This is a genomic window from Rhizobium sp. Rhizsp82 (assembly GCF_047325115.1).
Lineage (GTDB): Bacteria > Pseudomonadota > Alphaproteobacteria > Rhizobiales > Rhizobiaceae > Rhizobium.
Map to the genome: position 1 here is coordinate 954,896 of NZ_CP168570.1, position 53,006 is coordinate 1,007,901.

62 protein-coding genes, 1 other RNA gene and 1 pseudogene (2 of these 64 running past the window's edge) are annotated in these 53,006 nt (G+C 61.5%); 29 read left to right on the forward strand and 35 right to left on the reverse strand.

Translation table 11 applies throughout. The annotated features are described in order from the left end of the window. A protein-coding gene (locus tag ACEN84_RS09290; RefSeq protein WP_413710658.1) for a hypothetical protein crosses the window boundary here: on the reverse strand, window positions 1-155 show its beginning. 211 nt of this gene lie to the left of the window's left edge; the window shows 155 of its 366 coding nt (coding positions 1-155); its start codon is at window positions 153-155; the stop codon falls past the left edge of the window. A gap of 131 nt (window positions 156-286) precedes the next feature. On the opposite strand from ACEN84_RS09290, the gene ACEN84_RS09295 reads away from it, so the two are divergent. Both ACEN84_RS09295 and ACEN84_RS09300 read left to right on the forward strand, forming a co-directional pair. Continuing rightward, window positions 287-460 carry a hypothetical protein gene (locus ACEN84_RS09295; RefSeq protein ID WP_413710659.1) on the forward strand — a complete coding sequence of 58 codons (174 nt, stop codon included), beginning with the start codon at window positions 287-289 and terminating at the stop codon, window positions 458-460. Between the two features lie 67 nt (window positions 461-527). Then, window positions 528-857: a hypothetical protein gene (locus ACEN84_RS09300; protein WP_413710660.1), complete on the forward strand. Its 330-nt coding sequence runs from the start codon at window positions 528-530 to the stop codon at window positions 855-857. 43 nt (window positions 858-900) lie between these two features. Here the strand turns inward: ACEN84_RS09300 and ACEN84_RS09305 are convergent, their stop codons facing one another. From ACEN84_RS09305 to ACEN84_RS09380, 16 genes are all read right to left on the reverse strand, one after another. Continuing rightward, window positions 901-1,335 (reverse strand): hypothetical protein, encoded by a 435-nt coding sequence (locus tag ACEN84_RS09305; RefSeq protein ID WP_413710661.1) that lies wholly within the window; start codon window positions 1,333-1,335, stop codon window positions 901-903. Window positions 1,336-1,359: 24 nt separating this feature from the next. Then, window positions 1,360-1,545 carry a hypothetical protein gene (locus tag ACEN84_RS09310; protein ID WP_413710662.1) on the reverse strand — a complete coding sequence of 62 codons (186 nt, stop codon included), beginning with the start codon at window positions 1,543-1,545 and terminating at the stop codon, window positions 1,360-1,362. Between the two features lie 75 nt (window positions 1,546-1,620). After that, window positions 1,621-1,959 carry a hypothetical protein gene (locus ACEN84_RS09315; protein WP_413710663.1) on the reverse strand — a complete coding sequence of 113 codons (339 nt, stop codon included), beginning with the start codon at window positions 1,957-1,959 and terminating at the stop codon, window positions 1,621-1,623. A 206-nt stretch (window positions 1,960-2,165) separates the two neighbouring features. Continuing rightward, window positions 2,166-4,463 carry a hypothetical protein gene (locus ACEN84_RS09320; protein WP_413710664.1) on the reverse strand — a complete coding sequence of 766 codons (2,298 nt, stop codon included), beginning with the start codon at window positions 4,461-4,463 and terminating at the stop codon, window positions 2,166-2,168. Next, entirely contained in the window at window positions 4,463-4,804 is a 342-nt protein-coding gene (locus ACEN84_RS09325; protein WP_413710665.1) for a hypothetical protein, read from the reverse strand. Before ACEN84_RS09325 ends, ACEN84_RS09320 begins: the two co-directional genes overlap by 1 nt. A 13-nt stretch (window positions 4,805-4,817) precedes the next feature. Next, a complete protein-coding gene (locus ACEN84_RS09330; RefSeq protein WP_413710666.1) occupies window positions 4,818-4,967 on the reverse strand; it encodes a hypothetical protein in 150 nt (49 codons plus the stop codon). A gap of 139 nt (window positions 4,968-5,106) precedes the next feature. Then, on the reverse strand, window positions 5,107-5,361 hold the full coding sequence (locus ACEN84_RS09335; RefSeq protein WP_413710667.1) for a hypothetical protein: 255 nt from the start codon (window positions 5,359-5,361) through the stop codon (window positions 5,107-5,109). Window positions 5,362-5,378: 17 nt separating this feature from the next. Further along, entirely contained in the window at window positions 5,379-5,546 is a 168-nt protein-coding gene (locus tag ACEN84_RS09340; RefSeq protein WP_413710668.1) for a hypothetical protein, read from the reverse strand. Then, the gene (locus ACEN84_RS09345) at window positions 5,543-6,463 is read right to left on the reverse strand and encodes a YdaU family protein (protein WP_413710669.1); all 921 of its coding nucleotides are present in this window, start codon (window positions 6,461-6,463) and stop codon (window positions 5,543-5,545) included. Before ACEN84_RS09345 ends, ACEN84_RS09340 begins: the two co-directional genes overlap by 4 nt. A gap of 5 nt (window positions 6,464-6,468) precedes the next feature. Then, window positions 6,469-7,911, reverse strand: a complete 1,443-nt coding sequence (locus ACEN84_RS09350; RefSeq protein WP_413710670.1) for a replicative DNA helicase — start codon at window positions 7,909-7,911, stop codon at window positions 6,469-6,471. Further along, window positions 7,908-8,210, reverse strand: coding sequence for a hypothetical protein (locus tag ACEN84_RS09355; RefSeq protein WP_413710671.1), 303 nt, complete (start codon window positions 8,208-8,210; stop codon window positions 7,908-7,910). The genes ACEN84_RS09350 and ACEN84_RS09355 overlap by 4 nt, the downstream gene beginning before the upstream one ends. Next, the gene (locus ACEN84_RS09360; protein ID WP_413710672.1) at window positions 8,210-8,431 is read right to left on the reverse strand and encodes a hypothetical protein; all 222 of its coding nucleotides are present in this window, start codon (window positions 8,429-8,431) and stop codon (window positions 8,210-8,212) included. Before ACEN84_RS09360 ends, ACEN84_RS09355 begins: the two co-directional genes overlap by 1 nt. A gap of 11 nt (window positions 8,432-8,442) precedes the next feature. Then, window positions 8,443-8,655 carry a helix-turn-helix transcriptional regulator gene (locus ACEN84_RS09365; protein WP_413710673.1) on the reverse strand — a complete coding sequence of 71 codons (213 nt, stop codon included), beginning with the start codon at window positions 8,653-8,655 and terminating at the stop codon, window positions 8,443-8,445. A gap of 107 nt (window positions 8,656-8,762) precedes the next feature. Next, on the reverse strand, window positions 8,763-9,701 hold the full coding sequence (locus tag ACEN84_RS09370) for a hypothetical protein (RefSeq protein WP_413710674.1): 939 nt from the start codon (window positions 9,699-9,701) through the stop codon (window positions 8,763-8,765). A gap of 58 nt (window positions 9,702-9,759) precedes the next feature. Then, on the reverse strand, window positions 9,760-11,115 hold the full coding sequence (locus tag ACEN84_RS09375) for a tyrosine-type recombinase/integrase (protein WP_413710675.1): 1,356 nt from the start codon (window positions 11,113-11,115) through the stop codon (window positions 9,760-9,762). 315 nt (window positions 11,116-11,430) lie between these two features. Next, window positions 11,431-12,018, reverse strand: coding sequence for a transglutaminase-like cysteine peptidase (locus tag ACEN84_RS09380; protein ID WP_413710676.1), 588 nt, complete (start codon window positions 12,016-12,018; stop codon window positions 11,431-11,433). Between the two features lie 236 nt (window positions 12,019-12,254). On the opposite strand from ACEN84_RS09380, the gene ACEN84_RS09385 reads away from it, so the two are divergent. From ACEN84_RS09385 to ACEN84_RS09400, 4 genes are all read left to right on the forward strand, one after another. Next, on the forward strand, window positions 12,255-13,514 hold the full coding sequence (locus tag ACEN84_RS09385; RefSeq protein ID WP_413710677.1) for a hypothetical protein: 1,260 nt from the start codon (window positions 12,255-12,257) through the stop codon (window positions 13,512-13,514). 190 nt (window positions 13,515-13,704) lie between these two features. Further along, complete coding sequence (gene recF / locus ACEN84_RS09390) at window positions 13,705-14,829, forward strand: DNA replication/repair protein RecF (RefSeq protein ID WP_413710678.1); 1,125 nt, start codon at window positions 13,705-13,707, stop codon at window positions 14,827-14,829. Next, complete coding sequence (locus tag ACEN84_RS09395; protein WP_130279406.1) at window positions 14,826-15,635, forward strand: molybdopterin-synthase adenylyltransferase MoeB; 810 nt, start codon at window positions 14,826-14,828, stop codon at window positions 15,633-15,635. Before recF ends, ACEN84_RS09395 begins: the two co-directional genes overlap by 4 nt. Further along, the gene (locus ACEN84_RS09400) at window positions 15,635-16,105 is read left to right on the forward strand and encodes a GNAT family N-acetyltransferase (RefSeq protein WP_413711284.1); all 471 of its coding nucleotides are present in this window, start codon (window positions 15,635-15,637) and stop codon (window positions 16,103-16,105) included. The genes ACEN84_RS09395 and ACEN84_RS09400 overlap by 1 nt, the downstream gene beginning before the upstream one ends. Here the strand turns inward: ACEN84_RS09400 and ACEN84_RS09405 are convergent. Then, window positions 16,102-17,103, reverse strand: a complete 1,002-nt coding sequence (locus tag ACEN84_RS09405) for a 2-hydroxyacid dehydrogenase (RefSeq protein ID WP_112714250.1) — start codon at window positions 17,101-17,103, stop codon at window positions 16,102-16,104. The genes ACEN84_RS09400 and ACEN84_RS09405 overlap by 4 nt on opposite strands. 184 nt (window positions 17,104-17,287) lie before the next feature. Between ACEN84_RS09405 and ACEN84_RS09410 the strand changes: the two genes are divergently transcribed. After that, window positions 17,288-17,827 (forward strand): SH3 domain-containing protein, encoded by a 540-nt coding sequence (locus ACEN84_RS09410; protein WP_413710679.1) that lies wholly within the window; start codon window positions 17,288-17,290, stop codon window positions 17,825-17,827. On the opposite strand, the gene ACEN84_RS09415 is transcribed toward ACEN84_RS09410, so the two are convergent. Then, window positions 17,820-18,812, reverse strand: coding sequence for an adenosine kinase (locus ACEN84_RS09415; protein ID WP_130279404.1), 993 nt, complete (start codon window positions 18,810-18,812; stop codon window positions 17,820-17,822). The two genes, ACEN84_RS09410 and ACEN84_RS09415, sit on opposite strands and share 8 nt — an antisense overlap. A 412-nt stretch (window positions 18,813-19,224) precedes the next feature. Between ACEN84_RS09415 and ACEN84_RS09420 the strand changes: the two genes are divergently transcribed. After that, window positions 19,225-20,172: an AEC family transporter gene (locus ACEN84_RS09420; RefSeq protein ID WP_112714244.1), complete on the forward strand. Its 948-nt coding sequence runs from the start codon at window positions 19,225-19,227 to the stop codon at window positions 20,170-20,172. A gap of 72 nt (window positions 20,173-20,244) precedes the next feature. Here ACEN84_RS09420 and ACEN84_RS09425 read toward each other — a convergent pair whose 3' ends face one another. Then, complete coding sequence (locus ACEN84_RS09425; protein WP_112714242.1) at window positions 20,245-20,823, reverse strand: c-type cytochrome; 579 nt, start codon at window positions 20,821-20,823, stop codon at window positions 20,245-20,247. 155 nt (window positions 20,824-20,978) lie between these two features. Between ACEN84_RS09425 and ACEN84_RS09430 the strand changes: the two genes are divergently transcribed. Both ACEN84_RS09430 and ACEN84_RS09435 read left to right on the forward strand, forming a co-directional pair. After that, complete coding sequence (locus ACEN84_RS09430; protein ID WP_413710680.1) at window positions 20,979-21,734, forward strand: 3-deoxy-manno-octulosonate cytidylyltransferase; 756 nt, start codon at window positions 20,979-20,981, stop codon at window positions 21,732-21,734. A gap of 10 nt (window positions 21,735-21,744) precedes the next feature. Further along, on the forward strand, window positions 21,745-22,605 hold the full coding sequence (locus ACEN84_RS09435; RefSeq protein ID WP_112714238.1) for a prephenate dehydratase: 861 nt from the start codon (window positions 21,745-21,747) through the stop codon (window positions 22,603-22,605). Between the two features lie 33 nt (window positions 22,606-22,638). On the opposite strand, the gene ACEN84_RS09440 is transcribed toward ACEN84_RS09435, so the two are convergent. The 5 genes from ACEN84_RS09440 to ACEN84_RS09460 all read right to left on the reverse strand — a co-directional run bounded on the left by ACEN84_RS09440 (window position 22,639) and on the right by ACEN84_RS09460 (window position 25,464). After that, complete coding sequence (locus ACEN84_RS09440; RefSeq protein WP_413710681.1) at window positions 22,639-23,007, reverse strand: VOC family protein; 369 nt, start codon at window positions 23,005-23,007, stop codon at window positions 22,639-22,641. Between the two features lie 99 nt (window positions 23,008-23,106). Next, on the reverse strand, window positions 23,107-23,334 hold the full coding sequence (locus tag ACEN84_RS09445) for a hypothetical protein (protein WP_413710682.1): 228 nt from the start codon (window positions 23,332-23,334) through the stop codon (window positions 23,107-23,109). Window positions 23,335-23,398: 64 nt separating this feature from the next. Further along, window positions 23,399-24,094: a helix-turn-helix transcriptional regulator gene (locus tag ACEN84_RS09450; protein ID WP_413710683.1), complete on the reverse strand. Its 696-nt coding sequence runs from the start codon at window positions 24,092-24,094 to the stop codon at window positions 23,399-23,401. A 3-nt stretch (window positions 24,095-24,097) separates the two neighbouring features. Continuing rightward, the gene (nudC, locus tag ACEN84_RS09455; protein ID WP_413710684.1) at window positions 24,098-25,057 is read right to left on the reverse strand and encodes an NAD(+) diphosphatase; all 960 of its coding nucleotides are present in this window, start codon (window positions 25,055-25,057) and stop codon (window positions 24,098-24,100) included. After that, a complete protein-coding gene (locus ACEN84_RS09460; protein ID WP_413710685.1) occupies window positions 25,054-25,464 on the reverse strand; it encodes an HIT domain-containing protein in 411 nt (136 codons plus the stop codon). The genes nudC and ACEN84_RS09460 overlap by 4 nt, the downstream gene beginning before the upstream one ends. Before the next feature lie 89 nt (window positions 25,465-25,553). Between ACEN84_RS09460 and ffs the strand changes: the two genes are divergently transcribed. From ffs to ACEN84_RS09480, 4 genes are all read left to right on the forward strand, one after another. Further along, an RNA gene (gene ffs, locus ACEN84_RS09465) (signal recognition particle sRNA small type) lies at window positions 25,554-25,650 on the forward strand. 46 nt (window positions 25,651-25,696) lie between these two features. Next, the gene (locus tag ACEN84_RS09470) at window positions 25,697-27,565 is read left to right on the forward strand and encodes a DNA polymerase III subunit gamma/tau (protein WP_130279396.1); all 1,869 of its coding nucleotides are present in this window, start codon (window positions 25,697-25,699) and stop codon (window positions 27,563-27,565) included. Window positions 27,566-27,587: 22 nt separating this feature from the next. Further along, complete coding sequence (locus ACEN84_RS09475; RefSeq protein ID WP_112714224.1) at window positions 27,588-27,911, forward strand: YbaB/EbfC family nucleoid-associated protein; 324 nt, start codon at window positions 27,588-27,590, stop codon at window positions 27,909-27,911. Between the two features lie 37 nt (window positions 27,912-27,948). Then, window positions 27,949-28,560 (forward strand): LysE family translocator, encoded by a 612-nt coding sequence (locus ACEN84_RS09480; RefSeq protein WP_413711285.1) that lies wholly within the window; start codon window positions 27,949-27,951, stop codon window positions 28,558-28,560. A gap of 7 nt (window positions 28,561-28,567) precedes the next feature. Here ACEN84_RS09480 and ACEN84_RS09485 read toward each other — a convergent pair whose 3' ends face one another. Further along, entirely contained in the window at window positions 28,568-29,179 is a 612-nt protein-coding gene (locus ACEN84_RS09485) for an MOSC domain-containing protein (RefSeq protein WP_413710686.1), read from the reverse strand. 57 nt (window positions 29,180-29,236) lie between these two features. Here ACEN84_RS09485 and recR point away from each other — a divergent pair, with 57 nt between their 5' ends. Both recR and ACEN84_RS09495 read left to right on the forward strand, forming a co-directional pair. Further along, entirely contained in the window at window positions 29,237-29,842 is a 606-nt protein-coding gene (gene recR, locus ACEN84_RS09490) for a recombination mediator RecR (protein WP_413710687.1), read from the forward strand. A gap of 6 nt (window positions 29,843-29,848) precedes the next feature. Continuing rightward, window positions 29,849-31,108 carry a lytic murein transglycosylase gene (locus ACEN84_RS09495; protein ID WP_413710688.1) on the forward strand — a complete coding sequence of 420 codons (1,260 nt, stop codon included), beginning with the start codon at window positions 29,849-29,851 and terminating at the stop codon, window positions 31,106-31,108. Window positions 31,109-31,111: 3 nt separating this feature from the next. Here the strand turns inward: ACEN84_RS09495 and ACEN84_RS09500 are convergent, their stop codons facing one another. Continuing rightward, a complete protein-coding gene (locus tag ACEN84_RS09500; protein WP_413710689.1) occupies window positions 31,112-31,561 on the reverse strand; it encodes an N-acetyltransferase family protein in 450 nt (149 codons plus the stop codon). Window positions 31,562-31,572: 11 nt separating this feature from the next. Continuing rightward, window positions 31,573-33,204: an MFS transporter gene (locus ACEN84_RS09505; RefSeq protein WP_413710690.1), complete on the reverse strand. Its 1,632-nt coding sequence runs from the start codon at window positions 33,202-33,204 to the stop codon at window positions 31,573-31,575. Window positions 33,205-33,455: 251 nt separating this feature from the next. Here ACEN84_RS09505 and rimP point away from each other — a divergent pair, with 251 nt between their 5' ends. The 9 genes and pseudogenes from rimP (at window position 33,456) to ACEN84_RS09550 (ending at window position 44,637) form a co-directional block, all read left to right on the forward strand. Beyond that, complete coding sequence (gene rimP / locus ACEN84_RS09510) at window positions 33,456-34,061, forward strand: ribosome maturation factor RimP (RefSeq protein WP_112714212.1); 606 nt, start codon at window positions 33,456-33,458, stop codon at window positions 34,059-34,061. Window positions 34,062-34,121: 60 nt separating this feature from the next. Next, on the forward strand, window positions 34,122-35,729 hold the full coding sequence (gene nusA / locus ACEN84_RS09515) for a transcription termination factor NusA (protein WP_413710691.1): 1,608 nt from the start codon (window positions 34,122-34,124) through the stop codon (window positions 35,727-35,729). Beyond that, entirely contained in the window at window positions 35,729-36,415 is a 687-nt protein-coding gene (locus tag ACEN84_RS09520) for an RNA-binding protein (protein WP_413710692.1), read from the forward strand. The genes nusA and ACEN84_RS09520 overlap by 1 nt, the downstream gene beginning before the upstream one ends. 98 nt (window positions 36,416-36,513) lie before the next feature. Continuing rightward, window positions 36,514-39,210, forward strand: a pseudogene (infB, locus tag ACEN84_RS09525) (translation initiation factor IF-2). 74 nt (window positions 39,211-39,284) lie between these two features. Next, on the forward strand, window positions 39,285-39,689 hold the full coding sequence (rbfA, locus tag ACEN84_RS09530; RefSeq protein WP_112714204.1) for a 30S ribosome-binding factor RbfA: 405 nt from the start codon (window positions 39,285-39,287) through the stop codon (window positions 39,687-39,689). A gap of 14 nt (window positions 39,690-39,703) precedes the next feature. After that, window positions 39,704-40,636, forward strand: a complete 933-nt coding sequence (truB, locus tag ACEN84_RS09535; RefSeq protein ID WP_413710693.1) for a tRNA pseudouridine(55) synthase TruB — start codon at window positions 39,704-39,706, stop codon at window positions 40,634-40,636. Window positions 40,637-40,805: 169 nt separating this feature from the next. Continuing rightward, window positions 40,806-41,075 carry a 30S ribosomal protein S15 gene (gene rpsO / locus ACEN84_RS09540; protein WP_026283114.1) on the forward strand — a complete coding sequence of 90 codons (270 nt, stop codon included), beginning with the start codon at window positions 40,806-40,808 and terminating at the stop codon, window positions 41,073-41,075. Window positions 41,076-41,406: 331 nt separating this feature from the next. Continuing rightward, window positions 41,407-43,545 carry a polyribonucleotide nucleotidyltransferase gene (gene pnp / locus ACEN84_RS09545; protein ID WP_130279387.1) on the forward strand — a complete coding sequence of 713 codons (2,139 nt, stop codon included), beginning with the start codon at window positions 41,407-41,409 and terminating at the stop codon, window positions 43,543-43,545. Window positions 43,546-43,620: 75 nt separating this feature from the next. Then, on the forward strand, window positions 43,621-44,637 hold the full coding sequence (locus ACEN84_RS09550) for a methyltransferase (RefSeq protein ID WP_413710694.1): 1,017 nt from the start codon (window positions 43,621-43,623) through the stop codon (window positions 44,635-44,637). A gap of 47 nt (window positions 44,638-44,684) precedes the next feature. On the opposite strand, the gene fabI is transcribed toward ACEN84_RS09550, so the two are convergent. The 3 genes from fabI to fabA are packed head-to-tail and all read right to left on the reverse strand — an operon-like array spanning window position 44,685 to window position 47,279. Beyond that, a complete protein-coding gene (gene fabI / locus ACEN84_RS09555) occupies window positions 44,685-45,491 on the reverse strand; it encodes an enoyl-ACP reductase FabI (protein WP_413710695.1) in 807 nt (268 codons plus the stop codon). A 4-nt stretch (window positions 45,492-45,495) separates the two neighbouring features. Next, entirely contained in the window at window positions 45,496-46,719 is a 1,224-nt protein-coding gene (fabB, locus tag ACEN84_RS09560) for a beta-ketoacyl-ACP synthase I (protein WP_413710696.1), read from the reverse strand. A gap of 53 nt (window positions 46,720-46,772) precedes the next feature. Continuing rightward, window positions 46,773-47,279 (reverse strand): 3-hydroxyacyl-[acyl-carrier-protein] dehydratase FabA, encoded by a 507-nt coding sequence (gene fabA, locus ACEN84_RS09565; protein WP_203429833.1) that lies wholly within the window; start codon window positions 47,277-47,279, stop codon window positions 46,773-46,775. A gap of 300 nt (window positions 47,280-47,579) precedes the next feature. Between fabA and irrA the strand changes: the two genes are divergently transcribed. Beyond that, window positions 47,580-47,999 (forward strand): iron response transcriptional regulator IrrA, encoded by a 420-nt coding sequence (gene irrA, locus ACEN84_RS09570; protein ID WP_130279385.1) that lies wholly within the window; start codon window positions 47,580-47,582, stop codon window positions 47,997-47,999. A gap of 3 nt (window positions 48,000-48,002) precedes the next feature. Here irrA and ACEN84_RS09575 read toward each other — a convergent pair whose 3' ends face one another. Continuing rightward, on the reverse strand, window positions 48,003-48,638 hold the full coding sequence (locus ACEN84_RS09575) for a trimeric intracellular cation channel family protein (RefSeq protein ID WP_413710697.1): 636 nt from the start codon (window positions 48,636-48,638) through the stop codon (window positions 48,003-48,005). Between the two features lie 122 nt (window positions 48,639-48,760). Between ACEN84_RS09575 and ACEN84_RS09580 the strand changes: the two genes are divergently transcribed. Then, on the forward strand, window positions 48,761-49,231 hold the full coding sequence (locus ACEN84_RS09580; RefSeq protein ID WP_112714188.1) for a hypothetical protein: 471 nt from the start codon (window positions 48,761-48,763) through the stop codon (window positions 49,229-49,231). A gap of 3 nt (window positions 49,232-49,234) precedes the next feature. On the opposite strand, the gene ACEN84_RS09585 is transcribed toward ACEN84_RS09580, so the two are convergent. Continuing rightward, a complete protein-coding gene (locus tag ACEN84_RS09585) occupies window positions 49,235-50,023 on the reverse strand; it encodes a YdcF family protein (RefSeq protein ID WP_413710698.1) in 789 nt (262 codons plus the stop codon). Between the two features lie 166 nt (window positions 50,024-50,189). Beyond that, a complete protein-coding gene (locus tag ACEN84_RS09590) occupies window positions 50,190-50,390 on the reverse strand; it encodes a hypothetical protein (protein ID WP_130279381.1) in 201 nt (66 codons plus the stop codon). A 180-nt stretch (window positions 50,391-50,570) separates the two neighbouring features. On the opposite strand from ACEN84_RS09590, the gene ACEN84_RS09595 reads away from it, so the two are divergent. After that, entirely contained in the window at window positions 50,571-51,374 is an 804-nt protein-coding gene (locus ACEN84_RS09595; RefSeq protein ID WP_112714182.1) for a helix-turn-helix domain-containing protein, read from the forward strand. Here the strand turns inward: ACEN84_RS09595 and ACEN84_RS09600 are convergent. After that, on the reverse strand, window positions 51,371-51,589 hold the full coding sequence (locus tag ACEN84_RS09600) for a hypothetical protein (RefSeq protein ID WP_112714180.1): 219 nt from the start codon (window positions 51,587-51,589) through the stop codon (window positions 51,371-51,373). The two genes, ACEN84_RS09595 and ACEN84_RS09600, sit on opposite strands and share 4 nt — an antisense overlap. Window positions 51,590-51,988: 399 nt before the next feature. On the opposite strand from ACEN84_RS09600, the gene ACEN84_RS09605 reads away from it, so the two are divergent. After that, window positions 51,989-53,006, forward strand: the 5' portion of a protein-coding gene (locus ACEN84_RS09605; protein WP_413710699.1) for a SagB/ThcOx family dehydrogenase. It continues 26 nt past the right edge of the window; only the first 1,018 of its 1,044 coding nucleotides appear in the window; it begins with the start codon at window positions 51,989-51,991; its stop codon lies off the right edge, out of view.

The following is a 53,006-nucleotide window of genomic DNA, read 5'->3' on the forward strand; positions in this document are numbered from 1 at the left end:
AGGGCGCGAGAGAAAGCCTTGCGGCGGGCCTCAGCGTTGACAGGGCGAGCGAGTGCGGTATCGCGGCGGTAGATCTTCCAAGCTAAGCCCATGATGAGGGCCAGGTCGAATTTGGGCATACCTTCGGCGGCGGCCGGAATCGATGTGATCGACATTTGGTTAATCCCTATTGCGAGTTTCTATGTGCATATTAACTACAGTAGTTAACTACGTCAATAGGTATTGCTATTTTTATTGCCATAGAAATGCACAGGCTATATAACGCCTGCAATCACAGGAGATTTCCATGGGTAGACCCCCGGTGCCTACGCACCTAAAGCGCGACAAGCGTCTCGTCGTCATGTTGACTGAAGCTGAAACCGATACGCTTGCCGCCGCAGCAAAGGCTGCCGGGTCGGCGAGCCTGAGCGATTGGGTCAGAGACCTACTTTTCGAAGAAGCGAAGCGCCTCGGGTCCTGATTGGCAATCTGGTCTCTTGCATCGCCCCAATGCATCCTTGTTCAAACGTCGTTTGCGGGAGACAGGAATGCGGAGGAAGTCGAAAGGCAGGACCAAGGAACAGCAGAAGGCATATCGCGAGGAGCAGAAGCGTCTGAAGCGCCCAAGCCGCGACGACGTCGCCAGGGTGGCGCTGCGATGGCTAATTGTCTCTGCCTTCCAGCGCGGGCCACGATTCTTAGATGCCGCCGAGGAGGCGATCCTTTTCGAGCTGACGGAATTTGGTTTCGACCCAGCACAAGCTGCGGGGGCGATCGAGGACCTGGTTGAAAAATACACGAGGGGACGGTGGAATTTCCAGCGGAAGCATCATTTACTGGTAGACCGTGAGGAGATCATTCCCCCCGTTACTTCCTAAAACGCCGTTTGGATCGGAATCGCGGCTCACACACCGGGAAAGCCTAGATCTTGCGGGCCGCCGCCGCCTCCAGGTCCTCGATCCTCTTCAGCAATTCTTCAGTCTCAAGAGCTTTGCGATGCGCTTCGATGATTGCGACGACATTCTGCGCTTCAGACGGGGCAATCTCGCTGTTGCTGACAGCCTTCAGGATCGCGGCGATGGCCGCTGGCATGTCATTCGCGCCGTCGATCTTCGGAAGCGAGAACGAAATGCATCGAGGGATCGGCGCCGGCCGCGGATGAAGGAAGGCTGCAGCTTTCTCGGCTGCCCAGTCCCTGCGCTTTTGGTCTGCCTGATCGTCCATCATGACCTCCAAAAGGTAGGCGAGCGGAGATTTGCCCTGTCCGAGAATGTCTGCAGCCAATTCCGCCGTTCGCTGGTTGAGCGTTCCCGGTTTGCGGCCAGCACCTGGCCTCGATCCACCAATTTTCGCCATTCGTCTGATTTTTCCTGATTGTATTCAGCGGCGCAGCTGCGGCTTTGCATAGAGAAGAACGGGCGGCCTCGATGCCGGGATGGGCTGCCCGGATCGGTCCTCATAGATCGTTCGGAACACGACTAAATCGTCCTGCGGCGTGAGCCTGATGCCGTGCTCGCTCAGGACGATATCGATCGCATCATCCCCGTGCCCGTGCCCAGTGCTCACGACGATTACCCTTGCTTCGCCGTGGGCCTCTTCGAGCTTCTTGAGTCTGTGTCGAAGTGCAGACATTGCCTTCCCTCAGTTAAATGTTGCCGGCGCGGGCAGGGCGATAGAGCCGTCCATGCCTCTCAGGGCGGTCTCGATACGCCGGATATACAGGAAGGCCTGACAGACGCCGGCACCTACGTCCGTGTTTCGAAGCGCTCGTTCCTCGACTGCTGCGCCGAGCAAGCGGCCAATTAGGCCGGTCAGCGCTGCTGCGTCGTCGATCGTCCTGATGTCTGCGATATCGATCAGAGCAAGCGCATGCTCGACGTCGGAAAACACGTCTTCACCCGCAGCTGCTTGGAGCTTCAGCGCATCTATGGATTCCACGAGATCCGAGAGAGATTGAATTTCAGCGTGACCTGTGCGCATCTTAGGCATTCCCTATTTGGACCTGCTTCATGCTTTACCGCGCCATCCAAGTGATCTGCATTCTACTGCTGGCGGGCATTGCCTATGCCTTCAACATGGGGGTCGAGGGCGTCGGTGGCTTACTGGGCGGAACCTTCCATGCCGGCGTTCTAGTTGGCGCCGGCGCTGTGTTGTTGGTCTACGCCCTCATTATGTGGATAGACCCTTCATCGCGCCCCAGAGGTTCCTTCGGCGGCCAGCAGGGCCCGGACGACCGGACTTATTAGGCGATCAGCCTGGCTTTCACGCGATCCAGCGATGAGCGCCTTGATAATCGCAGCGTTAGGCCTTCCAACCAGCACATTAGCGAGGCCGTCGCGGGTTGCCTCACCTCTGTTGGGTATGATTGCGCGAAGCAAGTCGTCAGCCTTGTCGAGTGCAATCGATCGCACGGCGCCCATCGTGCCACCGGCTTTCCAAGACTCTTTCAGCCCGAAACCATCCGTTCCGCCACCAAGCTCGCGTTCGGCGGCCTGGCGGGCAAACGTTTCGCTGTTGCCGGTAACTGTCTTTGCAGTGTTGGCGAATGCCGTCTCGTTCTCCAGCACGCGAAAGAGGCGATCGGCTCGCTCTTGCCCGAATAGGGTCGCAAGCCGGTCCCGGTTCCAGTCGCCGGAGGACTTGATTTCCCGGTTCAAGGCCGCGATGTCGTTCGCATTGTTGCCGAGAATACGGTCCAGCTCAGCGCGCGCACCCTGAGATAGGCGGAGCGGGACAGCCGAAGGTCCGACCATCTCCCCCTGCGGCTGGACGCCTCGTTCAACCTCGTCGACAAGCTCCGAAGGCCGCGGAGACGTTCGCTTGCCGTCGAGGACCGTCTGCCCACGCTGCAGCGCCTCGCTCTGCCTCGCCAGCTCTGCAAAGCGGGCATCCACCTCCTTCAGGCCGGGAACGCTGTTTGCTAGCACCTCATCAACGCTCTGGCGGGCCATGGTGAGGGCTCGGAGTGCGTTCGGGTCCGTTTCCGCTGCTCGCATGCCGTCGAGCGCTTGGCGCGTCTGGAAGAGCGTCTGAGGGTTCGGATCGAGAGTATCCGTGCCGGTGATGTTTAACATTTCTCGAGCCCGCTGAACGGCACGCTGCGCAGGACCGCGAAGATTGACCGCCTGAGCTTCCAGTGCCTCGGCAACTGGCGCGGTATCGACAGCTCGGGCATTGCTGAAGACGTTCGCGTATTCCTGCCCAAGGGCCTCCTGGTTAGCCCGAATGCCGGCGGTGACTTCAGAAGGGACAACGGCGGGACCGAAGCTCTCATCCACGGCAGCGCCGATGCGAGCGTTAGCGCCCGCCGAGCGGCCCAGCAGCGCGTTTCGGACAATCTCCTGTCCACGGCCGGGAGCCCCAGCCAATGCGCCCGCCTGCTTCTGAAGGTTAGGCCCAAGATCGGCGAGCATGGCGTCCGGCCCCATCTCTGCCAGTCGCGATTCCAGCGTGGCCGGATCGATATCATCCGCCCTCACGGCGCGGCGCAGGAAAGTGAAGGCCTTTGGATCGATACCGGCGCCGCGAGCTGCAAAGCGTGCGCGCCCTACGTCGATCAGCGATTTGACGCCCTTGCCGATGAGTTGACCTGCCACGGGGCCAATAAGGCCGGTACCGCCGCCCCATACCGCGCCAGAGACGGCTGCGTCCGTATCGCCTCCCGATCGAACAGCCGCATCTGTCGCACCGAGTCCCGCACCTGTCGCTGTCGAGGCCAACCCCCGCGCGGCAAGCGATCCACCGCCAGCGCCAAACATCCCCGGAGCAGCCATCACCATAGGAATGGTACCGCCGACAGCGCCTGCGACCTCGCCAGCGGTGTGGATGGCCGGATGCGCTTCAGCAGCGTCCGCCGTCATGTTCTGGGCACGCTCAAGATTTGACGAATACGTGTCGCCGTTGATAAGTGTGCCGATCCCTGCGGCAGCGCGTTCCGTTCCGCCTTTCAGGATTGGGCCGACCACCGGGATGCCGTCGAGGGTTCCCGACAGCGCGGCGCCAACCGCGCCGTTGACGCCTTCCTGCTGCTGCTTGTCGATCAGCCTCTGGCTTTCCTCGAACGAAGGGTGAGATTTAGGGGGCGTATTGCCATTGACGATTGGCGCGTCTCTCCACCACTCTCCCTCTACGATCGGTGCGTCCTTCCACCAATCTTCGCCGGACAGCAATGGCTCTAGCGCTTGGGCGGCGGGGCCGTCGCCGCCAGTCGAGGCATCTGACACCTTCTTTCGAGCGTTCTGCAGGGCTAAGACCTGCTGAGCATCGAGGCCGGTACTCGCCATCGATGATTTCAGGCTCAAGGCCGCCGTCTTCGCGGACTCGTCGTCCGGTGCCTCCATCTCGTATTTCTGGCCGTCGATATCGATCTGATACCGGTTCGGCGCTGTTCGGTTAGGCAGACCCTGCCGGCGGTTAAGTTCCGCGCGCGCCTGGCGTCGATAAAGCTCCTGCTTTGCTGCCGTGATAAGATCGGTGTCTGCCATCAGTAGAGGCCCCCATTGTTGCCGCCGGAAAACAGGTTTTGCATGGCGGTGATGAAGTCGGGCTGCGCGCCCCCGGGCGCTGATGGGAACATCGCGTTCTGACGCTGCTGGCGAAGCTCAAGGCCATCGCCGATTGCAGCTAGCCCGGCACCAATGGTCATAGGCGCAGGTCCGCTGAGCGCCTGAGCAACAGCGCGCCTCTTGCGCAATGCAGCCTGTCCCGGCGTTTCGTCCGTCGGGATGTTGAACATACCCATGTCGTTATCCTGCGCCTGCTGCTGACGGACCGGCGCAGGCGGGAACATGATGCCAGCGTCATTTTGGGGTCGAAGGAATGGCATGTGGTTTCTCCTGTTAGTTGGTCAGGTCGCCGGGAGCGAATAGGCCAGAGAATTCGCGGCCCGACGATTTCAGCTTGTCAGCCGTCGCCTGGAGAACGAACTCGTTGACACTCATGCCCGCGCGATTGGCGGCGTCGAAGAGATTGTCTCTGAAGCCTGACATGACTGTTGCGCCCCGAAGCAGGACGGGGACCCGCGATTCCCGCGGCGTTAATGCCTGCATACTCATCGGTACCTCCTCGATCGGAATGCGGGAATCTTATCCCATGGTGGAGTCGTTGGGGATTGGACATGTTTGGACATCACCCCATGACGCCGATCCGCGAGAAGTACATTTGCACTCGTGCGTCCAGCCTCTGATTTTCCCGGAGTAGCTGGAGCGCCTCTTGGTCGCCGCAAACCTTCATTTCCAGCGCGACGGCAGAGATCTGCAGCGGGGCGCCAGGCCGCGATTGGCGGCCGATACCATCGCTGGCAACCCAGCGCCGAATAGTCTTGGTGCAAACGCTTGCCCTAAATGCCGCCTGCCGGATGTTGATAATCTCGTCCGGCTTCATGTGAACCGGTAAAGTCCTCATGCTCGCGCCCTTTCAGCTCGGATGGCGTTGGCGCGGGCAACCGCCTCGCAGGCTTCCTTGGCCGTGAAGCCGAACCGCACTTTCAGGTCTGGGATGGCGCGCGGATTGCCGGCCAGCTGATCGGCAAGCCACTTGGCGGCGATTTCCATGGAATTGTCGCTCATGCAGCTAGCTCCATTTCCCGCCAGCCTACGCCGTCGCTAGGCTGAAGAAAGTGATCGGGAACTCGGCAGTCAGGGAAGCCTGGCGCCGGACCCCAATTCGCTGTGTTCCATCTGCCGACACGACGGCCATAGCCCAAACGCTTCAGCCAGTCGTCGTCTGTGACCGGCCCGGCGGATCGAGCTGTTGTCGCCGCGGCGATGAAACCCTCGAAGCGGCGCTCATTGATGAAAGTGGCCGCGTGCATCACTGGGTGATCGGCTTTCGAGGCCAGAAATGCCTTGTATGGCTTCACGGCTTCTGCGCACTTTTCCCTTTCGTCGATCGTCAGTCGTTGCCATCCCGCATATGCCTTAGACTTCGACATGTTGGGGGTTCGCGGGTACTCCAGCCAGAATGCTTCATATGCTTCCGAATAGGGCTTAACCTTCACGGATTTGCCCCGCTCGTCCGAACTCGTTTCGGACAAGAGAGAAGAAGATTTATCTTCTTCTATGGATATGGATATGGATAGTTGATCTGCCGTTGGGTGCGCCGTTGGTAACGGCTGGACAACAGCCGTTGAAGCCCTATCGTTGTTTTTCAATCCTTTAGAGCGCGAAGACGCAAACCCTGCGGCGACTTTTTGTTCGCGAGTTCGTTCAACTTTTCCGCGCTCGGCCGTCAGCTTTTTTTGCGTCCACCCACCTTCCGAGAGCGTCCAGAACCGCATGACCACTGGCTTCAGCGTCGCCCACTTCTTGGCGGTTACTCCCACCATAAGGGCGAGGCGTCGGTCATCATCGGGCAGGGCACATTCGACGGTCCGCCAGGCAAACATCAGCAGCCTGAGATAGACGCCATGCTCTTCGTTGGTGAGGTGTTGCGTGTCCGCAATGTAGGCATCCGTCCAGATTGGCAGGATTGGGAACTGGGCCATAAGAGTTACCTCGCGGCATTTCTCGCCGCCGAGCAGGCGACGTCAATGAAGAGGTCAACCGTCCTGACCGCTCCATTTCGCTGCTTGGCGATGATGAATTCAAGCTTGTTCTGACAGGCTTCCAGCCGCTCAGAACGCTCCATCTCGGCCGCCTCGTCTTTGCCCTTGGCCTTTTCCAGGTAATAGGCCTCGCGGTAAAGCAAGGCGACGGTGTCCGCGTCCTGTTCCAGCGAACCGGAATCGCGAAGGTCTGCGAGCTGGGGACGCTTGTCCTCTCTGCTCTCGACCTGTCGGGACAACTGCGAGAGCGCGATCAGGCCCAAATTGTTTTCCCGGGCGATCTGGCGCAGGCCAGCACTGATCTCCGAAACTTCATTATTTCGGTTGCCGGAGTAGCGGGACGACGCGGCGAGCAATTGCATGTAGTCGACGATAAGCAGATCGAGAGGGTTTCCTGCTCGGTCGGCAACGTCCTGCATGCGATCGACCTTGACGCGGAGGTCCGTGATAGAGAGCCCTGACTGCTCCTCGATCCAGAGGGGAAGCCGGTTCATCTCCTGCTTGGCGGCAACAAGATCCTCGAAGTCCTTCTCTGTCACGCGGCCGGTGATCAGATCGTTGTAGGGGACACGGATATTCCGGTCGTAGGCGATATCGGTCAAAGCTCGCATGGCGAGGCGAGGAGAGCCCATCTCCAAAGAGATGAACCCGACGCCGGCGCCAGCCTGAGCTGCTTTGATGCCAATCCCCAAGGCAACGGCTGTCTTACCCATGGATGGCCTTGCACCAAGTAGCACCATCTCGCCGCGGTGAATGCCACCGGTGAGAGCGTTGATGTCGGCCAAGCCCCATGTGATGCCAGTAATGCCGCTACCGCACTGCATGGCTTCCTGGACTTGGTCCAGCGCTGTGTCAGCCGCCTCGGAGAGGGAGAAGCGCGTCTTTCCTCTGCCGGTGCCGCGTAACTCGGCGGCAACACCGTCGAATGCGCGTGCTGCCGCTTTGATCAGCTCGGACGCGTCGGTTGCAGGATCTGTCGCCGCAGCTGCGACACGCTGCGCCTCAGCGCCAACCGACACCCGTGCCCATTGCTGGATCAGGTTGGGCACGCTGATCTTCAGGCCGCCGGCGCCGTACACGCTGTTCGCAACGAGCCGCGCCATGTAGGAGGACAGCGGTTCTTTCAGGAAGTCAGACCAGCTTTTTGCCTCTTCCGCGGGGAACATCTTGAAGACAAGCCCAATCGAGGCGCTGTTGTAGCGCTCGGCTGCAAGCTCGATCATCTCGAAGAGCCGCCTATGAAGCGGCTCGATGAAGTGTTCAGGTCGTACAGTGCCGCGCACGGCGCTATGCTGCCCAGAGGACAACACGGCGCCAAGCACTTCCTGTTCGATCTCGATGACGTGACCGCATTTCTCCAAGTCGATAGGTGCAACGATCTGGTTCATGCGGCGGCACTCTCGGTCTCGTCTGCAGCGATAATCTCGGCTTCAGAACGGAGGACATACCGTGCGTGGGTTCCCGCGAATGGGCCGCCGTGCTGCTCGTCGATCGTCTCGATGACGAAGCCGAAACGGCGCAGCTTGAACACATAGTGGGACCAGCGTGGGCCGGGGTGGTCAATCGGCGTGCACCCGCGGACCCCGGCATTGACGAGATTGCGGAGCGCCCAGGCATCGCGGCCAACAACCTTGATCGGCTGGCCGTCGGGAAGGATGCGCGCAGTGATTACAAGACGCTTTGCCATCAGTAGCGGCCTCCAAGTCCGGAAAGCTCGCAGATGACTTTTGCATGTGCTGCCGACACCGAAAACCGCCGAAGGACGGCCCGGATTGCGAGCTGATGAGATTGATTTTGCGGGGTAGTTACGATAGGTTCACGGGCATCGAAGCTCTCGCCAAAGACGTCGATACTTCCGAGAACCCGGTTCGCGCGATCAAGCCGCGCAGCCGGGCTTTTCATATGCATTGGTCGCCCTCCTACGCCGCGACCGAAGTCGAAAGACGACGCTTTGAGGCAAGCCAGAGGTCAAGATCCGCCGGGTCATAGACCACGATTTTGCCGACCTTGCTGTAAGCAGGGCCGCCGCCGGTGAGGCGCAGCTTGTTCAGAGTGGATGCCCCAACCGTGGTGTAGTTGGCCGCATCTTCAACGCGCATTTTCGGGCGGATGGTGCTTTGCTGTTCGGTCATCTGGTTTCCTCTTCCGTTACCGTGTGTCCGGTAAAATCCGTGTAGGACGGGGAAGAGGTCGCCAGGGATGCGAGACCCCCAAGAAAATGATAGGGGGGTCTCACACCCTACAGCCAGTAGGGCCGTTTAGAATTAGTCAGATCCTCGCCGGATCTGTCTGGCATTTCATCAATCAACCTACGGATCGTGTAAGCAAATTCCTCGTTCTCATCGCCACCGGCATCAACCCAGGCGGCGCGGACGAAATCAAGGAAGGGACTTCGCTCAGGCTGGGTGCCTGGCCGGCCCCCTGTCAAATAGGACCAAACGTCAGCAAGGAGAGCAACAAAGGCTTTCTTAGCCGGCGCTCCTGGATTTGGTCGGTTCAAGCCAATCCGCTTGGAGGTCTCTTCTGCGTGGTCAACAAATCCCGCCAAAACCTCATATGCGGAGTAGATGAATGTCGAATCGGCCCGAGCTAGCTCAAGCCTGCGGCTGAAGGCCTCGGCGCCTTTTCTCTCGGGCTTGGATGTCTGCTGTGGCACTTCCTCGGGACGTTCACTGTCTTCAGGGTGATGCTTTTCATAGATCGACGCCAACTCGTCGTCGTAGCTGGTTTCCTCATAATCGTCTTCGATCCCTCGTGGTGGAAGATCCCGAGCAGCCGGATGATTCAGCCGGAAATCCATCATCGCCGGTACTAGCGCCTCCTTGAGGCGTGACGTGTATCGGTCTGTAGAGCCTGGAACTAATGTCTTTATGAACGCCAGAAGGCTGTTACGAGCTCGCTCGGCCGCATGTTGGGCATCGATCCAATCTTGCTTATATGCGCCAAGTTCCAACGTCTGCTCGGCGTCAATGGCCCGATGAATCGCGGCCTCAAGCGCGCGGCGTCCGTGAGCGATGACTTCCTCCTTGCTGAGTTTCCGATGAGCCGCGTGCAGTTTGCTCCCTCTTTTCAGTAGGCCAACCATAACGCCGTCGACAGTTAAGGTGACGTCGTGGCGATATATCCCCGCCGGTACTCGCAAACGAGCTGATTGCGGCGTCTTCTTGGGGCTCTTCATGGATTCACTTTCGAATGACGTCGACAACAGAAGGCAGGGATTTTGGTGCAGACCGACATCAGGACTTCCCTGGCCGCAATGGGTGAACGTTCTCCCGTCGTGGTCGATCGCCCATGGCATCCACAATTTTCGAGCCAATGAGATCGGAGGCGTGGCGTTTCGGATCGTCCGCAAGATGGGCGTAGCGCTCGGTAGTTTTCGCCTGCGTGTGGCCGAGTAGCTTGCCTATGATTTGAAGGCTAAGGTTGGCCTCGACGCCGACGGAAGCATGAGTGTGCCGGAGGTCGTGAATGCGGACTCTGACGTTCGGGTTGTCATCCGAGGCATCGAGGCCAGCACGCCTGCGGACATGGTGCCATGGGCGCTTCAAATCGGATCGGGGGCGATGTTCTATCTTGCCGTCGGCACCGACCTTTGGTTCGCCCGGGATGACGTACGGACCGAGACGCGGCAAATCGGTGAGGATGAGCTGCGCCGGGCCGTTGAGAATGATGGTTTTCTTTCTGGTCTTGCTATCGTCCAGGAACAGCAAGCCACGCTGCAGATCCACGTTGCTCCACTTGAGCTTCAGGATTTCCCCGCGGCGCGCCCCTGTCAGGATGAATAGCCGAAGTGCTGCGGCGACGGAGGCATCGATCTTGATCCGGCGATTTTCTGCCTTCGGAGCATGCTTGGCCTTTTTCTCCGGATCGGGGTCCCATGGGATGCCGTCGGTCTCTGCTTCCCGAATAGCGTCTCCCAACCGCGCGAGTTCTTCGCTTGTGAGATATCGCTCTCGACTGTCTTCGGGGTACTTCGCAATGCCGGCCGCTGGGTTTTCCATCTTGGGGATGGCTTTGGTGTCCATAGCCCATGTGTACATCGAGCTGACGGTTGAGAGCACCCGGTTGGCTGTGGTGGATCGGTCTTTCAAGGAAACGTGGAGTTTTTCGACATCGCCGTTGCCGACGTCCTTCGCCTTCTTGTGTCCCAGCGTCTCCGCTGCAAGGCTCAGCCAGTGGGCATAGAGCTTGTAGGTCGAACTCTTTTTCTTGGCGTCGATCGAGAGAAGGTACTCGTCCTTTACTGTGTCGAATGTCGGGGAAGCGCGATCCGCGCTCTTCTCCTTGGCTGGATCTTTCCCCTGCACGACTTCTGCAACAACGCCTTTTGCGATGCGCCTGGCTTCGTCGGGCGTGACCTTCTTTGTGCTCCCGATCGTGTATCGACGCACCGGCGCATCTCTGCCAGAGCCGAACCGGTAGATGACAAGATACGTCATAGCGCCGGTCGGTCGGACCCGAATTGCAAAGCCGGTGACGGCGGTGTCCGAGACGAAGAATTCCTTTTCGCCAGCCTCTATGCGCTTGATCAGCGTGAGGGTGATTTCGGCCGAGATTGACGAGTTGATAGGAGAGGCGTCTTTTTTTGCCATTTCAGTTATCCGGGGAAGCACCAGGGAAGTACGAAAACGGAAACCACCGGAAACGCACGACTACATGCTACTAGGATTTTGTTGAAATAAAAGACTTTTTGAGGAGAGGCGGAAACGCTCGGAAACTGGCGGAAACGACGGCCCATTGCATGGCATGCAAGAGGTCAGCGGTTCGATCCCGCTTAGCTCCACCAAATCTTTCCTAACTTACTGTTCCAGATAAACGCAGCACTCCTGGCCTGTTGGCATTGCGCAGAAATTTCTGGCGACCGCTGTTTGTCGAGCCGCCGTCTCAGCCGGTTCGTTACAATCCGCCTAGATCCCCGAAAACTCGCTCGCCCTCGGGCCTGCCAGCGAAACGCGCCAGGATGATTTGCTCGTGAAGCTTTGGGTCGCGAGGAAGGTGTAGCCGGTGCTCTGCCAGAGCTTTACCGAGCCGTTGAGGCTGTCGAGCACGTAGTCGCCGGATTTCAGCCGTGCGACGAGGACGACGTGATTCTGGCCGTGGCGTTCGATGACCACAGACAGCGCCAGTTTCCGCGATGGGAAGCCGGCGTCGAGCAGGGTCTTCATCTTCAGAAGTGCGTAGTCTTCGCAATCGCCCTTGTTGCCGATCGGCAGAGACCAGTATTCGATCTTGCCTGACGTTGCGGTATCCGGTGCAGCGCTCGTTGCGGCGTTGACGCTTCTGTTCACGCGGGTGATCAGCGCCATTGCCGAAGCGTCATCCAGCGCCTTGCCGCCGCCGTTCCTGCAGACCCAGCCGTACCGCACGCAGGCTCCGGCGAAGCCGGGAGGCGCGCCGATCGATCGCGCCTGGGGCAGGGGCGTTCCGGCAAATGACTGATTTTGTGAAACAAAACTCAACACAACAGCAACGCTAGTCAACAGGAAGTAACGCATCGTCTGTCCTCCCTTCGAAAGTGCTAGTCCGTTTAAGCTAAAACTTTATGCATTCGAGGTTTGCTATGTATTAAGATGTACTATTACTGGCGGGCTTGCTGACTAGGGATAATGAATAGCTAATATAAAATGTATTTCGTTAGCGCTTCGTTAACCTAGGGAGTTGCCCAATGTTAAGAACAGCAGCGAAATACAGCATAGCCATCGCTTATCTTATGGCTTCAACCAGCCTCGCGATGTCTGCCCCTCTTCAGATCGATTGCCGTATCGTCAAGCCGGGAACCATCGAGGCTCGCCTCTGTCGTCCCACAGCTGCGATCCCGACCGATGACTATCACGGTTTCGGCGACGGTTCAGGCGGTTTCGGAAATTCTCAACAGGCTTCGACATCTGGCGGCGGCTCCGGCAGCCATCCGGGTGGCGGCGGGAACCCCGGCAACGGTGGCTCTGGTCCGGGCAACGGGGGCAGTGGTCCCGGTGATGGTGGCAGTGGTCCTGGCGATGGTGGTAGCGGCCCCGGCAATGGCGGCAGCGGTCCTGGCGATGGCGGTAGCGGCCCCGGCGATGGCGGCAGCGGTCCTGGCGATGGCGGTAGCGGTCCTGGCGATGGCGGTAGCGGCCCCGGCGATGGTGGTAGTGGCCCGGGCAACGGCGGCAGCGGTCCTGGTGATGGCGGTAGCGGTCCCGGCAATGGTGGCAGTGGCCCTGGGGGCGGCGGTAGCGGTCACGGTCATGGTCATGGTCATGGTGGCGGTGGTTCCGGGCATGGCAGTGAACACCACGGTCACGGTTCCGGCCATGGCGGCCATGGTTCTGGCCACGGTGGTAATGGTTCCGATAATGGTGGCCAGGGTTCCGGTCATGGTGGCAGTGGCCACGGCGGCCACGGTGGTAGCGGCCATGGCGGACAAGGTTCTGGCCATGAAGGGCAAGGCTCCGGACATGGTGGCAACGGCCATAGCGGCCACGGTTCCGGCCATGGCGATGGCGGCAACGGCAACCAGCACCATGGCAAGCATGGCGGCGACCGGGGTAATGGCAAGCATGGTGGTGACGGAAAGCACTCAGGCGACAAGCCGAATGGCGGAAAATCCTGGGGCGGCAATGGCGGCAAGAAGGACGACGGCCGTAAGTCTGGCGATCACAAGCGCGGTGACGGCAAATCGGACGGAAACAAATCGGGCGGCGGCAAGGTTGGCGATAACAAGCCTGGCGATAACAAGCCTGGCGGCGGAAAGTCTGATGACAACCAGTCCGGTGCCGGCAATCCCGGCGGTAGCAAGTCCAGCGATAAAGGGCCCGGCGATAACAAGTCCGGCGGCGATAAGCCGAGCGGCAAGCAGGGTGACGGCCGGTCGGGTGGTGGCAAGTCAGGCGGCGACGATAGGTCGGGCGGTGACAAGCCGGGAAACAACAGTAGCTCCGGCAATCACCAGAACGACAACAGCCAGAATGACAATCAGGGTCACGGTGGTGGCGGCAAGTCCGGCCACTAATACTGGCCCGCGATTATCGATGAAAACGAGCCCGGCCGAAAAGCCGGGCTTCGTCACGGGTACGCGCCGCCGCGACCAGTATCGGGCGCCAGGCGCTTGCAACATAGTGGCCAGCGCACTCGTTTCATCGATAGCCTTGCCATATCCCCCCGTTCGGCATAGCTCTGCGGCCTAAGAATCCGGATCGCCGATGCCCCATAAGGTCTTTCTCTCCCAGCTCAAGCTCACCGACTTCCGCAACTACGCGGCGGTGTCGCTGGCGCTCGATGGGCGCCATGTCGTGCTGACGGGCAATAATGGGGCCGGGAAGACCAACCTGATGGAAGCGGTGTCGTTTCTGTCGCCGGGGCGCGGGCTGCGGCGCGCGACCTACGCCGATGTCACGCGCGTCGGCGCGTCGAACGGCTTTTCGATCTTTGCCGAGCTTGAGGGTATCGAGGGGAATGTCGAGATCGGCACCGGCGCCGACACGGCCGATGAAAATGCCGCGCGGCGGCTGCGCATCAACGGAACGACAGCCAAGACCGCCGACGAGCTCACAGATCACCTTCGCGTTCTCTGGCTGACGCCGTCCATGGATGGTCTGTTTACCGGCGGCTCTTCGGATCGCCGCCGCTTCCTCGATCGTCTCGTCCTGTCGCTCGATCCGGCCCACGGCCGCCGCGCCAGCGATTTCGAGCGTGCCATGCGCAGCCGCAACAAGCTGCTCGACGATGGCCGCTTTGATCCCTCCTGGCTTTCGGGAATCGAGCAGCAGATGGCAAGTCTCGGTATCGCGATGGCGCTTGCCCGCCAGGAAATGCTGGGCCTGCTGGCCAGGCTGATCGAGGAAACACGCGAGACCTCGCCGTTTCCTTCCGCCGCGCTCGAATTGTCCGGCTTCATGGACGGCCAGTTTTCACGCCCGGCCGTCGATCTCGAGGATGACTATGCGGCGATGCTGGCGGCAAGCCGTTATCGCGATGCTGCGGCTGGCCGCACGCTCGATGGCCCGCACCGCGCAGATCTGATCGTCCGTCATCGCGAAAAGCAGATGGAGGCCGCGCGCTGTTCGACCGGCGAGCAGAAAGCGTTGCTGGTCGGCCTCATCCTGGCGCACGCGCGCCTCGTCGCCAATCTGACGGGTCACGCGCCCATTCTGCTGCTCGACGAGATCGCCGCACATCTCGACGAAGGCCGCCGCGCGGCGCTCTTCGATCTCATCGATGGTCTCGGCGGTCAGTCCTTCATGACCGGCACCGACCGGTCGATGTTTTCGACGCTCGGCGAGCGGGCGCAGTTCTTCACCGTATCCGAAGGGCATGTCGGCGCATGAGCGGCGGCGCTTCCTTCTTCGCGCCCGGCCATGATAGCATCGCTCCCATGGAACCTCTTAGTCCCGAAGAAATCGCACGATATCAGCGTCATATCCTGCTTCCGGAGATCGGCGGCGCGGGCCAGCAGAAGCTCAAGGCGGCGCGCGTACTCGTCATCGGTGCCGGTGGCCTCGGCGCCCCGGTGCTGCAATATCTGGCGGCGGCCGGCGTCGGCACGCTTGGCATTGCCGACGATGACCGGGTGTCGCTGTCGAACCTGCAGCGCCAGGTGATCCACGATTCCGGCACGATCGGCGAGATGAAGACCGAGAGTGCAGCGTTCGCCATCGCCCGCCTCAATCCGCATGTAAGGGTCATACGCTTCGAGGAGCGCTTCTGCCCGGAGGCGGCGGCACGCCAGATTTCGGGCTTCGACCTGCTGATCGATGGTTCCGACAATTTCGACACCCGCTATGCCGCCGCCGATGCCGCGGAGCGGGCAAAGATACCGCTGGTAACGGGTGCCGTAGGCCGCTTCGACGGCTCGGTAACGGTCCTGAAGCCTTACGAGACGGCTGCTGATGGCAGCCTGAACCCCACCTATCGCGATCTCTTCCCCGAAATCCCGCCCGAGGGGCTGATACCCGCCTGCGCCGAAACCGGGATTGTCGGCGCCCTTACGGGGGTCATCGGCACGCTGATGGCCATGGAGGCGATCAAGCTCGTCACCGGCAACGGAGAGCCGCTCATCGGCCGCCTGCTGCTCTACGACGCGCTGAGCGCCCGTTTCGATACCATAAGATACAAGCGCCGGCGGACCGCATGATCGATATCGTCAGACTGGATGAAAGCTTCGGCGGCTGGGCGGAGCTGCTCGACCTGATCCTCTCCTCCTTCGCCTATATGAACGGCCGGATCGATCCGCCGTCCTCGGCGCTGGATCTGACGGCCGACGCGCTACGAGCCAAGGCGGTGGCGGAAATCGGTTATGTCGCGCTTGATGATGGCGCGCTGGCTGGATGCATGTTCCTTCGCCCGGAAAGCGATTGCCTCTATCTTGGCAAGCTCGCTGTCGCACCTGAATTGCAGGGCAGGGGGATCGGTAAACGACTTCTTGCTGCAGCCGAGGCTACGGCCAGGGAACGCTCGCTTCAGATGATCCGGTTGGACACCCGCATCGAGCTGACCGGCAACCATGCCGCATTCGCCGCGATGGGCTTTGTCAGGACGGCCGAGAAAGCGCATCCCGGTTTTGATCGCGTCACCTATGTCGAGATGCGTAAGACGCTCGGCTAGCGGCCGGGCAGCACGCGGTTCGGCGGCCGATGCCCATCGATGAAGGCGCGGATGTTGATGATCACCTTGTCGCCCATGTCGATACGGCCTTCGATCGTTGCCGAGCTCATATGCGGCAACAGCACGACCTTGCCTTCGTTGGCGAGTTTGATCAGCTTCGGATTGACCGAGGGCTCGTTCTCGAAGACATCGAGGCCCGCACCCGCGATCCGTCCCTCCCGCAGGCATTTGATCAGCGCCGCTTCATCGACGACATCACCGCGCGCGGTGTTGACGAGATAGGCAGTCGGCTGCAGAAGCGCGAGGCGCCGGGCCGAGAGCAGGTGGAAGGTCGCCGGTGTCGACGGGCAGTTCACGGAGACGATGTCGACCCGGGCCAGCATCTGGTCGAGGCTTTCCCAATAGGTCGCCTCCAGCTCGTCTTCGGTCGCCGGGTTCACGCGCTTGCGGTTGTGATAGTGGATCGAGAGGCCGAAGGCCTTGGCGCGCCGCGCAACGGCGGTGCCGATCCGGCCCATGCCGACGATGCCGATCCGCTTGCCGTGAATTCGCCGTCCCAGCATCCAGGTCGGTGACCAGCCGGCCCATTCGCCGGGCTTGTCGGTAAGGACACGCGCACCTTCGCCGAGCCGGCGCGGTACGGCGAGGATCAGCGCCATCGTCATGTCGGCCGTGTCTTCGGTCAGCACGTTCGGCGTGTTGGTAACGGTGATGCCCTTGCGGGCGGCAGCCTCGACATCGATATGGTCGGTACCGTTGGAGAAGCTGGCGATCAGCTTCAGCTGCGGCCCTGCCTGTTCGATCAGCGCTGCATCGATCCGGTCGGTCACCGTTGGCACCAGCACGTCGGCAGTCTGCACCGCCTCGGCAAGCTCGGGCATGGAGCGCGGCGAATCGTCGATGTTCAGTTGCGCGTCGAACAGCTCGCGCATGCGGGTCTCGACCGCGTCAGGCAGTTTCCGGGTGATGTAGACCTTCGGTTTTTTCTTCGATGTCATCGCGGCCGGCCATGCCTTGTTCAGATGTCTTTAACCAAGACGGGGGATAATTTTAACGTTCGGGCAATTTCTACCAGACCCGCACGCGAAGACAAACAAAACTCGCGAGCGGTTTCCGGCGAATGTCACGGCCCGGCTGATGAGCGGGCGCGCCCGCTTACCATTTCGAGCGAACGGAAACTCCATGCGTGGAATCACTCTGAAGTCCTGCCTTGCTATTGCGGTTGGTCTGATGCTGTCGGCAAGCGCCGTCGAATCTGCGTATGCGCAAGCGGCCAAGGGCCCGAGCGGCCTGCCGCTGCCGCGCTTCGTGACGCTGAAGTCGAAGCGCGTCAATCTGCGCATCGGCCCCGGAACCGATTATGCCGCTTCCTGGATGTACCTCAAGGCCGGCCTGCCGGTGGAGATCATCCAGGAATATGACAACTGGCGCCGCATCCGCGATGCCGACGGCACGGAAGGCTGGGTCAACCAGTCGCTGCTGTCGGGCCAGCGCTCGGCGCTGGCTGCGCCGTGGATGAAGGGCAAGGGTAAATCCGTCTTCGTCAACATGCGCCGCGAGCCGCAGTCCTCGGCAACCATCGTCGCCAAGCTGGAGCCTGGCGTGATGATCCATATCGGCGAGTGCAATGGCGACTGGTGCCATGCAGATGCCTACGGCGCCGAAGGATGGGTGGCGCAGTCGGAAATCTGGGGTGCCTACCCCGGCGAAGCCTTTAAATAAGCTTCGCTTCGCGGGCCGCTTCGGCAAGCGACTTCATCGGCCGGGGGCCGATCTGCTGGATCACGATGCCGGCCGCCAGGCAGCCGAGCTTGCCGCAATCCTCGAGCGTACGGCCCTGCGTGTAGCCGTAAAGGAAGCCTGAGGCGAAAAGATCGCCGGCGCCCGTCGTATCGACGACCTCGTTGATGCGGATCGCATCCACATACCAGCGCTCGCTGCCCTTCAGGATCACCGCGCCGTCTTCGCTCATCGTCACGGCCGCAATCTTGCAGTCCTTGGCGATCTTGTTCAGCGCTTCCTCGAAATCGTCGGTCTCATAGAGCGACAGCGCTTCCTGCTTGTTGGCGAAGACGATGTCGACAGTGCCGGAGCGCATCAGGTCGAGGAATTCTGCGCGGTAGCGGCCGACGCAGAAGCTGTCCGAGAGCGTCATCGACACCTCGCGGCCATTCTCATGGGCGATGCGGGCGCATTCGCGGATCGCTTCCTTGGCGCGCGGCGGATCCCAGAGATAGCCCTCGAAGTAGGTGACCTTGGCATCGGCGACGACATCGCTCTCGACGTCTTCGGGGCCGAGTTCGACGCAGGCGCCGAGATAGGTGTTCATCGAACGCTCGCCGTCATCGGTGACGAAGATCATCGAGCGTGCCGTCGGCGGGAACTTGCCCTTCGGCTTGGTCTGGTAGTGAACGCCCTGGGCGCGGATGTCGTGCGCGAAGATCTCGCCCAGCTGGTCGTCGGCGACCTTGCCGAAATAGGCGGCCTTGGCGCCGAGGCTTGCGGCACCGGCTGCCGTGTTGCCGGCGCTGCCGCCCGACGCTTCCAGAGCCGGTCCCATGCGGGAATAGAGCAGCTCGGCGCGTTCGGCATCGATGAGGTTCATCGCCGCCTTGGTGATCTTGTTGTCAATGAGGAACTGGTCGTCGCAACGCGCGATAATATCGACGATGGCGTTGCCGACAGTCAGAACATCGAATTTGGTCATGAAATGGGAGGTCCCGGATTTTGTGATAGCCGGGGTTTGGTCTTAGCGGAATTTCCGCTGATGGAAAGGAAAAAGGCTTTGGCGGCGGTTTTCTTCGCAAAAATGCCGCCAATCCGTCATGCCGTTGTCACCATGGACACCTAAATAAGCTCTCAAGCAGACCGGCATGAGCATCCAAGGATGTGGCCGGGTGAGAAGGGATGATGCCCTTCGACTGTTCCGGAAGCGGCGCTGACCACGGATGAACTGGCAGCATCGCGAACCGGGTGTCCGGCAAGACCGGATGCGGAAAAGCGGGCCTTGCCCGCTTTTTTTGTTTTCGCGGCTTCGAATGTTGGGACCAACGGGTTTGTCAACGCGCCGCCTTTGCTGTTAGACCTTGAGCTCCCCGCGCCAAGGCAGTTCTCACCGCATGACAGCTATCGTTTTCGACGTTCTCCCTATCTTCATCATGATCCTGATCGGCTGGCTGATCGTGAAAGCGGGGTTGATGACGGCCGATACCGGCGATGCGCTGAGCGATTTCGTCTTCAAGATCGCCGTGCCGATGCTGCTCTTCCGCACCATCGCCGAGGCTGACTTCCACGGCGCTTCGCCCTTCCGCCTCTGGATCGCCTATTTCTCCGGCGTTGCCGTCACCTGGACTGTCGGCCATATCGCCGCGACCAGGCTTTTCGGCCGCGATGCCCGCATCGGCGTTCTCGCCGGCGTCTCCTCGGCCTTCGCCAATACGATCTTCGTCGGCCTGCCGCTGGTGCAGCGCACCGTCGGCGACAAGGGTCTCGTGCCGCTCTCGATCCTGATTGCCGTGCATCTCCCCGTCATGATGATCGTCGGCACGATCCTGATGGAGCGCGCCGAACACAAGATCTCCGGCGCCGCCGACCGCAGCATCCTGAAGCTTCTGCGCCAGATCGGCCTCAATCTCATCCGCAATCCGCTGGTGATCGGCCTGGCGGCCGGTGCTGCCATGCACCTGCTTGGCCTGACGATGCCGGGTCCGGTCGAAAATATCGTCGATCAGATTGCCGGTGTTGCCGGTCCGGTCGCGCTGATTTCGCTTGGCATGGCGCTGGAGAAATACGGCGTATCGGGCAATCTCGGCATCGCCAGCGTCACCTCCGCCTGCAAGCTTCTGCTGCTGCCCTGCTGTGTCTGGATCGCCAGCCACCTCGTCGGGCTCGCGCCTGATTGGACGGCGGCGCTGGTGCTGATCGCTTCGGTTCCGACCGGCGTCAATGCCTGGCTGATCGCCAACCGCTTCGGCGTCGGCCACAGCCTCGCGGCCTCGACGATCACCGTGACCACCGCACTCGGCGCCATTTCGGTCTCGCTATGGGCCTATATCCTCGGCGCCTGACGCCGCAGGCGCGCAAAAGAAAAGCCCGGCTTGCGGCCGGGCTTCAATCTCTTTTCCGATATGTCGATCAGCTTACTGCGTGATCGTATCCGGAGCGTTCGGGTCCGGCAGAGGGGCCGGTGAATCGGCCAGCGTGTGCAGGTAAAGGATGACGTTGGCGCGATCCTGTTCCTTCGGCAGACCCGCAAAGCCCATGGCCGTGCCAGGGACCTGCTTCTTCGGAGCCATCAGGAAGTGGTTCAGGTGGTCGAAGGTCCACTTTTCAGCGCCGCCCTTGGAGAAGTCCTTCATAGCGGACGAATAGGCGAAGCCCTCATGCGAAGCGATCGGGCGATCGACGAGACCATAGAGGTTCGGACCGACTTTGTTCGGCCCCCCCTTGGTCGCGTCATGACAGGCCTGACACTTCTTGAAAATCGTTTCGCCGGCCTTGGCGTCAGCCGTCGGCAGCAGCTTTGCGATCGGAACCATTGCAGCGGCAGCACTCGCTTCGCCACCGCCAGCAGCTGGCGTCTCCTCGGCGACGATCGTGAAGCCTTCCTTCTCCGGTGCTTCTGAATGGAAGATTCCTTCGGACGCGATGGAGACCGACATCAGGACGAAAATCGTTCCGAGCAGCGCACCAACGGCCGTATTGACGTAAGAATTCATCTGCAATGCTCCCCGTGCAGTCGGCAGACCCTAAAAAGGTACCATCTTGAAATCGCGCGGAACCTATGTCTTTTGGCTGTTCGTTGCAACTGTCTAAATGGTCCTGTACGTGAGACTTTTTGACACTTTTCCGCCCGGAATAGAAGGCCCGACAGATGACTGGTTCAAATTTAGATGACGTCCTCGTTCTGATCCCGGCACGCATGGCTTCGACCCGGCTGCCGGGCAAGCCGCTTGCCGATATCTGCGGCCTGCCGATGATTGTTCAGGTCGCCAAGCGCGCCGAGGAGGCGGCCATCGGCCGCGTGGTCGTCGCGGTCGACGATCAGCGTGTCTTCGATGCCGTTTCCGCAGCCGGTTTCGAGGTCATCATGACGCGTTCCGATCACCAGTCCGGCTCGGACCGCATTCACGAGGCGCTGCAGAAGGTCGATCCGGAAGGCAAGGCGAAGATCATCGTCAACGTCCAGGGCGACCTGCCGACCATCGAGCCGGAAACCATCCGCGCGTCTCTCCGTCCGCTTGAGGATGCATCCGTCGATATCGCCACGCTGACGATCGAGATCGACAACGAAGACGACAAGACGGCGCCGCATATCGTGAAGGTCGTCGGTTCGCCACTCTCCGAGACGCGCCTGCGCGGCCTCTATTTCACCCGTGCGACTGCGCCCTATGGCAAGGGCCCGCTCTATCATCATATCGGCCTCTATGCTTACCGCCGGTCGGCCCTCGAGCGCTTCGTCTCGCTCGGCCCGTCGGTGCTCGAGCTGCGCGAATCGTTGGAACAGCTGCGAGCAGTCGAAGCCGGCATGCGCATCGATGCGGAGATCGTCGACACCGTGCCGCTCGGCGTCGATACGCCCGCCGATCTCGAAAAGGCCCGCCGCATTCTTTCGGCAAGACAGGCTTGAGGACATAGACATGAACACCAAGACAAACAGGATTTCGTTCCAAGGCGAGTTCGGCGCCAACTCCGACATGGCTTGCCGCGACATGTTCCCGACCATGGAGCCGCTGCCCTGCCAGACCTTCGAGGATGCCTTCACGGCGCTCGAAAGCGGCGAGGCGGATCTCGCGATGATCCCGATCGAGAACACGATCGCTGGGCGCGTTGCCGATATTCATCATCTGCTTCCCGATTCCAGGCTGCATATCGTCGGCGAATATTTCATGCCGATCCGCTTTCAGCTGATGGTGCTGCCGGGCGTCTCCAAGGATGAGATCCGCACGGTCCACAGCCACATCCACGCGCTCGGCCAGTGCCGCAAGATCGTTCGCGCCAATGGCTGGAAGCCGGTCATCGCCGGCGATACGGCGGGTGCTGCCAAGATGGTGCAGGAAACCGGAGACCGGACGATGGCAGCGCTTGCGCCGCGTCTCGCCGCCGATCTCTACGGCCTCGATATCGTCGCCGAGAATGTCGAAGACACCGAGAGCAACGTGACGCGCTTCGTCGTGCTGTCGCGCGATGAGGAGTGGGCGAGCCGTTCGAACGAGGAAGAGAAGATCGTCACGACCTTCGTCTTCAACGTCCGCAACATTCCGGCCGCGCTCTACAAGGCGCTCGGCGGCTTCGCCACCAACAACATCAACATGACGAAGCTGGAAAGCTACCAGATCGGCGGCAAGTTCATTGCTACGCAGTTCTATGCCGATATCGAAGGTCATGCGAACGACAGCAATGTCCGCCAGGCGCTGGAGGAGTTGCGCTTCTTCTCGGAGAAGGTCCGCATTCTCGGGGTCTACAAGGGTCACCCGATGCGCGGCCTGCTGCACAAGTAACAAAAAGGGCGCCATGGGCGCCCTTTTCTCGTTTCACTTGTCGGGCTCGCAAACCCGCAGGCGATGACCATCGGGGTCGAGCACCACGAAGGTCGGGCCGAAGTCGAGATCGACGAGTTCCTGGGCGATCGGCAGGCCACGCTTGCGCCAGTCGTCATACTGCTTGGCGACACCGTTATCGCCGGACACCATGAAGGCGATTTCGCCGCGATTGCCGATCGCGGACGGCTGCGGTTCGACATTGCTGCGGCGCCATAGGCCGAGCGTGAAGCCGCCATCGAGCGGGAAGGCGACGAAGTTCGGTGCGGCGACGGCCGGCTCGCGGCCGAGGATGTCCCTGTAGAAACTGGCGCTTTCAGCCGGGTCCTTGACATAGAGAATGATGAGGTTGGGGCTGGTCATGGTCGTATCCTTTTGTTGGAGATGGCTGCATGAATGCGTGCCGCGGCGATCCGCTGCGGCGGAATGAAATTTCTGGTCTTGGGTATTATCGGTTGCCGGCTAGGCTTCGGCTTCCTGGCAGGTCCAGGCGGACAGACCGAGGTCGCGCCGCATGCCCGACGACATCGACTGCGGATCGAGGCGGGGAATGTCGCCCCTCGCCATGTTGCGCGATGCGTTCTGCATCATGCGCAGCATCAGGGACTGCGGATAACCCGCATCGGCAGAAGATGTCTCGACAAGCCGGTCGCTGTATTTCGCGGTGCTGAGTTTCACGCTCGTCATCATCGGTTCTCCTTCTGGATTGGTACCGATAATAGCGCGCTCTACTGTCAGATTCTGGCAGTAGCCTTCAGCGTTCGACGGGCACGTGTTCGATCTCGCGCCATTCTTTCATTAGCGCGCTGCGGCGGCGCGGATAGCGCTCGTCATGAGGCGTCATGTCGATGATGCGGTCGGTGCGGAAATGGCGAAAACCGCGGCGCAGTTCGCACCAGGCCATCACCATGCGGATATGCTCGAAATAGCCGAGCGCAAACGGCCAGACCCGCCGCAGCGAGATGCGGCCCTGCTCGTCGCTGTAATGCAGTTCGAGGATGCGTTCGGTGCGGATCGCTTTGCGGATCAGGGCAACGTCGGCCTTGTCCTCATTGGCGCGCTTGGGGCCGACGAGCAGCGTTGCCGATTCGATCATCTCGCGCATCTCCTCGGGCAGGACGGCAGCGATCTTTGCCAGCGCATCGGCAGCCGCACCGGCAAGCCGAGGCTCCGCCGAGCGGTTGACCCAGCGCGATCCCAGCACCAGCGCTTCGAGTTCCTCTTCGGAAAACATCATCGGCGGCAGCATGAAGCCGGGCTTCAGCACGTAGCCGACGCCGGCTTCGCCTTCGATCATCGCGCCCTGGCTCTGCAGGCTGGCGATGTCGCGGTAGAGCGTGCGCAGGCTGACGCCGGTCTGTTCTGCCAGGATCACGCCGCTGACGGGGCGGCGGTGCCGCCGGAGCACCTGGAGAAGAGCAAGAAGCCTTTCCGAGCGCGAGACCGGCATGACCTATCGCTTCCACTCCACCCAGTCGCGCATCAGGCGATGGGCGATGGCGCCTTTCGGCGGCGAGGCCTGGCCGTTGGCGCCGGGGCGCTCCAGCATCTCGATCGTCTCTTCGCGGGTAAACCAGCGGCAGTCTTCCAGCTCCGCCTCGTCGCGGTTGATCTCGCTCGACTTCGCCTCGGCATAACAGCCGATCATCAGCGTATGCGGCATCGGCCAGGGCTGTGAGGCATGGTAGCGCACACGACCGGTCTTGATCCCGGACTCTTCCAGCGTCTCGCGGCGCACGGCGTTCTCGATGGTTTCGCCGGGCTCAACGAAACCGGCGAGGCAGGAATACATCCCAGGCGCAAAATGCGGCCCGCGTCCGAGCAGGCAGAGATCGCGCTTCTCGTCGATCGTCAGCATGATGACGACAGGATCTGTGCGCGGGAAAATCATGTGCTCGCAGGCGCTGCAGATCCGCTTGTAGCCACCGATCTTCAGCTCCATGCCGCCGCCGCAGCGGCCGCAGAATTTGTTGTCGCCGTTCCAGCGGATCAGGCTCGCTGCCTGGGCGAATTCGCCAAGCAGCACGTCGTCGAGAAGCTGGTCGCGATAGAGCGTCCGCCCGTCTGCCGGCTTGTAGTGGCTGGCCAACTCTTCTTCCGGCACGCCGACGGGGACGGCAAGCCGCGGTTCACCGGATTTGCGATAGCCGAGAAGAATTGTCTCGTCCCAATGCGGCTGCAGCTCCTGCAGTTCATAGCGCGCAAAGAGCGGATCGAGCACCTGGCCGTCATGCTTCAGGACCAGCTTGTCCTTGGCGAAGGCGAAGATATGCGTGCCGTCCTTGGCGAGCGCCGTCTCGACCGATTTCTCGTCGCGATGTTCGGAATCGCGGTTCAGGTCGTTTGCCGCAAAGGCGGTGAGGTTGCTCGGCTCCGGATGCGGAATGTCCGTATCGAAAATTGAAGAATTCATGATGAAAGGGCTTCCCGCAATGTCGTTATGAACTGCGCTCGCTTCTCGTCCTCGTAGGGCTCGACCTTGCCGAACCCCCAGATGGGTCCCGGCCAGTTGGCATCGCCTTCGAAGCGGGCAACGACATGAACATGAAGCTGGCGCACGACATTGCCAAGGGCCCCGACATTGATTTTTGTGGCGCCGGTCACCGTCTTCAGCGCGCTCGCCACCATGTCGGTCTCGAAGGCCAGCATCACCTGGTCGAGCGGTGTCAGCTCGAAGATCTCGGTAATCTCCGCACGGCGGGGAATGAGGATCAGCCAGGGCCAGCGCGCATCCTTCGACAATCGGAGATCGCAGAGGCCTGTGAGCATGATACTGGTGCTGTCATTTTCGAGCCGGGGGTCGAGCGCGAAATCCGCCAAAGTGCTTTCCTCCATTGTTTTCCAATGATTAGCAGTTTTTTTTGAGCTTGGCTTGCTTTTGATGACGATATTGCCGATATGTGGCTCCGGGAGGTTGGTGGTGGACGAGCCACTCGCCAACCGGGTCAGGTCCGGAAGGAAGCAGCCCTAACGAGCCCGGCACGGGTCATCGTGCCAGCCTCCCACCCTTCTCTCCATTCTTTGCCCGCATTGCCGGGCGACAAGCAGGGCGATGAGCGACACCGAGCGACAATCACAAGATGCCGCCTCGACGGGCACCGGTTACCGGGTGCTGGCACGCAAATACCGCCCCAAGGACTTTACGGACCTGATGGTCGGCCAGGAGCCGATGGTCCGCACCCTGACCAACGCCTTCGAGACCGGGCGCATCGCGCAGGCTTACATGCTGACCGGCGTTCGCGGCGTGGGCAAGACCACGACGGCGCGCATTCTGGCGCGTGCGCTGAACTACAAGACCCCTGACATCGACAAGCCGACGATCGACCTGCGTGTCCCCGGCGAACATTGCCAGGCGATCATGGAAGGCCGCCATGTCGATGTCATCGAGATGGACGCCGCCTCGCATACCGGTATCGATGACATCAGAGAGATCATCGAGCAGGTGCGCTACCGTCCGGTTTCGGCGCGCTACAAGGTCTATATCATCGACGAAGTGCACATGCTCTCGACGGCAGCCTTCAACGGCTTGCTGAAGACGCTCGAGGAACCGCCCGAGCATGTGAAGTTCATCTTCGCGACGACCGAAATCCGCAAGGTTCCGATCACTGTCCTGTCGCGCTGCCAGCGCTTCGATCTGCGCCGTATCAGCGCCTCGGATCTCGTTGGCCTGTTCACGACGATCGCCGCCAAGGAAGGCATCGAGGCTGAGCCGGATGCGCTCGCCATGATCGCCCGTGCCGCCGAAGGTTCGGCGCGTGACGGCCTCTCGCTGCTCGACCAGGCGATCGCCCATGGCGGCGGCGCGGTTCAGGCCGAAGCCGTGCGTGGCATGCTGGGTCTTGCCGATCGCGCCCGGATCGTCGATCTCTTCCAGCATGTGGTGAAGGGCGATGTCGCCTCGGCGCTCAACGAATTCCAGGCGCAATATGAAGCCGGCGCCAACCCCGTCGTCGTGCTCACCGATCTGGCCGATTTCACGCATCTCGTGACGCGCCTGAAATATGTGCCCGATGCCGCCAATGATCCGTCGCTGAGCGAGATCGAGCGCACCAAGGCTTCCGAATTCGCACAGGGCGTGGCGGTGACGACGCTGTCGCGCATGTGGCAGATGCTGCTGAAGGGCATTCCGGAGACGGAAGGTTCTTCGCGCACAGCAGGTGCTGCCGAAATGGTGCTGATCCGTCTTGCCCATGCTGCACATCTTCCCGCACCGGAAGATGCCGCCCGCAGGCTTGCGGAATTCTCCGACAATGGTGGCGGTTCTGGTCGCCCGGTTCCGTCGGGCAATGGCGGCGGCGCGCACGTCTCCTATCAGTCGGCGGCTCTAGCGCGTGCGCCCGAAACCACGCCGCGCCCGCAGCCGAATGGCGGCCCGACCGCGATGCTGCGCGCCGTGCCCAATCCCAATCCCCAGCCGATGCAGGCCGGGCGCATCGAAAGCCGGCCCGCCGAGGCACCGAAGCCTCTGGTCGCGGTCAATTCGATTGCCGATATCGTCAATCTGGCCGGTGAAAAGCGCGACGCCAAGGTCAAGGCGCTGGTGCGGACCTTCGTTCGTCCCGTCAAGATCGAGCCCGGCCACCTTGATGTCAACCTGACCGAGGGCGCGCCATCGACGCTGCTCAACGAGCTTGCCGTCAAGCTCAAGGAATGGACGGGCATCCACTGGATCGTCAGCCTCAGCCGTGAGCCCGGTCAGCCGACCATGGTCGAGGCCGAGGCTCGGGCCAAGGAACAGCAGGTCATCGATGCCCGCCAGGATCCGGATGTGGCGGCGATCCTCGCCCAGTTCCCCGGTGCCAAGATCATCGACGTCCGCGTCAGGGCGCCGGAGCCGGAGGAAGAGGGCGATATCGCCCCGCCCGCCGCTGCCGAATCCGCCGAGGGTGACATCCTCCCGGGGGATGACATAGAATTCTAGACTTTTAGAGAAGGACAAGACGATGCGCGACCTCATGGGAATGATGGGCAAAGTCAAGGAAATGCAGGCCAAGATGGAGCAGATGCAGGCGGAGATCGCCGAGCTCAAGGCCGAAGGCAAGGCAGGTGGCGGCCTCGTGACTGTCGTTCTGAACGGCAAGGGCGAGATGCAGAGCCTGAAGATCGATCCGTCGCTCTTCAAGGAAGACGATGTCGAAATCCTCGAAGACCTGATCGTTGCCGCCCACAAGGATGCCAAGGACAAGGCCGAAGCCGTCGCTGCGGAAAAGACCAAGGCGCTGACCGCTGGCCTGCCGATCCCGCCCGGCTTCAAGATGCCGTTCTGATCGCTGGAACTGGATTGCCGGGAGGAGGACTGAGGTGCTGACGCTGACGACGCTGCTGGTTTTTGCCGGCGCTCTTTTCATCGCTGCCGGTACGCCTGGCCCAAGCGTTGCGGCCCTCGTCGCCCGCGTCATCTCGAAGGGCGCGCGCGACGTGCTGCCCTTCCTGTTCGGCATGTGGGCGGGGGATGCCATCTGGCTGACCTGCGCCATCGCCGGCCTATCGGCGATCGCCGAAACCTTCTACCACGCCTTCGTCGTCATCAAGTGGCTCGGCATTCTCTATCTCCTGTACCTCGCCTGGAAGATGTGGTTCGCCAAGCCTGACGTCGAGGAAGAGGAATTGCCGCAGGCCCGCTCGCGCGGCCGGATGTTCCTGACGGGCCTGGCGATCGCGCTCGGCAATCCGAAGATCATGATGTTCTACATCGCGCTGCTGCCGTCGATCATCGACATCCGCGCCGTCTCCCTCGGTGGCTGGGCAGAACTGGTGGTGACACTGTTCCTCGTTCTCGCGGTCGTCGATTTCACCTGGATGTTCCTGGCAGCGAAGGCCCGCAGCTTTCTCAAGAGCCGCCGCGCCGTGATGATCGCCAACCGCGCCAGCGCTGCCACCATGGCCGGTGCCGCCATGGTGATCGCTACCCGCTGATTTTCGGCTAGGCCTCCAGCTGTGCCCGCAGCTTGTAATGGATGGGCGCTGCCAGGTAGCGCTCGCGGTCCTCGGCAGAAAGTTTTCGCCCGAACGTCTCCATCATCTCAGGCATCGTCACCTTCGCGCCGGAGAACGGGCGATATTCGACTGTCATCCCGGCTTCTACGATCCCATTGGCAAGCACGCGGCAATAAATGCCCGGCCGTCCAGCCTTGGTGTAGCGCTTGACGAAGCGCGGATCGTCCATCCTAGCGGCAAAGGTCGCGCAGGGGATGCGGGCCGAAGTGACCTCCAGAACAAGATCGCCCGCGATAAACCTGTCGCCGACCGAAACGTCGCGATTGTCCAGCCCCTCGATCACTAGGTTCTCCCCGAAGGCGCCGGGCGCGATCTCCCTGCCGAGCTCATTGCTCCACCAGTCGAGCGTTAGCGACCCCTCGATATAGACGGCCTGATCGACGCCGCCGTGATAGGTGCGATTGCAGACCGCGTCGCCCAGCAGTCCTTCGGCATCGATCATCACGCCGCCGCCGACCGCATGCTTGAAGATACCGGTCTTGTATTTCTTGCCTGGCAGCCGCTCTGGGCTTCCGGTGCAGACCGCTTTTATTTTCATGGCGGCGGCATTCCTTCCGCGATTCCGTTTTGACGACATATGGGCTAAGAACGGCGCATGGCAAAGCGAGTCACCGGCCCCGAAATCGAAAAACTCATCCAGCTTCTGGCGAAGGTGCCGGGCCTCGGGCCGCGCTCGGCGCGCCGCGCCGCGCTGCATCTGATCAAGAAGAAGGACCAGCTTCTCGGTCCTCTCTCCCATGCCATGGGCGATGCCTATGAGAAGGTGAAGGTCTGCTCGCGCTGCGGCAATGTCGATACTGTCGATCCCTGCACCGTCTGCACCGATGACCACCGCGACCAATCCGTCATCATCGTCGTCGAGGACGTGTCCGATCTCTGGGCGCTGGAGCGCGCCGGCGCCATGAACGCCGCCTACCATGTTCTCGGCGGCACGCTGTCGCCGCTCGATGGAGTCGGGCCTGATGATCTCAACATTCGCGGGCTGATCGACCGGGTCGGCGAGGGCGGCATCCGCGAGCTGATCATCGCCGTCAACGCCACCGTCGAGGGGCAGACCACAGCGCACTATATAACCGACCAGCTCTCCGGGCTCGATGTGAAGATCACCCGTCTCGCCCATGGCGTGCCCGTCGGCGGTGAGCTTGATTATCTTGATGAGGGAACGCTGGCGGCGGCACTTCGTGCACGAACGGCCATCTGAGGGGGAATGTCCGAATTGAAGATTCTTGCGCGTCTTTCGATCCTAACCGCCGCACTCGCTGTCTTGCTTCATCTTCCAGCGCAAGCCGCGCCATCCAAGGCCGCCGTCGAAGCGCAGTTCGAGAAATGGGTGCAGAACGACCTGCGGCCGGAAGCCGAGAAGAACGGCATCTCGGCCAAGACCTTTCAGGCTGCCTTTTCAGGCGTCGAGCTCAACTGGGATCTTCCCGATCTGGCGCCGCCCGGTTTCCCGCCGCCGAAGGAGCGCAAGCAGACGCAGGCCGAGTTCTCCTCCCCTGCACCCTATTTCAACGAGGATCGGTTGAAGAAGCTCGCCATGACCGGCCGCGGCTTCGCCTCGCAATACGCCTCTACCCTCAAGCGTATCGAGAAGACCTACGGCGTTCCGGGTTCGATCGTGCTCGCTATCTGGGGCCGTGAGACCGGGTTCGGCGCCGCCAAGATCCCCAATTCGGCGATCCAGGTTCTGGCGACCAAGGCCTTCATGTCGACCCGCAAGGACATGTTCCGCACCGAGTTGATCGCGGCACTCCACATCATCGACGGCGGTGACGTGACGCCCGCGGACTTCAAGGGCTCCTGGGCCGGTGCGCTCGGCCAGCCGCAATTCATGCCGACGAGCTATCTGAAATACGCCGTCGATTTCGACGGTGACGGCCACCGCAATATCTGGACCTCGGTGCCGGATACGCTGGCATCGATAGCCAACTATCTGGTCAAGAAGGGCTGGCAGCGCGACCGGGACTGGGGCTTCGAGGTGACGATCCCCGCCTCCGTCTCCTGCGCCCAGGAAGGCCCCGATCTCGCCAAGCCGCTGTCGCATTGGGCCTCGCTCGGCATAGACCGCATCACCGGTAAGGGTTTCCCGTCTTCGGAATTGAAGGCGGATGGTATGATGCTGGTGCCGGCCGGCCGCGACGGCCCGGAATTCATCGTCACGCCGAACTTCTACGTCATCAAGGAATACAACAACTCCGACCTCTACGCCCTCTATATCGGCAATCTCGCCGATCGCATCGCCTATGGTTCCGGCGCCTTCCAGGGCGCCTGGGGCGATGTCGGGAAGATGCTGCGCTCGGATGTGGCGGCGATGCAGAAGGCGCTGGAGCGCCAGGGCTACGATGTCGGCGGCTCCGACGGGCTGCCGGGCTACAAGACGCGCCGTTCGATCGGCCAGTGGCAGACAAAGAACGGTGAGAAGCCGACCTGCTATCCCGAGGCGTCGATGATCGGAAAGCTGAAATAGTCGTCAGAGACTGAGCTTCATGCCCTCATGGCTCGCCGTGAATCCGAGCTTCTCATAGAAGCGGATGGAATCGGATCGCGCCTTGTCGCTGGTGAGCTGCACCAGCTTGCACCCGCGCTCGCGGCAGACCTCGATTGCCCATTCGATGAAGCGCGTGCCGAGCCCGCTGCCGCGTTCCGCCGAGGCGATGCGTACACTCTCGATCTGCCCGCGCCACATGCCGGTGCGCGAAAGCCCGGGAATGAAGGTCAGCTGCAGGCAGCCGACCGGATTGTCGCGATCGTCGACCGCGACGGCAAGCAGCTGGTTCTGGTCTGCGTCGATGGCGGTAAAGGCTGCAGTGTAGCGCTCGTCGATCGGGTCGGAGATTGCCTCCCGGCCGCTTCCGAGCGCATCGTCGGCCAGCATCGCAATGATGGCGGGGAGATCGCTTTCCCTGGCTCGTCTGAACATCGCACGGGCACCTAGTGATGAATGTCGATCGGCGGCTTGTGGAAGACGTCGTCGGATGGCGGTATCGCCTGGCGCTCGATCATACGGTGGACATGCGGCAATTCCGTGCCCCGATGCAGCGCTCGTAGTCTGTCGGTATTCTCGGCATCGGCCTGGGTGCGGCGCTGATTGTGGCGGATGTATTCGACCCATGTCGGCGTATGATAGCTCTCCGTCCAGATGCCGGGATTTTCGAGATCGCGCATCAGCGCCCAGGCCCGCGCGCCATCGCGAATGCGGATCCGCCGCCGCTCGCCCATCAGCTTCAGGAACTCAGGAAGATCCTCGTCGCCGATGATATAGTCGATCTGGATGACGATCGGGCCGCTGCGTGGCGTGATGTCGAGGCCGAGCGCCGGCTCGATGAAGCGGTTGAGCGGATCGAGATTGAGCGACGCAAAGGCCGGCATCGAGAAGCGCAGGCCGATGACGATGCCGACGAGCATCACCGCCGCCGAACCATAGAGCGCATTGGAAACGCCGAACTCGTCGGCTGCGATACCCCAGAGCCAGCTGCCGCCGGCAATGCCGCCGAAGGTCACGGTCTGGTAGAGCGAGAGCGCCCGGCCCACGACCCAGCGCGGCGTCGAGAGCTGCACGATCGTGTTGAAGAGCGACAGCGCCAGAACCCAGCAGCCGCCCGAGATCAGCAGGCCGGCGCAGGTGAGGATGGCGAAAGGGCTGGCGGCGGTGATCGCCATGCTGAGAGCAAAGCCCGCGAAGGCATAGCGGATGATCGTTTCGCTGCTCAGCGCATCGCGAAGCCGCGCGTTCAGCGCGCCACCACCAATGGCGCCGATGCCGAAAGAACCGAGCATGAAGCCGTAGGTCAGCGGGCCTCCGGAGACGAGATTGATCGCAACGATGGGCAGCAGCGCCAGAATGGAGCTCGCGCCGACGCCGAAGATGAAGCCGCGGACGAGCACTTTCTCGAGGTTCGGCGACATCGAGATATAGCGGAGCCCGGCGAAGATTGCGCTGCCGAGGCTCTCGCGCGGCAGCGTCGAGGCGGGCAGGGCGGGCTTCCAGCGCTTCAGTGCATAGATCAGCGCCAGATAGCTCACCGTATTGACCGCAAAGGCCGCCGCAGCACCCGCCGCCGCAACGATGACGCCGCCGATTGCCGGGCCGACGCTGCGGGTCATGTTGAAGCCCATGCTGTTCAGCGTGACTGCATTTGGCAGATCCTCACGCGGCACCATGTCGCCGACCGAAGCCTGCCAGGAGGGATTGTTGAGCGCCGTGCCGCAGCCGATCAGGAAGGTGAAGATCAGCAGAAGCCAGGGCGTGATCCAGCCGATCAGCGCACAGGCCGTCAGCACGGCCGAAACGGCGAGCATCAGACATTGCGCCGTCAGCATCACGCGGCGCCGGTCGAAATTGTCGGCGAGCGCGCCCGAGACCAGCGAGAACAGCATGATCGGCAGCGCCGTCGATGTCTGCACCAACGCCACCATGTCCTCGGAGGCGGTGATCGTCGTCATCATCCAGGCGGCGCCGACGGCCTGGATCAGTCCGCCGAAATTCGACGCAAGGCTCGCAAACCAGATTCTGCGATAGGTTTCATGCTTCAGCGGCCCCAGCGTGGAAGAATTCGACGGCACGTCCCCTCCGTCCGGATTTGCTCCGGCTTGTCTTGTTCTCGTCCTGCCCAATATATGACGATGCGAGGCCGAGGCTAGGCAGGGATTTGCATCCGGGGCGCATTTGGCGCCAGAGCTTGCATTTTCGGAAAAACGGGCCTATATGCCACTCAAATTCTTGATCGTACGATGAAGAGTGGGCCGCAAGGACCCGCTCTTTTTTATTAGCTCGATCATGCAAAATGCTTTGAAATTTGCGAGGAGCGCACCGCTTGTCGGACCAGACAAACGTAGAAAACGAACTTGAGCCGCGGCTGATTACCGAGACCGGGCTTGACCAGCGCCTTGCCGACATCATCGAGCCTGTGCTTGTCGGCATGGGCTTCCGCCTGATCCGCGTCCGCATGCTGAACCAGAACGGCGCGACGCTGCAGATCATGGCAGAGAAGAACGATGGCACCATGACCGTCGAGGATTGCGAAGAGGTCTCCACGGCCGTTTCGCCGGTCCTCGATGTGGAAGATCCGATCGATCGGGAGTATCATCTCGAAGTGTCGTCTGCCGGTATCGACCGCCCTCTGGTGCGCAAGTCGGATTTCGTCCGCTGGCAGGGACATCTTGTGAAGTGCGAAACGTCGATCATGATCGGCAACCGCAAGCGGTTCCGCGGCAAGATTCTGGAATCGAATGCAGATGGCTTCACGCTTGAGCGTGACCAGGTTGCTTATGGCGAAGAGCAGAAGGTGGAAATCCCCTTCACGGCCCTTTCCGACGCCAAGCTTATCCTGACCGACGATCTGATCCGCGACGCCCTTCGCGCCGATAAGGCTGCGAAGGCGGAAGCCGCGAACCAGAACGACGCGGAAGACCAAGAATAACCGATCAACTACAGGCTCCAGGGACGGGAACCCGGAAGGCCAAGACGGAGAGATAAAACAATGGCAGTCAGTGCGAACCGGCTTGAGCTTCTGCAGATCGCAGATGCAGTGGCGCGCGAAAAAGTCATCGACCGCGAAATCGTGCTGGCCGCAATGGCCGACGCGATCCAGAAGGCGGCCCGCTCCCGTTACGGTTCGGAATCGAACATCCGCGCCGACATCAACCCGAAGACCGGCGAAATCCGCCTTCAGCGTCTGCTCGAAGTCGTCGAGAAGGCTGAAGACTATTCCACGCAGATCCCGCTGGAACTGGCCCGCGACCGCAACCCGGACGCAGCCCTTGGCGATTTCATCGCCGATCCGCTGCCACCGATGGATTTCGGCCGCATCGCGGCGCAGTCCGCAAAGCAGGTCATCGTCCAGAAGGTTCGCGAAGCCGAGCGTGACCGCCAGTTCGACGAGTTCAAGGACCGCGTCGGCGAAATCGTCAACGGCACCGTCAAGCGCGTCGAGTACGGCAACGTTATCGTCGATCTCGGCCGTGGCGAAGGCATTATCCGTCGCGACGAAATGATCCCGCGCGAAAACGTCCGCTATGGCGATCGCGTCCGCGCATACGTATATGATGTCCGTCGCGAACAGCGCGGCCCGCAGATTTTCCTGTCGCGCACGCATCCGCAGTTCATGGTGAAGCTCTTCACCATGGAAGTTCCGGAAATTTACGACGGCATCATCCAGGTTCGCTCGGTTGCCCGTGACCCGGGTTCGCGCGCCAAGATCGCCGTTATCTCGAACGATAGCTCGATCGATCCGGTCGGCGCCTGCGTCGGTATGCGCGGTTCGCGCGTTCAGGCCGTCGTCGGCGAACTCCAGGGCGAAAAGATCGACATCATTCCGTGGTCGCAGGATCCGGCGACCTTCGTGGTCAATGCCCTGCAGCCGGCTGAAGTCGCCAAGGTCGTTCTCGACGAAGATGCAGAGCGCATCGAAGTCGTCGTTCCCGACGAGCAGCTGTCGCTCGCCATCGGCCGCCGCGGTCAGAACGTTCGTCTGGCCTCGCAGCTGACCGGCTGGGACATCGACATCATGACGGAAGCCGAAGAGTCGGAGCGCCGTCAGAAGGAATTCAACGAGCGCACCAACCTGTTCATGGATGCTCTCGACGTTGACGAAATGGTCGGTCAGGTCCTGGCTTCCGAAGGCTTCGCAGCCGTTGAAGAGTTGGCCTATGTCGATCTCGACGAAATCGCCTCGATCGACGGTTTCGACGAAGACACCGCGCAGGAAATCCAGACCCGCGCCCGCGAATATCTCGAAAAGCTCGAAGCCGAGATGGACGAGAAGCGCAAGGCGCTCGGCGTTACCGACGAACTGCGCCAGATCAACGGCATCACCGCCCAGATGATGGTCGCCCTCGGCGAAGACGGCATCAAGACGGTCGAGGACTTCGCCGGTTGCGCAGCGGACGATCTCGTCGGCTGGACCGAGCGCAAGAACGGCGAAACGAAGAAGTTCGAGGGTCTCTTCTCGAAGTTCGATGTTTCGCGCGTCGAAGCTGAACAGATGGTCGTTCAGGCCCGCCTGCTGGCTGGCTGGATCACCGAGGAAGATCTTGCGAAGGACGCCGAAGGCGAAGCCGAGGCCGATGCTGCCGAGCAGGACGCATAATGACCGCGCAGCCGGACACTTCTCCTGAGGATGATGATCTTGCAGGTTACGACGTGAACGGCCGCATGTGCATCGTGACGCGCGAAAGCGGATCGCCGGATGAGCTGATCCGCTTCGTGGCCGCTCCCGATGGCTCCATCATTCCGGACCTGAAGCGTCAGCTTCCGGGTCGGGGATGCTGGGTGAAGGTCGACCGTTCCCTGGTCGACAAGGCGGTGGCGAAGAAGACCTTCGCCCGCGCTTTGAAGGCCGACGTGAAGGCTGCCGATGATCTCGGCGAAACCGTCGACCGGCTGCTGGCACAGCAGCTGATGCAGATGATGAATATGGCCCGCAAGGCCGGTCAGTTCATCACCGGCGCCTCGAAAGTGGATGCTGCGATCCGCGCTGGAGCGGCGATCGCGGTCTTCCATTCGACCGGAGCGGCCGATGATGGCGTGCGAAAGATAGACCAGGCTCGCAAGGCCTGGCACCTCGGAATGGAAACCGAGGAAGAAATACCTTCCTTCCGTCTCTTCTCGGAGAGCGAAATGGAAGGGGTGATGGGCCAGAATGCTTTTATCCATGCCGCAGTGCTTGCAGGGCAGGCAGGTGAGGGTGTAGTGAAGCGCGCAAAGATGCTCGAGCAGTACCGCAATGGCGGTCAGTCGCGAGCGCCGGGCAGCGCTGGCCGGCAAAAACAATGATACGGGCGACCGGCATCTGCCGGCCCATCATTGATCGACTTATGTGATTGACAGGGTCTGATGACGTCATCGATCCCTGTCCGAAGGAACGGGATCGAATGACCGATAGCAATGACGACAAGACACTTGGTGCAACGGGCAAGAAGACGCTGACCCTGAAACCGTCGGGGATAAGCCAGGGCACCGTGCGCCAGGATATGGGTCGCGGTCGCACCAAAGCGGTCGTCGTCGAGACCCGCAAGCGGCGCCCGATGCGCCCTGAAGATGAACGTCCGGTCGCACCTGCTCCGGCAGCGCCGCGCGCAGCCGAGCCTGCACCCGCGCCTGTCCAGGCTCGTCCGCAGCCGCAGGCACCGGCACCCCGTATCCAGCAGCCCAGCTCTCAGCAGCAGGCTCCGCGCCAGCAGGACCGTCCGCGTCCGGTGGTTCTGAACCATCTGTCGCCGGAGGAAATGGATGCGCGCCGTCGCGCTCTTGCCATGGCGCAGGTTCGCGAAGCTGAAGACGCCGCTCGCCGTGTCGAGGAAGAGAAGCGCCGCGCTGTCGAAGAAGCTGCCCGTCAGGCCGCTGAAGCTGAAGAGGCTGCGCGCCGCGCCGCTGAAGAAGCTGCCCGTCCGCCGGCACCTCCGGTCGTTGAAGCTCCTGCTCCGGCTCCGGCTGCAGAGCCTGTTCAGGCCCGTGCGGCTTAGCCGTCGGCACCTGCTGCCCGCCGCCCCGATGCCGCACCGGCACCTGGCGCTGCGCGTCCCGGCTCTGCAGCTGCTCCGGCAGCCGCCCGTGGCCGCCGCGAAGGCGAGGAAGATGATCGCGGCGGCGCTGCGCGCGGTGCTCCGGCACGCGGCCGTGTTGTCCGCCCGGAACCGGCAAAGCCCGTCACCACCCGTCCGAAGGGCGAGGAAGACCGCCGTCGCGGCAAGCTGACGATCGGCACTGCCGGCGTTGACGACGAAGGTGCGCGCGGCCGCTCGATGGCTGCCACCCGCCGCCGTCAGGAAAAGTTCCGCCGCAGCCAGATGCAGGAAACCCGCGAAAAGGTCATTCGCGAAGTCATCCTGCCCGAAACCATCACCATTCAGGAACTGTCGCAGCGTATGTCTGAACGCGCTGTCGACGTCATCAAGTACCTGATGAAGGAAGGCCAGATGATGAAGCCGGGCGACGTCATCGACGCCGACCTCGCAGAACTCATCGCCAGCGAATTCGGCCACACCGTCAAGCGCGTCTCGGAATCCGACGTCGAAGAAGGTATCTTCGACAAGGCCGACGATGCCGGCGAAATGGTTTCGCGTCCGCCTGTCGTCACCATCATGGGTCACGTCGACCACGGCAAGACCTCGCTGCTCGACGCCATCCGTCAGGCAAACGTCGTCTCGGGCGAAGCCGGCGGCATCACCCAGCATATCGGTGCCTATCAGGTCGAACAGAACGGCCAGAAGATCACCTTCATCGACACCCCCGGCCACGCCGCCTTCACGGCCATGCGTGCCCGTGGTGCGCAGGCGACGGATATCGCGATCCTGGTGGTCGCGGCCGACGACAGCGTGATGCCGCAGACGATCGAGTCCATCAACCACGCCAAGGCGGCCGGTGTTCCGATCATCGTGGCGATCAACAAGATCGACAAGCACGAAGCCAAGCCGGACCGCGTCCGTCAGCAGCTTCTGCAGCACGAAGTCTTCGTGGAATCGCTCGGCGGTGAAGTGCTCGACGTCGAAGTCTCGGCCAAGAACAAGACGAACCTCGACAAGCTGCTCGAAGCCGTCCTGCTGCAGGCCGAAATCCTCGACCTCAAGGCCGACCCGACCCGTACTGCCGAAGGCACCGTCATCGAAGCCCAGCTCGACCGTGGCCGTGGTGCGGTTGCGACCGTTCTGGTCCAGAAGGGCACGCTGAAGCCGGGCCAGATCATCGTTGCCGGCGATCAGTGGGGCCGCGTCCGCGCGCTCGTCACCGACAAGGGCGACCACGTCAAGGAAGCCGGTCCGGCGACTCCGGTCGAAGTTCTCGGTCTTTCCGGCACGCCGGCTGCAGGCGACAAGTTTGCCGTCGTCGAAAACGAAGCCCGTGCTCGCGAAATCTCCGAGTACCGCCAGCGTCTGGCGCGCGACAAGGCCGCTGCCCGCCAGTCCGGCCAGCGCGGTTCGCTCGAACAGATGATGAGCAAGCTGCAGAACACCGGCTACAAGGAATTCCCGCTGGTCATCAAGGGTGACGTGCAGGGTTCTATCGAGGCCATCATCGGCGCCCTGGACAAGCTCGGTACCGACGAAGTGCGTGCCCGCATCGTTCATTCGGGCGCCGGCGCCATCACCGAGTCGGATATCTCGCTTGCCGAGTCCTCCGATGCGGCGATCATCGGCTTCAACGTCCGTGCCAATGCACAGGCTCGTACCGCTGCCGAGCGCGGTGGTATCGAGATCCGCTACTACAACATCATCTACGATCTGGTGGATGACGTGAAGGCAGCGATGTCGGGCCTGCTGTCGCCGGAACGTCGCGAGACCTTCCTCGGCAATGCCGAGATCCTCGAGGTGTTCAACATCACCAAGACCGGCAAGGTCGCGGGCTGCCGCGTCACGGAAGGCAAGGTCGAGCGTGGTGCAGGCGTGCGCCTCATCCGCGACAACGTTGTCATCCACGAAGGCAAGCTCAAGACGCTCAAGCGCTTCAAGGACGAAGTATCGGAAGTTCCGGTCGGTCAGGAATGCGGTATGGCCTTCGAAAACTACGAAGACATCCGCGCCGGCGATGTCATCGAGTGCTTCCGCGTCGAGCATATCACCCGCTCGCTCTGATCGCGCGGACCTGTATCATGGACGGGCGCCGGATCACATAAGGCCGGCGCCCGAACCTTTTGAGGCAAAGAAAAATGGCAACAAGACCGACAACCTCGGCTCCTTCCCAGCGCATGCTGCGCGTCGGCGAGCAGGTGCGCGCTGCGATCACGCAGGTCCTGCAGCGCGGCGAAGTCCGCGACGACGTGATCGAAAAGACCGTGATCTCCATCTCCGAAGTGCGCATGTCGCCCGATCTGAAGATCGCGACCGCCTTCGTGACGCCGCTCGGCGTCTCCGATCATGACAAGGTGATCGCGGCGCTGAACAAGAATGCGAAATACATCCGCGGCCGCCTCGGCAATCAGCTGCGCCAGATGAAATACATGCCGGAAGTCCGCTTCCGCGACGATACGAGCTTCGACAATTACAAGAAGATCGATGAGCTCCTGCGCTCTCCGGAGGTCAGCCGCGACCTCGATGACGACGCTGACGCCTGATAACAGAAGAAGACATGTCCAAACCACGTAAACCCAAGGGCCGCCCGGTTTCCGGCTGGCTGATCCTCGACAAGCCGGTGGATTTCGGCTCCACGGAAGCTGTTTCCAAGATCAAGTGGCTGTTCAAGGCGCAGAAATGCGGCCATGCCGGCACGCTCGATCCGCTTGCCTCCGGCATGCTGCCGATCGCGCTTGGCGACGCCACCAAGACCGTTCCCTATGTCATGGATGGCCGCAAGATCTACGAATTCACCGTCACCTGGGGCGAAGAGCGCGCCACTGACGACCTCGAGGGTGACGTCACCCAGAGTTCGGACAAGCGTCCGTCGGAAGAACAGATCCGCGCCCTGCTGCCAGGCTATACCGGTGTCATCAATCAGGTCCCGCCGCAGTTTTCGGCGATCAAGATTGCCGGCGAGCGTGCCTATGACCTCGCCCGTGAGGGCGAGGCCGTCGAGATCCCGTCGCGCGAAGTCGAGATCTTCCGCCTGACGCTGCTCTCCTGCCCGGATGCCAGCACCGCGCATTTCGAAGTCGAATGCGGCAAGGGCACCTATGTCCGCGCTCTCGCCCGCGACTTCGGCCGCGAACTCGGTTGCTACGGCCATATCTCGGGTCTCCGCCGTACCTTCGTCGCTCCCTTCGCCGAAGACAGCATGATCCCGCTCGCCGATCTGGTCGCTCTCGAAGCGATCGAGGATCAGGACGAGCGTCTGGCCGCCCTCGACGCGCTGCTGATCGACACCAGCGAGGCGCTCTCCGCACTTCCGCATCTCATCGTCAACGACGACCAGGCGCACCGCCTGAAAATGGGCAATCCGATCCTCGTGCGCGGCCGCGATGCACCGATCACCGAGAGCGAAGCCTATGCGACGGCGCGCGGCAAACTGATCGCCATCGGCGAGATCGGCCAGGGCGAATTCCGCCCGAAGCGCGTCTTCGGCTGAGGCCACAGGAGCCTTGAGGAGGCGTGCCAGTCATGCCTCTTCCCTTCGCTGTCTGAATGGTTTATAGGCAGCGCCAGCATCAGGCAGGCCTGAATGCAATTCGCGGCCAAAGCTGGACGACATCCCGGCTTTTGGCGACCTTATCTCCTCTCATTGAAAGGAACATCCGATGTCGATTACTGCTGAGCGCAAGACCGCCCTGATCAAGGAATACGCAACGTTCGAAGGCGACACCGGTTCTCCGGAAGTCCAGGTTGCTATCCTGACCGAGCGGATCAACAACCTCACGGAACACTTCAAGGGCCACAAGAAGGACAACCACTCCCGCCGTGGCCTGCTGACGATGGTTTCGAGCCGCCGTTCGCTTCTCGACTACCTCAAGAAGAAGAACGAAGGCCGTTACACCAAGCTGATCACCAGCCTGGGTATCCGTCGCTAATGTTTTCCGGCGGGCTCTTCGGACGCCCGCCGGTTGCTTATTCGGGGCTTGGTGCCCCACAGACTGCCCGCCCCGTTTGATATCTCGCGTGGCGGAACTGAGGCAGACCCGGATGGGCCGGTTTTGCCAAAACAACCGTTGACCTGTCATGGGGCAGGATTGCCGGATGCTTTCCGGCCAAGGTACCGAAGCCTTGGCCCGGCTTTCTCGAAAGCCGCTGCCGCAAAGCCTCCCGTTGTCTTGCCCATGATGCGTCACATAATTGCGGTCGATCGCGCGCTATGCCTTGAAAGGGTCGTGGCGCCTGTTCCCGCATTGAAGGACAAGACATATGTTCGATACCCATAGCGTGGAAATCGAGTGGGCAGGCCGCCCGCTGAAGCTCGAAACCGGCAAGATCGCCCGTCAGGCTGACGGCGCCGTTCTCGCCACCTACGGCGAAACCGTCGTTCTCGCGACCGTCGTTTCCGCCAAGGCTCCGAAGCCCGGCCAGGATTTCTTCCCGCTCACCGTCAATTACCAGGAAAAGACCTACGCAGCCGGCAAGATCCCCGGCGGCTACTTCAAGCGCGAGGGACGTCCGTCGGAAAACGAAACCCTCGTTTCCCGCCTGATCGACCGCCCGATCCGCCCGCTCTTCCCGGAAGGCTACAAGAACGACACCCAGGTCGTCGTCACGGTCATCCAGCATGACCTCGAAAACAACCCGGATATCCTGTCGATGGTTGCGACCTCCGCAGCCTTGACGCTCTCCGGCGTTCCTTTCATGGGCCCGGTCGGCGGCGCTCGCGTCGGCTACATCAACGGCGAATACATCCTCAATCCGCATCTCGACGAGATGGACGAGTCGGTTCTCGACCTCGTCGTTGCCGGTACGCATGATGCCGTTCTGATGGTTGAATCCGAAGCCAAGGAACTCAACGAAGAAATCATGCTCGGCGCCGTCATGTTCGGCCACAAGGGCTTCCAGCCGGTTCTCGACGCGATCATCAAGCTCGCCGAAGTGGCTGCCAAGGAACCGCGCGACTTCCAGCCGGAAGACTATTCGGAACTCGAAGGCGAAATGCTGAAGCATTTCGAAGCCGAACTCCGCACCGCCTACAAGAACACGCAGAAGGCTGAACGCTACGCTGCCGTCGACGCCGTCAAGGCGAAGGTCAAGGCACACTTCCTGCCGGAAGAAGGCGAAGCCAAGTACACGGCTGAAGAAGTCGGCGCGATCTTCAAGCACCTGCAGGCCAAGATCGTTCGCTGGAACATCCTCGACACCAAGAGCCGCATCGACGGCCGCGACCTCGAAACTGTTCGCCCGATCGTTTCCGAAGTCGGCCTCCTGCCGCGCACCCACGGTTCTGCTCTCTTCACCCGCGGTGAAACGCAGGCGATCGTCGTTGCCACGCTCGGCACCGGCGAAGACGAACAGTATGTCGACAGCCTGACGGGCATGTACAAGGAGCGCTTCCTGCTCCATTACAACTTCCCGCCCTACTCTGTCGGCGAAACCGGCCGCATGGGCTCCCCGGGCCGCCGCGAAATCGGTCACGGCAAGCTCGCATGGCGCGCTATCCGCCCGATGCTGCCGTCGGCTGAACAGTTCCCCTACACGCTGCGCGTTGTCTCCGAAATCACCGAGTCGAACGGCTCGTCTTCGATGGCAACCGTTTGCGGCACCTCGCTGGCACTCATGGACGCAGGCGTTCCGCTTGCCAAGCCGGTTGCCGGTATCGCCATGGGCCTGATCCTCGAAGGTGACCGCTTCGCCGTTCTCTCCGACATCCTCGGCGACGAAGACCACCTCGGCGACATGGACTTCAAGGTTGCCGGTACCGCTGACGGCATCACCTCGCTGCAGATGGACATCAAGATCGCCGGTATCACCGAAGAGATCATGAAGGTCGCTCTCGGCCAGGCACAGGGCGGTCGCGCTCACATCCTCGGCGAAATGGCCAAGGCCATCACCGAGAGCCGCGGCCAGCTCGGCGAATTCGCTCCGCGCATCGAAGTCATGAACATCCCGGTCGACAAGATCCGTGAAGTCATCGGCTCCGGCGGCAAGGTCATCCGCGAAATCGTCGAAAAGACCGGCGCGAAGATCAACATCGAAGACGACGGCACCGTCAAGATCGCCTCGTCCTCGGGCAAGGAAATCGAAGCGGCCCGCAAGTGGATCCACTCGATCGTTGCCGAGCCGGAAATTGGCGTTATCTACGAAGGCACGGTCGTCAAGACCGCCGACTTCGGCGCATTCGTCAACTTCTTCGGCGCCCGTGACGGCCTCGTCCACATCTCGCAGCTCGCTTCCGAGCGCGTTGCCAAGACGCAGGACGTCGTCAAGGAAGGCCAGAAGGTCTGGGTCAAGCTCCTCGGCTTCGACGAGCGCGGCAAGGTCCGCCTGTCGATGAAGGTTGTCGATCAGGCGACCGGCCAGGAAATCCCGGCCGACAAGAAGAAGGAAGAAGCAGCCGAGTAAGCTGCGCCTTTCCAGGACTTCATGGGCGCGGGACTGTTTCCGCGCCCTTTTTGTATTCAAAGACGAGATGAGCCCATGAGCCGCGAAACGCTGAAGACCCTGTTCCACCCCTTTGCCAGCGGCACCGTCGATGCGCCGGGCGAGGGGCAGCGTGTGCTGTTTCTCGGCGCCGAGGCAGGCTTCGCACTGCCGGAGGGCTTTGCGGCCTCGCTGAGCGCCGTACAGGGCTTCCGCCCGCTGTTCCGGCAGCTGCAGGCCCAGCGCATCGAAACCGCGCCTGAGATCGAGGGTGAGGATTACGATGCGGCTCTGGTTCTCTGCACCAAGCACAAGGGCGAGAACGAGGCAAATATCGCTTCGGCGCTTTCTCTCGTGAAAACAGGCGGCCTCATTGTCGTCGCCGGTGGCAAGGAAGACGGCATCCAGCCGCTGCGCAAGCGCATGGACGGCTTCGGCTTCGATATCGAGCACATGCCGAAATATCACGGCGTCGCCTTCTGGTTCATCCGCCCGGCTGATGTCAGCGAAGCTGTCGCCAAATTCGCCAAGGCGTCGGTGCGTGTCGACGGCCGCTTCATCGCCGCCCCCGGCATGTTCTCGCATGATCGCATTGACGACGGCTCGGAACTGCTCGCCTCGCGCCTTCCGACCGATTTCACCGGCGACGCCGCCGATTTCGGCGCCGGCTGGGGTTATCTCTCGGTCGAACTGATGGAGAAGTCGCCGCGCCTCGAGCGCATCGATCTCTACGAGGCCAACTATGCGTCGCTGGAAGCCGCCAAGGACAATCTGGCAGAGAACTTCCCGAAGGCGCCCGCTCGCTTCTTCTGGCACGATCTGGCGGCCGAGCCGGTCAAGGACAAGTACGACCTCATCATCATGAACCCGCCCTTCCATGAAGGCCACGCCGCTGAGCCCTCGCTCGGTCAGGCGATGATCAAGACCGCAGCCTCGGCACTACGCGGCGGCGGCCGCCTCATGCTCGTCGCCAACCGCGGCCTTCCCTATGAGCCGGTCCTGGCGGCAAGCTTCCGCGAAAGCGGCGAAACCTGCCGCAACGCCCGCTTCAAGGTTCTCTGGGCGAAGAAATAAGAAAGGCGGCCAATGGCCGCCTTTTTCATATCTGGATGTTGGAAAGCTTACTCGACGTCTGCAGTCCGCAGCGCGTCCAGCGTTGGCATCGAGGTGATGTTGAAGCCTGCGTCGACGAAGTGGATTTCGCCGGTGACGCCGGCCGACATGTCGGAGAGCAGGTAGAGCGCCGAATTGCCGACATGGTCGATGCTGACGGTCTTGCGCAGTGGCGCATTGCGCTGGTTCCATGAGAGGATCGCGCGGGCGTCGGAGATGCCGGCGCCTGCGAGCGTGCGGATCGGGCCGGCGGAGATCGCGTTGACGCGGATGCCCTTCGGACCGTAATCGGCCGCCAGATAGCGCACGGAGGCTTCGAGAGCAGCCTTCGCAACGCCCATGACGTTGTAGTTCGGGATGACGCGCGTCGAGCCGTTATAGGTCAGCGTCAGCATCGAGCCGCCGTCGCTCATCAGCGGTGCACAGCGCTTGGCGATCTCGGTGAAGGAGAAACAGGAGATCACCATCGTGCGGCTGAAGTTTTCGCGCGTGGTGTCTGCGTAGAGGCCCTTCAGCTCGTTCTTATCGGAGAAACCGATGGCGTGAACGACGAAATCGAGCTTCCCCCAGCGCTCCTTGATCGACTCGACGAGAGCATCGACCGAAGCGACGTCCTCGACATCGCAGGGCAGGACGAAGTCGGAGCCGACTTCAGCTGCAAGCGGTTTCACGCGCTTGCCGAGCGCCTCGCCCTGGAAGGTGAAGGCCAGTTCGGCGCCCTGGGCGGCCAGCGCCTTCGAAATGCCCCAGGCGATAGAATGGTTGTTTGCGACGCCCATGATGAGGCCGCGCTTACCCTGCATGAATCCCGTCATGGTATTATCCGTTGTAGCGCTGGAAGACGAGCGTAGCGTTCGTGCCGCCGAAGCCGAAGGAGTTGGAAAGAGCAATGTCGATCTTGGCATCGTCGATGCGCTTGCGAACGATCGGCACGCCGTCGAACTCGGGATCGAGTTCCTTGATATGGGCGCTTTCGCCGATGAAGCCCGCCTGCATCATCAGCAGCGAGTAGATCGATTCCTGAACGCCGGCCGCGCCGAGCGAGTGGCCGGTCAGCGACTTGGTCGACTGGATGTGCGGGATCTTGTCGCCGAAGACTTCGCGGATCGCGCCGATTTCCTTGCTGTCGCCAACGGGCGTCGAGGTACCGTGCGTGTTGACGTAGTCAACGCTGCCCTTCACCGTCGCGAGTGCCTGGCGCATGCAGCGGATGGCGCCTTCGCCCGACGGAGCGACCATGTCGTAACCGTCGGAGGTCGCGCCGTAGCCGACGATTTCGGCGTAGATCTTGGCGCCGCGTGCCTTGGCATGCTCGAGTTCTTCGAGAACCAGAACGCCGGCGCCGCCGGCGATGACGAAGCCGTCGCGGCTGACGTCATAAGCGCGCGAGGCGGTATCGGGCGTATCGTTATACTTGGAGGACATTGCGCCCATGGCGTCGAAGAGGTTCGACATCGTCCAGTCGAGATCTTCGTGGCCGCCGGCGAACATGATGTCCTGCTTGCCCCACTGGATCATTTCTGCGGCATTGCCGATGCAGTGCGCCGAGGTCGAGCAGGCCGACGAGATCGAGTAGTTGACGCCGTGGATCTTGAACCAGGTGGCGAGCGTCGCCGACGCCGTCGAGGACATCGCCTTCGGCACGGCGAACGGACCGATGCGCTTCGGGCTGTTGTTCTTGATGGTGATGTCGGCCGCTTCGATCAGCGTGCGGGTGGACGGGCCGCCGGAACCCATGATGATGCCGGTGCGCTCGTTGCCGCCGATATCGCTGTCTTCGAGGCCGGAATCGGCGATCGCCTGCTTCATGGCGACGTGGTTCCACATGCCGCCCTGCGACAGGAAGCGGGCTGCACGGCGGTCGACGAGGTCGGTCACGTCGATCTTCGGCGAACCCCAGACCTGGCACTTGAAGCCGTGCTCGGCGAAATCGTTCGAAAAGGAAATGCCGGACTTGGCTTCGCGCAGCGACGCGGTGACTTCCTGTGCGTCATTGCCGATGGAAGAAACGATACCCAGACCTGTGACAACAACCCGTCTCATGTCGATGACCTCTTCTAAAACGTCTTTGTATTTGGAGCGATCGTGACCGCGGTTCAGGCTTTGGACAGACCGACGCGCAAGTCGGTTGCCTGGTAGATGACTTCCCCGTCAGCCTTCAGCCAGCCGTCGGCAGTGCCGAGAACCAGGCGGCCGCGCATGACGCGCTTGAAGTCGATGCCGTATTCGAGGAGCTTCGTCTCCGGGCGAACCATGCCCTTGAACTTCACTTCGCCTGTCGACAGTGCCATGCCGCGGCCGGGCTCGCCGAGCCAGCCGAGGAAGAAGCCCGTCAGCTGCCACATGCCGTCGAGGCCGAGGCAGCCCGGCATGATCGGATTTCCCTGGAAGTGGCAGGGGAAATACCAATCGTCGGGCTTAACGTCGTACTCGGCGCGAATGTAACCCTTGTCGAACGCTCCGCCGGTTTCGGAGATGTCGGTAATGCGATGGACCATCAGCATCGGCGGCAGGGGAAGCTGTGCGTTGCCGGGGCCGAACAGTTCGCCGCGGCCGCAGGACAGGATTTCCTCATAGTTGAAGCTGGATTGTCTCGTCGTCATGAAAAGTCTGTGTCCCCCGCAACGTGCTGATGGAGTGAGTGTTTAGTCCAAGTTCTTCGGAAAATGAAGCATAAGCATGGCTGCCTCTCATTCCGCGCCGGACCGGCGATCTGCCTTATTTGGTGGTCGCATACAGGAAGGCCAAGGCCGCGGCCAGAGCTAAATGCGTCAAAGGCCGGATTTTAAGGCATTTCCGCCCCTATTGTCCCCATTGAAACTATTGAAAGGCTTTTGCGCAAAAGTTATATGGCTTAGGAAACCTGATTACTTGACGCTAGAATTAACCGGAGTTCCTCCTTGATGGCGCCAGAAGCCCCGATTAGCATCGAAGCACGACTGCGCAGTGCCGGCCTTCGTCCGACCCGCCAGCGCGTTGCCCTCGGGGATCTCCTGTTTGCCAAGGGCGACCGGCACCTGACGGTCGAGGAACTGCACGAGGAAGCCGTTACCGCCGGCGTGCCCGTGTCGCTGGCGACAGTCTACAACACGCTGCACCAGTTCACCGAGGCCGGGATGATCCGCGTTCTCGCCGTGGAAAGCGCCAAGACCTATTTCGACACCAACGTATCCGATCACCATCACTTCTTCGTCGAGGGTGAAAACGACGTGCTCGATATCCCCGTCAGCAATCTGACGATCGGCAATCTGCCGGAGCCGCCCGAAGGCATGGAAATCGCCCATGTCGACGTGGTGATCCGTCTGCGTCCGAAAAACCGCTAAATCTTACATCACATCGTCTGGGTGACGGCCGGGCCTGTGCCTGTAGGTCGGGAACGTCCATCCGAACCACAGCGCGCCGCCGCGGATCGCGAAGGCTGCCGCGGCGCCGAGCGCTGACGCGGCATAGAGGGGCACACCGAGCTCCGTTGCGCCGGTAAAGACGCCGGCGCCGATCAGCGCAGCGGTGATATAGATTTCCGGCCGCAGCAGGACCGAAGGCTCGTTCGCCATGAGATCGCGCAGCACGCCGCCGAAGGTCGCGGTCAGCGTTCCCGTCACGACGGCGATGGTGGGGGAGCCGGTGGCCGCCAGTCCCTTCGCCGCGCCCATGACGCAATAGGCCGACAGGCCGATGGCATCGAGCCAGATCAGCAACCGGTAGCGCGATTCCACCAGGTGCGCGGTAAAGAACACGACGACGCCGGTAATGCAGCAGATGACGATATAGGCCGGGTTCAAGACCCAGAACACCGGAACGCGGCCGAGCACGATATCGCGTACGGTGCCGCCGCCAATACCCGTCACCGTCGCGAAGAACAGGAAGCCGATGAGGTCGAGCTGCTTGCGCGATGCTGCAAGCGCGCCGGTCGCCGCGAAAAGCGCAATGCCGGCATAATCGAGATAGGCGAGCAGCGACATTTGAGGGTCCCAAGGCGGCGGAGATCGTCGGGCGACTGAATCACGGCGGCAAGGGCGGCGCAAGGCGCGGCGTAGAGAATGCGCCGCTGTCAGTGTCCTTATCCGCCAAAAAGAGGAAAGCCGTGAAAGCGCTTCTCATCGCCCTCAATCTCGCAGCGCTGCTCGTGGTGCCGGTTGCCGCCTTCGCCCAGCAGTCCCTGATCTCCGATCCGGAGATCTACGAGAAGAAGCATTTCACCGAACAATGCACCAAGGCGGAGTTCGGCGAGGGCTACGTGACCCGCCAGGACATCAACAATGACGGCCTCATCGATGCTGTCGTCAACGAGGGCGAGCTCACCTGCGACGGCGAAAAGGGACCGCAGTGCAACGATGACGGTTGCCCCTATAACTTCTATCTCCAAGTGGCCGAGGGCGGCTATTTCATGATCGCCACGGCGCAGATCTACGGCTACGACTTCGTCCAGCGTTTCGGCAACATGGTTCTGGCCATGAAGATGCATCCGCGCTTCTGCGATCGCACGGAAGGTGACCCCTGCATCGTCACGGCCCGCGTCCGCGGCACCAAGTTCGTCACCATCTCCAAGAAATAGCGACTACTTCGGATAGAGCTCCGAGGTGCGCCCTGCCAGATAGTAGCCGACCAGGCCGAACCATTCGCGCACGGCCGTCGCAGTGTTCTGGGCGTTGAGGCTCGGCTGGGTGAAATCCAACCCGAGATGGACCTCCCCATCGGTGCGGAAATCGGTCGGCCATGGCACCACGTCGATCCCGAGTTTGCGGAAGATGCCGACCGAGCGCGGCATGTGATAGCCCGAGGTGATCAGCAGGCAGTTCGACAGGCCGTTCGTGGCGAGCAGATCCTTGGTGTTGGTGGCGTTCTCGAAGGTCGTCCGCGAGGTGGTCTCCTCGACCAGCCGCTCCCGCGCCACGCCGAAGAGCGGGAAGAAACGCGCCGAGGCGGCCGCGTCGCCCTCATAGTGGCCCGATATCGAGCCATCGCCGCCTGAAATCAGGATCCGTGACTGCGGAAATTTCTGCGCCAGCCGCAGCGTCTCGATGAAGCGGTCGGCCGCGGCATTGAATTCGATGCCGTGACGGACGGTGTTCACCTCGTTCTCGAAAGCGCCGCCGAGCACGATCATGCATTGCAGGCTGTCGGGATCCTGCGCCGGTTTGGGGAAACGGTTCTCCAGTCCCTGCAGCAGATAGTTGCCCGCCGTCGTGTAAAGCGTCACGAACAGCACTGCGGCGCCAAACCCGGAGAGCAGGAGCGCGCTCTTGCGTAGCCGGAAGGCCAGCGCAAGGAAGCCGAGAGCGGTCAGGAAAAACGCGAGGGACAGCGGCTGGCCGAAGACCCAGACAAGCTTGGAAAAGAGAAACACGAAAACACTCCCAATATCGAATTGGGCAGCATCCTATGCGATTCGGTTGTCGAGGAAATGTTGCGCTACGGGCGCAGGCCGGATGCGGTTGATCGTCTCAGATGATGGCAGGGATCAACGGCGAAGTGTCATCGAAAGATGATGAGATGGATTCCGATTCAATCGATTAGTGAAAGGGAGGTGCGATCATTCGCAACTGGTTTTCAGTTTCAGCGACCGCGCGTTCAATCCAGTAAAGAATTTCGGGCTGGTGATTAATATTTAAGCGCAGCGCCGAGAGTCCATCAAGTATCGTGGAAAGGTTTCGCTGCGTTTCATCGGCTGCGATGTTCGGCGGCGCTTCAGGCAATTCAATATCGAATTTCATTGCAGTGATCGTGCCTCCATTGGGCGGCGGATTCTTTTTGTTCCCGGCGGGAATTACCTATCCTTACGCAGCCATCTGTCAATTGGATCAGCCCGCAAATTGTGGCCTATCCCCCTTTGTATTCCGCTTGGCTTGCAGATAGTTTGAGCACCGACTCATCTCCTGAAAGCCACTGCGGACATGTCTGCACTCGAGAACTTTGCCGAAAATCTCCGGCGGCTGTGCCTCGCAAAGGCGGGCAGCATCAGCGCTGCCGCGCGCGGCATGGAAATTGGCCGCTCGCAGATCGAATCCTATCTTCAGGCTCGCCGGGCGCCTGGGCGTGCCTCGGTCAAGAAAATCTGTCAGTACCTCGGCGTCACCGAGGAAGAAATGTATCAGCGGCCGATCTCGGTCGACCTCGATCATGGCCGCCCGTCGGCGCAGCGTGTGCTGTCGGCCGCCCGTGACGCGCTGGAGCCGCTGCTCTTCGCGGATCCTGCTGCCGGTATCGCTCCGGGCCTATACCATGCCTATATGACGATCCCGAGTACGCCGGACAGCCTGCTCTGCGCCGTCATCGTCATTGCCAAGCAGGGCAATGCCACTACGTTTCGCCGCCTCACGAACCGGGCGGTGAAGAAGGGCGAATATTGGTCCCGCTTCACCGGCGATCACAAGGGCATCGTCGTCGAGCGCCTGAACTGCCTGTCATTCGCTGCCGCAAACCAGATAGGCACCCAGGAACCGACCCTGATGCGGCTCCGATGGCTGCCTTTCTCCGAAAAGCTGCTCGGCGGCCATTCGATGATCTTCACGCCAGCCGGTCCATCCTTCAGCGCCGTCGTCATGGTGCCACTCAACAGCAGGATTAACCTGCGCACCGCGCTCCGTCTCGCAAAGGTCTACCGCACCACCGATGATGCGGTGCCCCGCATCGTCAGGGATATGATCGTTCAACAGCGCGCCGACTTCATCTCCGCAGTCACGCGCGACCTCAGTTAGTTCAGCGACAACCCCATATCGTGGGTGGCCGCCGCCGGCTCGACGCTGACGCGGTGTGCCTCGATGAGTGCCATCGACAGAAGATAGGTCAGCATCGGCTGCTTCGCGCTCCTGCTCTGCGCGATCAGCGTGTTCAGCATGTCGATGGTGTATCCACCGACGGCATCATCCAAAGTCAGCTCTTCTTTGGCTTGCGCAGTCTTTTTAAGGCCCATTCTGCTTCTCCGGCGGTCCTACCGAATTATTCTCATGACTATGATTGTCATAGTTCGCATTTTTGGGCTACACATTTCTATGTAAACGCAAAAATAACGGATTTAATTCAGAAATTTCCTGTTTTTGACTTCAATTGAAGCAATGCATCACTCTGATGTGTCAAAACAATATTTCCGTATTAATTGAATATTTCTGGTTGCTGTTTCATCCTCCAGCCGCGATCAAGGGGATCGCTCCTACAACCGTGGAGATGGATCATGCAGAACAAGACGAAGCCGAACCTCAAGGTAACGCCGGTCAAGGCCAAGCCGACCTTTGTCAGCCGCGGCATGATGTTCCGTATTGATTAAGTTCATAAGCGCCTGCTGCGGGCTCCGCGGCGGGCGCATGTGATTCGAATGCGCTACCGCTCCTCACGCACTCTCGTCTTTCACAACGAGGGCGACGCCTTCGTCGCCTGCAACTTCCTCACCAAGGCTGTTTTCGAGTGCAGCCCTGATCTCCTGGAGTTCCTTCGCGCCCTCGACGACTGGAGCGCGACCGTTGCGATCCGCGATCTGGCGCCGGGTTACAGCGAAGAGGAACTGACCGAGACGCTCGCCTCGCTGGTCGAGATGTCGGCTCTCGTCGAAGAGAATTCGGCGCTGCATGCGCGCGAAGACGCCTTTACCCGGAACTGGAAATGGGGCGTGCCGGCTGCTCTCCTGCACTTCTGCGTCCAGGATCCCGACTATATGTCGCTCAACGAGGCCGAGGACTTGCAGCGCTCGACGCTGGCGGCGGAGGGCGAGATCGAACTCTACAGCCTGAATTCCGGCCGCAAGGACGTCATCCAGCTGCCTCCGGCGCTGAACGGCAATGCGTTGCTGCAGCTGATGTCGCGCCGCCGCACGCAGCGAAAGGGCCTGGCGAAGCCGATTTCGGTCAGTGAGCTTTCCGAAGCACTCTTCGCCGGCCTCGGCATCACCGGCAAGGCGCGCAACGCCGTGGTCGAGCTGCCGCTGTCGATGACCCCGTCAGGCGGCGCCCGCAATCCCTATGAAGCCTATGTTTTCGCCCGCAACGTCGAAGGGCTGGAGCCGGGCATCTATCACTATTCGGCGCTGGAACATTCCCTGGCGCGCGTCTCGGATGAGACGCCCGAGCTCTCAACCCTAGTCGGCGGCCAGGAATGGGCCGATACCATGCCCTGCATGATCGTGCTCGTCGCCCATATGGACCGCACCATGTGGAAATACGAGGATGCCAATGCCTACAGGGTGGTGATGATCGAGGCGGGACACATCGGCCAGAACATCATGCTCGCGGCAACCGCGCATGGCCTGACCGCCTGTCCCACGGCCGCACTCAGCCATAGCGCGATCTGCAAATTGCTCGAAATTGGCAATCCCGCCCATGCGCCGGTCTACGCCCTTA

What these genes read in the sequence shown, in the direction of transcription:
- rpsO (WP_026283114.1), top strand. Translation starts at nt 40,806, where the DNA reads ATGTCGATTACTGCTGAGCGCAAGACCGCCCTGATCAAGGAATACGCA.
- ACEN84_RS09355 (WP_413710671.1), bottom strand. Translation starts at nt 8,210, where the DNA reads ATGGCAAAGCGTCTTGTAATCACTGCGCGCATCCTTCCCGACGGCCAG.
- ACEN84_RS09520 (WP_413710692.1), top strand. Translation starts at nt 35,729, where the DNA reads ATGACCGCGCAGCCGGACACTTCTCCTGAGGATGATGATCTTGCAGGT.
- ACEN84_RS09360 (WP_413710672.1), bottom strand. Translation starts at nt 8,431, where the DNA reads ATGCATATGAAAAGCCCGGCTGCGCGGCTTGATCGCGCGAACCGGGTT.
- ACEN84_RS09445 (WP_413710682.1), bottom strand. Translation starts at nt 23,334, where the DNA reads ATGATGACGAGCGTGAAACTCAGCACCGCGAAATACAGCGACCGGCTT.
- ACEN84_RS09325 (WP_413710665.1), bottom strand. Translation starts at nt 4,804, where the DNA reads ATGCCATTCCTTCGACCCCAAAATGACGCTGGCATCATGTTCCCGCCT.
- ACEN84_RS09410 (WP_413710679.1), top strand. Translation starts at nt 17,288, where the DNA reads ATGCGTGGAATCACTCTGAAGTCCTGCCTTGCTATTGCGGTTGGTCTG.
- ACEN84_RS09385 (WP_413710677.1), top strand. Translation starts at nt 12,255, where the DNA reads ATGTCTGCCCCTCTTCAGATCGATTGCCGTATCGTCAAGCCGGGAACC.
- pnp (WP_130279387.1), top strand. Translation starts at nt 41,407, where the DNA reads ATGTTCGATACCCATAGCGTGGAAATCGAGTGGGCAGGCCGCCCGCTG.
- ACEN84_RS09430 (WP_413710680.1), top strand. Translation starts at nt 20,979, where the DNA reads ATGACTGGTTCAAATTTAGATGACGTCCTCGTTCTGATCCCGGCACGC.
- ACEN84_RS09450 (WP_413710683.1), bottom strand. Translation starts at nt 24,094, where the DNA reads ATGCCGGTCTCGCGCTCGGAAAGGCTTCTTGCTCTTCTCCAGGTGCTC.
- ACEN84_RS09395 (WP_130279406.1), top strand. Translation starts at nt 14,826, where the DNA reads ATGAGCGGCGGCGCTTCCTTCTTCGCGCCCGGCCATGATAGCATCGCT.
- ACEN84_RS09330 (WP_413710666.1), bottom strand. Translation starts at nt 4,967, where the DNA reads ATGTCAGGCTTCAGAGACAATCTCTTCGACGCCGCCAATCGCGCGGGC.
- ACEN84_RS09380 (WP_413710676.1), bottom strand. Translation starts at nt 12,018, where the DNA reads ATGCGTTACTTCCTGTTGACTAGCGTTGCTGTTGTGTTGAGTTTTGTT.
- rbfA (WP_112714204.1), top strand. Translation starts at nt 39,285, where the DNA reads ATGGCAACAAGACCGACAACCTCGGCTCCTTCCCAGCGCATGCTGCGC.
- ACEN84_RS09495 (WP_413710688.1), top strand. Translation starts at nt 29,849, where the DNA reads ATGTCCGAATTGAAGATTCTTGCGCGTCTTTCGATCCTAACCGCCGCA.
- ACEN84_RS09295 (WP_413710659.1), top strand. Translation starts at nt 287, where the DNA reads ATGGGTAGACCCCCGGTGCCTACGCACCTAAAGCGCGACAAGCGTCTC.
- ACEN84_RS09300 (WP_413710660.1), top strand. Translation starts at nt 528, where the DNA reads ATGCGGAGGAAGTCGAAAGGCAGGACCAAGGAACAGCAGAAGGCATAT.
- ACEN84_RS09435 (WP_112714238.1), top strand. Translation starts at nt 21,745, where the DNA reads ATGAACACCAAGACAAACAGGATTTCGTTCCAAGGCGAGTTCGGCGCC.
- recR (WP_413710687.1), top strand. Translation starts at nt 29,237, where the DNA reads ATGGCAAAGCGAGTCACCGGCCCCGAAATCGAAAAACTCATCCAGCTT.
- ACEN84_RS09345 (WP_413710669.1), bottom strand. Translation starts at nt 6,463, where the DNA reads ATGGCCCAGTTCCCAATCCTGCCAATCTGGACGGATGCCTACATTGCG.
- ACEN84_RS09440 (WP_413710681.1), bottom strand. Translation starts at nt 23,007, where the DNA reads ATGACCAGCCCCAACCTCATCATTCTCTATGTCAAGGACCCGGCTGAA.
- ACEN84_RS09575 (WP_413710697.1), bottom strand. Translation starts at nt 48,638, where the DNA reads ATGTCGCTGCTCGCCTATCTCGATTATGCCGGCATTGCGCTTTTCGCG.
- ACEN84_RS09485 (WP_413710686.1), bottom strand. Translation starts at nt 29,179, where the DNA reads ATGAAAATAAAAGCGGTCTGCACCGGAAGCCCAGAGCGGCTGCCAGGC.
- nusA (WP_413710691.1), top strand. Translation starts at nt 34,122, where the DNA reads ATGGCAGTCAGTGCGAACCGGCTTGAGCTTCTGCAGATCGCAGATGCA.
- ACEN84_RS09470 (WP_130279396.1), top strand. Translation starts at nt 25,697, where the DNA reads ATGAGCGACACCGAGCGACAATCACAAGATGCCGCCTCGACGGGCACC.
- ACEN84_RS09595 (WP_112714182.1), top strand. Translation starts at nt 50,571, where the DNA reads ATGTCTGCACTCGAGAACTTTGCCGAAAATCTCCGGCGGCTGTGCCTC.
- ACEN84_RS09500 (WP_413710689.1), bottom strand. Translation starts at nt 31,561, where the DNA reads ATGTTCAGACGAGCCAGGGAAAGCGATCTCCCCGCCATCATTGCGATG.
- ACEN84_RS09370 (WP_413710674.1), bottom strand. Translation starts at nt 9,701, where the DNA reads ATGAAGAGCCCCAAGAAGACGCCGCAATCAGCTCGTTTGCGAGTACCG.
- ACEN84_RS09425 (WP_112714242.1), bottom strand. Translation starts at nt 20,823, where the DNA reads ATGAATTCTTACGTCAATACGGCCGTTGGTGCGCTGCTCGGAACGATT.
- ACEN84_RS09415 (WP_130279404.1), bottom strand. Translation starts at nt 18,812, where the DNA reads ATGACCAAATTCGATGTTCTGACTGTCGGCAACGCCATCGTCGATATT.
- fabA (WP_203429833.1), bottom strand. Translation starts at nt 47,279, where the DNA reads ATGACGACGAGACAATCCAGCTTCAACTATGAGGAAATCCTGTCCTGC.
- ACEN84_RS09405 (WP_112714250.1), bottom strand. Translation starts at nt 17,103, where the DNA reads ATGACATCGAAGAAAAAACCGAAGGTCTACATCACCCGGAAACTGCCT.
- fabB (WP_413710696.1), bottom strand. Translation starts at nt 46,719, where the DNA reads ATGAGACGGGTTGTTGTCACAGGTCTGGGTATCGTTTCTTCCATCGGC.
- ACEN84_RS09350 (WP_413710670.1), bottom strand. Translation starts at nt 7,911, where the DNA reads ATGAACCAGATCGTTGCACCTATCGACTTGGAGAAATGCGGTCACGTC.
- ACEN84_RS09590 (WP_130279381.1), bottom strand. Translation starts at nt 50,390, where the DNA reads ATGAAATTCGATATTGAATTGCCTGAAGCGCCGCCGAACATCGCAGCC.
- ACEN84_RS09320 (WP_413710664.1), bottom strand. Translation starts at nt 4,463, where the DNA reads ATGGCAGACACCGATCTTATCACGGCAGCAAAGCAGGAGCTTTATCGA.
- ACEN84_RS09305 (WP_413710661.1), bottom strand. Translation starts at nt 1,335, where the DNA reads ATGGCGAAAATTGGTGGATCGAGGCCAGGTGCTGGCCGCAAACCGGGA.
- nudC (WP_413710684.1), bottom strand. Translation starts at nt 25,057, where the DNA reads ATGAATTCTTCAATTTTCGATACGGACATTCCGCATCCGGAGCCGAGC.
- ACEN84_RS09600 (WP_112714180.1), bottom strand. Translation starts at nt 51,589, where the DNA reads ATGGGCCTTAAAAAGACTGCGCAAGCCAAAGAAGAGCTGACTTTGGAT.
- irrA (WP_130279385.1), top strand. Translation starts at nt 47,580, where the DNA reads ATGGCGCCAGAAGCCCCGATTAGCATCGAAGCACGACTGCGCAGTGCC.
- ACEN84_RS09340 (WP_413710668.1), bottom strand. Translation starts at nt 5,546, where the DNA reads ATGAGCGACAATTCCATGGAAATCGCCGCCAAGTGGCTTGCCGATCAG.
- ACEN84_RS09475 (WP_112714224.1), top strand. Translation starts at nt 27,588, where the DNA reads ATGCGCGACCTCATGGGAATGATGGGCAAAGTCAAGGAAATGCAGGCC.
- truB (WP_413710693.1), top strand. Translation starts at nt 39,704, where the DNA reads ATGTCCAAACCACGTAAACCCAAGGGCCGCCCGGTTTCCGGCTGGCTG.
- ACEN84_RS09420 (WP_112714244.1), top strand. Translation starts at nt 19,225, where the DNA reads ATGACAGCTATCGTTTTCGACGTTCTCCCTATCTTCATCATGATCCTG.
- ACEN84_RS09550 (WP_413710694.1), top strand. Translation starts at nt 43,621, where the DNA reads ATGAGCCGCGAAACGCTGAAGACCCTGTTCCACCCCTTTGCCAGCGGC.
- ACEN84_RS09315 (WP_413710663.1), bottom strand. Translation starts at nt 1,959, where the DNA reads ATGCGCACAGGTCACGCTGAAATTCAATCTCTCTCGGATCTCGTGGAA.
- recF (WP_413710678.1), top strand. Translation starts at nt 13,705, where the DNA reads ATGCCCCATAAGGTCTTTCTCTCCCAGCTCAAGCTCACCGACTTCCGC.
- ACEN84_RS09365 (WP_413710673.1), bottom strand. Translation starts at nt 8,655, where the DNA reads ATGACCGAACAGCAAAGCACCATCCGCCCGAAAATGCGCGTTGAAGAT.
- fabI (WP_413710695.1), bottom strand. Translation starts at nt 45,491, where the DNA reads ATGACGGGATTCATGCAGGGTAAGCGCGGCCTCATCATGGGCGTCGCA.
- ACEN84_RS09375 (WP_413710675.1), bottom strand. Translation starts at nt 11,115, where the DNA reads ATGGCAAAAAAAGACGCCTCTCCTATCAACTCGTCAATCTCGGCCGAA.
- ACEN84_RS09335 (WP_413710667.1), bottom strand. Translation starts at nt 5,361, where the DNA reads ATGAAGCCGGACGAGATTATCAACATCCGGCAGGCGGCATTTAGGGCA.